Below are 56,149 nucleotides of genomic sequence, written 5' to 3'. Positions count from 1 at the left end.
CGCTTCGCGCTTTGACCTGCGACGCCTGTTGCTTGCGGTGATCGCGCTGTTCGCGTGCGGGCAGTTTCTCTCTGCTGTGGCGCCGACCTTTCCCATTCTGGTGCTTGCCCGCTTGGTGGTTGCCGCCGCGCATGCCATCTTTTGGTCTATCGCATCGGTGATGGCGGCGCGTCTGGTCGATGCCGAGCACGGGGCGCTGGCGCTTTCGATGATCGCTACGGGCTCGTCTATCGCGCAAATTTTTGGCTTGCCGCTGGGGCGCGCCATCGGTCTTGCCGTGGGCTGGCGCATGACTTTTTGCGTTGTGGGAGCGGTCGCAGCGGCGATTCTCGTGTATCAGGCCGTTGTCTTTCCTGTTATGCCTGCGGGCGAGCGCTTCACCCTGGGGCAGCTCCCCTCGCTTCTGCGCAATCGCGTGCTGCTTGCCCTCTATGCGGTGACGATCTTTATGTCTTGCTCGTATTACGTGGGGTACAGCTATATCGAGCCGTTCTTGCAACAGGTGGCGCATCTTGATGCAGGCACTATCACTATGGCGCTTACCGTGTTTGGGTTTGCGGGCCTGCTTGGGTCCGTTTCGTTCTCGCGCTTTTTTGACGGGCATCGCTTTGGCTTTTTGCTCGGCGTGATCGGCGGGCTTGCGCTGTCCCTTCTTCTTATGCAAGCGGCATCGTTCTCGCTTGCGAGCGTGCTTGCCCTCTGTGTGCTTTGGGGCCTGTGCGCCACTGCGTTCAATGTAGCGTTTCAGGCCGAGGTCATCTCGTTTACGCAGGCTTCGGCAAGTGCTGTCGCTATGTCGATTTTCTCCGGCCTGTTCAATTTGGGTATTGGTTGTGGCACGGCTATTGGTGGTGCCGTGGTGTCGCAGGGCACCATTGCAGGCATCGGCTACGTGGGCGCAGGCATTGGCGCTGTGGGCGTTATCTGCACGGTAGCCTGGCTGTTTCCTGCTATCAGGCGTGCTCGCGGATAGCGTAGATAGCGCGGGCCGCGTGTGAACGGGACGGTGTTCTCCGCTCGCGCAGGAGCGCTCCACTGTGTCGTCTCTGTGAAATACTGCCGTTTGCCAGGAAAGTTTCAAAATTGAACCTTTTTTCTCGTTCAGGTCGTATACTGCCATCTAAATTGAACTTTTGAGATGCACTGCAGCTTGAAAAGTTCAATTTAAGAGGAGGTTGAACTGTGGAAGAGGACCCTGTGGCCCAGGCAACGTTTGCACAACGCTTGAAACAGCTGATGGAGCTGCGCGACGCCAAGCAGGCGGACGTGATTCGCATGGCTCAAACGCGCGGGAAGCATCTGGGGAAAAGCCAGGTGAGCCAGTACGTGAGCGGCAAGACGATTCCGCGCCGAGACGTTATGGACGTGCTCGCCGCCGTGTTTGAGGTGGACGCGGAATGGCTCGCCACAGGCGAGGGGCTGGGACCCGATACCGCACGAGCTACCAAGCCGGGTTCGATCCCGGCGCCTCCAGCACGACCGATTCGCAGCAATTCCGCATCACATACAACAGGGGGAGCACCCATGCGCACGTTCAAGAAATCAAATAAGCTCGATAACGTTTTGTACGACGTCCGCGGACCCGTGGTCGACGAGGCGGCGCGTATGGAGGACGATGGTGCGCGCATCCTCAAGCTCAACATCGGCAACCCTGCGCCCTTTGGTTTCCGCGCCCCCGACGAGGTTGTCTTCGACATGCGCCAGCAGCTGGCGGACTGCGAGGGCTATTCCGACTCGCGCGGCCTGTTCTCGGCGCGCAAGGCGATCATGCAGTATTCGCAGCTGCGCAATATCCCCAACGTGGACATGAAGCATATCTATACCGGCAACGGTGTGTCTGAGCTCATCCAGCTTTCTATGCACGCGCTGATCGACAATGGCGACGAGGTGCTCGTTCCCTCGCCCGACTACCCGCTGTGGACTGCCTGTGTGACGCTTGCCGGCGGTAACGCTGTGCACTACATTTGCGACGAGCAAAACGAGTGGAACCCCGACCTTGAGGATATGGAAAAGAAGGTCACCGAGCGCACCAAGGCCATCGTCGTCATCAACCCTAACAATCCCACGGGCGCTGTCTATTCACGAGAGATTTTGGAGGGCATCGTCGAGATCGCCCGCAAGCATCAGCTCATGATTTTTGCGGATGAGATTTACGACCGTCTGATCATGGATGGCTACGAGCATATCTCCATCGCTTCGCTTGCACCCGATCTGCCGTGCGTCACCTACTCCGGTCTTTCCAAATCGCATATGGTCTGCGGCTACCGTGTGGGCTGGATGGTGCTTTCCGGCAACCAGGACTGCATGAAGGATTTTATCCTGGGCATCAACATGCTCTCTAACATGCGCCTGTGCTCCAACGTGCCCGCGCAGTCCATCGTCCAGACGGCGCTAGGCGGCTACCAATCGGTAAACGAGTACATTCGTCCCGGCGGCCGTGTGTACGAGCAGCGCAACTACGTGTACGAGGCGCTCAATGCCATCGACGGTATCACGGCGGTGAAGCCCAAGGCTGCGTTCTATATCTTCCCCAAGATGGACGTCAAGAAGTTCAATATCACGGATGACGAGCAGTTCGCGCTCGACCTGTTGCATCAGAAGAAGATCTTGATTACCCGCGGTGGCGGCTTTAACTGGGGCGAGCCCGACCACTTCCGTATCGTCTACCTGCCGCGCATGGAGGTACTCAAGGAGTCGATGGAAGACCTGGCCGATTTCTTCGCGCATTATCGTCAGAGCTAATACAGGGCAAGACGGTCTATTTGGGGCAGGGGCCGCAACGGGATGTCCGTTGCGGCCCCTGCTTTTCCATATGCAAAAAAGAACCGGGGAACTTGTGCTCCCCGGTTTGCTCAACGTTGTCTATTACAGTCCAAAATAGGTCTTGAGCCAGGTTTTCTCGGTTTCTGGCGAATCGCAGACGTGGCTTTCTATGCTGCCGTCTTCTTTCTGGATGGTGAGCGTGTCTCCGGTAAGGGCAACGCTTCCTGTAGGTGTGCTGATGCTGACCGCCGTTTTTTGCGTAAGCCACATGTCCGGCGAGGTCGAGCAGTAGTAGTTAAGGACTTCGAAATCGACATCCTGCGCAGGGTGCAGCGTAAAGCTCATGAGGGGACGATACTCTCCGTCCTGCTTCCGCTCCATCAGGATTTCCCCGTTGGTGCCCTGCGGCTCCATTGTCACGCGGAAGGTGCCGTTTTTCTCGGTATGAAGGCCGTCTTCCAGCTTGACCGGATACCGGGGACCGGGACCGCCGTAGCCCACGTCGCAGTAATAGGGACCGTCTTCCAAGACAACCATCGTGGCCCTGTGCAGGATGCGGCGAAAATCGTCCGGGCTCCACAGCATTCGTATCGCAAGCGGTGTGACGTCAAAGCCCAGGCCCTTGAGGAGCTCGTAGAAGATCTTGTTCAGCTCAAAACAGCATCCGCCCCGTTCTTGGTGGACGATTTTGTGGAAGATGTCCTCGGTTTTGAGGGAGGGAACCCTCTTCTCCTTGAAGACCTCCAAATTTTCAAAAGGAACGCTTTGAAGCTGCAGCTCCATAAGCTTTTCCAGACAATCCTTATCTGTATGTGGCTCTTCCTGGTAGCCGATGCGCTCCAGGTATGCCTTGCATTCAAGTGCATTCATATGTTACTCCTCCTTACATTTACAAATAACAGCACGTGTAATGCAGCGATGCGAGAGCCCATTGAAGTTAGGGATGGCGAGGGACTCACATTCAAGACGATTATCCCGTATTTCAAGCTTCGCCAATATTACGTATCGGTCGAGCGGCAACGTGGGGCGGTTGTGCTCCTCACGTTCAACCAGCTCGTCAATGCTATGATGGTTCGGACGTATCGGCATTGACATGAAGGGGCTGTCTGCATGTCCTCTCAACTTCGCATCGGACACGGCTACGATGTCCATCGTCTGGTGGAAGGGCGCCGATGTATTATCGGCGGGGTCGATATTCCGCACGATAAAGGGCTGCTCGGTCATTCCGATGCCGACGTCTTGGCTCATGCCTTGGCAGATGCCATCTTGGGCGCTGCTCGTGCCGGGGATATCGGGAAGCTTTTTCCCGACACCGATCCTGCCTATGAGGGTGCCGACTCGCTGTTGCTGCTCGCACGCGTCATGGAACATGTGCGCGGCCTTGGCTTCGAATTTGTCGACGCCGACTGCACCATCGCTTGTCAGGAGCCCAAGATCTCGCCTCATCGCGACCAGATGCGCGCCAACTTGAGCCGCGCTTTGGGGGTCGATATCGAATCGGTGGGCGTCGCGGCAACAACAACCGAGCACCTGGGCTGGGAAGGCCAGGGCGAGGGCATCGGCGCCTGGGCCGTGTGCCTGCTCGAGAAGAAATCTGAGGAGTAATCAATGCGTATCTACAACAGCGCCACGCATAAAAAAGAAGAGTTCGCACCCATCGAAGAGGGCAAGGTTCGCATGTATGTATGCGGCCCCACCGTCTACGACAATATCCACATCGGCAACGCTCGTACCTTTATTAGCTTCGACGTCATTCGTCGCTGGCTCATGGCCAAGGGCTATGAGGTGACCTTTGCGCAGAATCTCACCGACGTAGACGACAAGATCATCAAGCGCGCCAATGAGCAGGGTCGCACCGCCGCCGAGGTGGCAAGCGAGTTTTCCGACAAGTTCATCGGCGTCATGCGCGCCGCCAACGTGCTCGATCCCGATATTCGTCCGCGTGCGACCAAAGAGATCGGTCCTATGATCGGCATGATCAAGGCCTTGATCGAGCAGGGCCATGCCTACGCCGCCGACAACGGTGACGTGTACTTTGCCGTGCGCAGCGATCCCACCTATGGCGAGGTTTCGGGCCGCAATATCGACGATTTGATGGTGGGCGCGCGTATCGAGGAGAACGAGGACAAGCGCGATCCGCTCGACTTCGCTTTGTGGAAGGCCGCCAAGCCCGGTGAGCCCATGTGGGATTCTCCGTGGGGCAAGGGCCGTCCCGGTTGGCACACTGAGTGCGCTGCCATGGTGCATCGCTATTTGGGCGTGCCCATCGATATTCACGGTGGCGGATCCGACCTCGCCTTCCCGCACCATGAGAACGAGTGCGCCCAGGCCAGCTGCGCTTGGCATCAGGGCTTTTCCAATACCTGGATGCATACGGGCATGCTTTTGGTCGATGGAGAGAAGATGAGCAAGTCGCTTGGCAACTTCTTTACGCTGGCCGAGGTTTTGGAGAAGCACTCTGGCGCGGCACTGCGTCTGCTCATGCTGCAAACAAGCTATCGCTCGCCGCTCGATTTCTCGTGGGATCGTTTGGACGGTGCCGAGAGCTCGCTGACGCGTATCGCCGGTACGGTGCAGAACCTGCGCTGGGCTGCATCGCATGCAACGGCTCAGGCAGATGTTGCTCTTGCCGAGGATTTTGATGTAAAGACCGCTGCCGTTCGCGCGAGCTTTGCCGAGTGCATGGACGACGACTTCAACACCGCCGGTGCCCTGGGCGCTGTCTTTGGTTTTGTGACCGAGTGCAACCAGTATCTTGAGGCCGCGGGCGACGCTGTCGCGGCGCCGGTGGCGCTTGCTGGAGCCGATGCTCTGGCAGAGTTGCTCTCCACGCTGGGTATCGAGTTGCCCGAGCCCGAGGAGGAGCTGCCCGCAGGTTTGCTCGACGTGGCTCGCGAGCTGGTTGATTTTGAGGGCGACGACGTTGCGGAGGCTGCCGAGAAGATCTTGGCCGCCCGCACCGAGGCCCGTGCAGCCAAGAACTGGGGTCTTGCCGATGCCATTCGTGACCAACTCAAGGATTTGGGCCTGGTTATTGAGGACACGGCGGCGGGCACCCGTATTAAATCGGCCTAATCCCGACGACCGGATCACAGCACCGCACCTCGCCGCTCAATCGTCGCTTGCGTACCCAGGTACGCAACGCTCCTCTTTCGGGGCGATCTGCGGCACTGTGACCGGTCGTACTTCCGGGCCCAGGCACCCGACCTTGCCCCTCAATCATCGGTCGCGTACCTCAAGTACGCTTCCCTCCTCTTTCAGGGCAATCTCGGGCACCTGGAAAACCCGCGGCCTCCGGGGCCAGGGTGGTGTGCTCGCGGCGGGCGGGGGAGAGCCGGCGCATCTATTGTTGAACCTTCTTTAATCGAGGAGAGATATCGTGGCGGACAAGCGCGCACGTGGAAACAACCAAAAGAAGGACGCCTCTCGTGGCGGCCGTTCGCAAGCTTCGCGCAAGGCACCCTCTCGTGGCTCTAGACAGGGGAGTGAACCTTCCCGTCGCGGTGGTGTGCCTCGTGAGCGCGTGGCTGTACCCGCGGGCGACTTTATCGAGGGGCGTCGTGCTGCCGCCGAGGCGCTGCGCACGGGCTTTCCGGTCAAGCGCGCTCTCGTTGCCAACGGCCAAGGCTCCGATGCGGCGCTCGCTCGTCTGATTGACGACCTCTATCGTGCGAACATTCCCATCAAGACGGTGCCTCGAGCGCAGCTCGATGCCATTTCCAGCCATGGTGCTCATCAGGGTATCGTGCTCGAGGTAGGTTCTTTCCCGTATGCCGGCATCGCGGACATCATCGCTCGTGCGGGTGAGGGCCCAGCCCTCGTACTCGTGCTTGACCACGTGACCGATGATGGCAACTTTGGCGCCATCGTTCGATCTGCCGAGGTTGTGGGCGCTGCTGGCGTGGTTATCGCCAACAAGCGTGCCGCGGGCGTCACCGTGGGTAGCTATAAGACGTCGGCGGGTGCTGTGATGCACCTGCCTATTGCACAGGTCCCCAACATCGCTCGTGCGCTCGATGATCTTAAAGACGCGGGCTTTTGGGTGGCTGGCGCTTCCGAGCATGCGCAAGATGTGTGCTGGGACTCTCCCCTTCAGGGGCGCGTTGCGCTTGTCATGGGTTCCGAGGGCGATGGCATTTCACGCCTAGTGCTCGAAAAGTGCGACTTTCTGACCAAACTTCCGCAGCGTGGTCTTACCGAGAGTCTGAATGTCGCTCAGGCAGCATGCGCCCTGTGCTTTGAGTGGATGCGTCGCAATGCATCTGAGCTGGGGGAGTAACCATGGGAAAGAAGAGTCGCGCTAAAGCCAAGGCGAAGCGATTCGGCGAGAGCTCGGTGCGCGAGACCGTCTCGGCCAGCACGTATGGAGTGGGCAATGCATTTTCGGCGGCGTTTGAGACGCCCGATGTTCCGCCGCGTGGTACCAATGCGTCGGGAAAACGAGAGCTCTTGGTGGTCGATGGCTACAACATCATTCATTCGACGCCGCGCTACGAGTGCCTGGTGTACGATCGCTCGGACGATCCCTATTCGCGCGACGTCCATGCCTCGGCGCGCACGGCGCTCATCTCGGATGTGGCTGCATTCGCCCAGGGTCGCTACGAGGCCGTAATCGTTTTCGACGGTGCGGGCAATGTTTCTGCCGAGCGCCCGAATATCTCTCAGGCGGGCTGCCGTATCGAGTTTTCGCCCACGGGGGTTTCGGCCGATACCGTGGTGCAGCGTATTTGCACCGAGGCGCGCGAGACCGGCCGCGCCTGCACGGTGGTGACGAGTGACGCCATGATTCAAGCAACGGTGATGGGCAAGGGCGTGACGCGCATCTCTGCCCGTATGCTTTTGGGCGAGATCGAGCAGATCGATCGTGACGTCGCCGAGGTCGAGGAGGCTCCGCAGATCAAGATGACCCTGGGTAGCCGTTTGAGTCCCGAGGCACTTGCCAAGCTCAAGGCATTGCGCGGAAGATGAGATTTGATGGGGCGGTGCGAATGAGCGCCGCCCCATGGGTTTCATTCGCCGATATCGGCGCCGTGGAATGCAACGGTGGTTCTTGGTTCGATTGCGGTCGAGGCCTTGGTTCGTTTCGAGGCCCACAATCAGTGCCGGTGGGTTCCCCGTGGTTGAGTGGCGGGATCCACCCCGAGTGATTCCTGCGTTTGAGTGGCGGTTTCTCGCTCGTTTCTGACTGAGTGGCGGGTCCTCGCTCGTTTTGAGACGGGAAGCGGCTCAATTTCGCTATCGGTTCCGCCATTCATTTCGAAACGTATAAATTGCCGCCAGTCATTCTCCCGGCGGAGTCTCTGAATGTACGAGAATCCGCCAGTCGTCTGACACGACGGTCCCAGATGGGCGCGGAGATGGATGATAAGAAGATGTCTGGCGGATTCGAAACGTTTCTTGCGCCGGCGCTTCGAACGATTGGCGGCTTTTCAATCATTTAGGAGATGCGTGGACCTTGGTGCACTTTACGGGATTCATTTCTGCAACGAGCGAGCCTCAGTGCGTCTGACGGGATTATATTGAGCAGCCGGCAACTTCACGGATGATCTAAATCGTGAAGCCATTCGTTTTGACGAGGGACATTTGGCTTTGGCGAAAACGATGGATCCGATCCGGACGGTATGGAGCGGTCGTTTGAGCTTGCCGTTTATGTCGTGTCCCTGCGCTCATGTGTTGCGCCCCGGCTCTAATTCCTTTATCCTAAACAAGCTTCGCGCGAGAGCGCCAAGCGTGCCAGTGTGGCGCAACGGTAGCGCAACTGATTTGTAATCAGTGGGTTGCGGGTTCGATTCCTGTCACTGGCTCCATGAAAAATAGCAGGTCAGAGGTGTTATCGCTTCTGGCCTGCTTTCTTATTGAAAACAGCTGATGCCTAATCCTATCTTGTCTGTTTTTCGATTTGCAACGAACGCGAAGACGTCCAGTGGAGTGGCAGGGCATGAAAAGGCCCCGCCTGAAGGGCGGGGCCGAATGGTTTTTGGCAATTCTGTTTAGACGCTATTTAGCTTCGTAATAGGTTGGTTCAACTTTTACGCTTTGCGCATCGACGCTTCCGTAAGCTTCGAAGCGGACTTTTTCACCCGGGCCCCAGCTATTGACATCTGCGTATGCCTCGTCCTGCCTTACGCCATCGGCGTCATATAATCCCAGCGTGATGCTCACGTTTGAGTAGTTGTATTTGGTGGTGTTCTCTACTACGGCGGAGTACGTGTAGTTTCCCCAGCCGTCATCGGAGATGTCCCAAGTGACGTTGTTGAAATTATTAATCAGGCCTTCGTCCTGTTCATTCTTCTTGGTTGCGGCTGCGCCATTGGCAATAAGCTCGTCAAAATCGTCCTTGTACTTGTCTGACACTGTGAGGTCGTAGTTGTCGACAAGAACCTTTAAGGCGGCGGCGCGCTTATCATATGCGTCTTGCCACTCCAGATAGAACGAGTCACTCGATGGCGAGTTGTTCTCTACGATATCTAATTGCGCCTGCACGGAATTGATGTAGGAGAGGACGTCCTCCTGCATTTTAGAATCTTTGAACTTGGCATCCTTGAGGTCTTTATCGACGTTAAGCTCGGCCTTAATAAATTTCTTGTATACCTTTGAAGTTTCGTCGTATTCGCCGTTTTGTTCCTGTTCGTTAATGACATCCGCGCGGGCTTCAAAACCCTTGGCAATTGTTTCCATGGCAGTGTCGTCTGCGTATTTAGGCTCCTCGCTTTTGCTATTTGAGGAGCACGCGGCTAGAGCGACTAGGATAACTAGGCACGTAAACAGTGCGGCAAGACGTTTTTTCATGACGTTTCCTTTCCCTTTTACCAAAGCAAGATTAGGCTATCACCCTCATGTTATTGAAGGCTTAAGAAATGGAACAATTCGGTAAAAGGGGTCGCCTGGCCAGCACCTTGTCGTAGATCGAGGGGTCGAATAGCGAAAGGGGTTTCAGGACATTTATTGGTCTAAATGAAGCAAAAACGGTTAACTATATTGCGGGCTCGATTCCCGTCACTGGCTCCATGAGAAATAGCAGGTCAGAGGTGTTATCACTTCTGACCTGCTTTGCATTCAGTCGTATCTGACAAATAATTGCTTGGTGCGGGTTGGGTTCGATCGGTGGAGCCTAGCTTAAAGGCAACTAAATACAGGATGCCGCCGATGAAATACATGCATGCATCGAGCATGTCTGGAGTACTGAAATCAAACAGCGCCGGAGTCAGTACTTCCCAACAAAGTGAACATCCCGTCGATAAAATAAGGCTGCTCGGTAAACCATTCATTAGCGTTTTTCCACAGACGGCTTCACTCAGGGTATTTACATAGGCGGGGAAGATGATTCCTCCGCAAAGATCACCTAGCTGATAGTGGGAGAACCCATAAGGTAGAAAACAATCGAAAGAAACGATGTACCTATTTAGAAGATACGCAATACCGGCAAATAAGGGCAAAATGTTGCGGCTCGAAATGAGCGCAACTTCGAGTCGCCTAGCCACAGACTGCGAATAGTAATAAGCCAAAACAAACGCCTGCTGCAATAATTAGGGCTTGCTGCAAGCATCCGGTATCTGAGGGGACCATGAAAACCTCTTTCTTGAGACGATAATTCCTTAAAGTATTCCTCAGCGACCTTGTTTACCTGTTGAGCAACAAATATCTGTATGCATGAATGGGGGGGAGAGCGTATTGAATTTAAAGCGGGGATGGATCGGGCTATTACTATTTAGATGACAAAATAGCCCTTATGAATTCATTGCTGAGCGGACTCCACTTTACTTAAGAATCTGGATATAGTCCTCCGCATGTCCTTCAAACACCCCATTACAGTCTGAAATAGGCCATCGATAAAATTCGATGGCGAGCATTCGGCGCATTGCCTACGATACGGGCAAGCCCCGAGGGGCCGCCGATCGGGCGCCTCCGGATGGCCGTCTGCCCCTGCCCCGTAGAGGGCCCGGGGGGTGTTGCCACCGGGGGCGCTCGCCGCTCCGGACGACTGATAGGAAACTGCCGGGCGCAAGCGCCACGGCCAGGTAATGTGGGTGTCGCGGGGAGGGGCTCCGATCGGCCTACCGATTGGAGGATACCACCGTGGCACCAACTAGAATGCCGGAAGCCGTCATCGGGCTCGATGTCGGGAAATCGTCCCACTGGGCATGTGTCGCGACCCGAGACGGCGAGGTGCTGCTGAGCGCCCCCGTCGCGAACAGGGAGGGCGACCTGGACTCGCTGTTCGTCCGCTTCCCCGACGCGCTCGTGGTCGTCGACCAGTCGCGCAACATAGGCGCCCTCGCGCTCGCCCGCGCCAGGGCGGCCGGGATGTCGGCGGCGTACCTGCCGGGACTCGCGGCGCACGGGGCCGCCAGGCTCTTCGCCGNGGCGCCGCGCAACCGCCAGTCGGGAACCTCGATCTCCTCGGTGACGGCATCACGCCAAGGAAACAAGAGGCTGAAGAACCTGCTCATATTCTCATGCAACTGCCTTACCCGGACAGAGGGGAGATGGGGTGACTACTACGCCAGGTGCCGAGAGCGGGGCATGCCGCACGGCAAGGCGCTCAAGGCGCTGGCGCGAAAGAGGCTGAAGGTCATCTACGCGGTCATGCGGGACAGGGTGCCTTACGCCGCCTAGCCGAAGCGCACCGAGCAGATTGGAGCCCACCGGCCGAATGGCCTGGCGTCAGCATGCCGCGATTCAGTCGCGCGGACAGCATTTCCCAGTTGACAAAACTATAGGAACACCCCCCTCAATTACCTGCGGTCTTCACACCATATTCACTGCTCCACTTGCCTAAAGCAACAAAACCCCAGGAAAGAGAAATATAGATACGCCCGGCACCGTGTATTATAGCTTTCTGATTGACAGGTTGCCGGCCCGCGTCGTAATATCTCTTTCGTTCGCGAGCGCAAAAGCTTAGAGCCAATGCAATCGAGAACATACGTGGGAGTTTGCCCGAGTGGTTAATGGGGACGGGCTGTAAACCCGTTGGCTTTGCCTACATAGGTTCGAATCCTATAGCTCCCACCCTTATGTTGCCTGTATAGCTCAGTCGGTAGAGCACTTCGTTGGTAACGAAGAGGTCACCAGTTCAAGTCTGGTTGCAGGCTCCATTTGGCGGTGTAGCTCAGTTGGTCAGAGCACACGGTTCATACCCGTGGCGTCACTGGTTCGAATCCAGTCACCGCTACCAGGTAACAAGGTGGCTCTCCTAAATCCTTTTAGGGGGGCCACTTAGGTATAAAGGCAAGTCCAAAAGGACACCTTTGAAAGAGGAGGGCTTCATGGCCAAGGAAAAGTTTGAGCGCACTAAGCCGCATGTTAACATCGGCACCATCGGTCACGTTGACCACGGCAAGACCACGCTGACGGCTGCCATCACCAAGGTTCTCTCTGAGACCGAGGGCTGCAAGGCCGACTTCACCGCGTTCGAGAACATCGACAAGGCTCCCGAGGAGCGCGAGCGCGGTATTACCATCTCCGTCTCCCACGTCGAGTATGAGACCGCTGCTCGTCACTACGCTCACGTCGACTGCCCGGGCCACGCTGACTACGTCAAGAACATGATCTCCGGTGCTGCTCAGATGGACGGCGCTATCCTGGTTATCGCTGCTACCGACGGCCCGATGGCTCAGACCCGTGAGCACATCCTTCTCGCCCGTCAGGTCGGCGTTCCCTACATCGTCGTGTTCCTGAACAAGTGCGACATGGTTGACGACGACGAGCTGATCGACCTCGTCGAGATGGAGACCCGTGAGCTCCTCTCCGAGTACGATTTCCCCGGCGACGACATCCCCGTCATCCGTGGTTCCGCTCTCGGCGCTCTCAACGGCGAGGAGAAGTGGATGGACGCCATCCGCGAGCTCATGAACGCTGTTGACGAGTACATCCCGACGCCTGCTCGTGACAACGACCTCCCGTTCCTGATGGCCGTTGAGGACGTTATGACCATCTCCGGCCGTGGTACTGTTGCTACCGGCCGTGTCGAGCGCGGTGAGCTCAAGCTCAACGAGCCCGTCGAGATCGTCGGCATCAAGGATACCCAGAACACCGTTGTTACCGGTATCGAGATGTTCCGTAAGTCCATGGACTTCTGCGAGGCTGGCGACAACGTCGGTCTGCTGCTCCGCGGCATCAAGCGCGAGGACATCGAGCGCGGCCAGGTTCTCTGCAAGCCCGGTTCGGTTACCCCGCACACCAAGTTCACCGGCGAGATTTACGTTCTGACCAAGGAGGAGGGTGGCCGTCACACCCCGTTCTTCGATGGTTATCGTCCGCAGTTCTACTTCCGTACCACCGACGTTACCGGTACCGTGAAGCTGCCTGAGGGCACCGAGATGGCTATGCCTGGTGACCACATCACCATCGAGGGCGACCTCATTCACCCGATCGCCATGGAGGAGGGCCTGCGCTTCGCTATCCGCGAGGGTGGCCACACCGTCGGCTCGGGCATCGTCAGCACCATCATCGAGTAACTTTAGCTACTCGAGCTGTTGATTTCATCAACCCGGTTCCTCTTCGGGGGAGCCGGGTTTTTGTGTCGATGCGCACTAATGACAGGATTGTGTTCTGGATCTGCAGAAAAATCGTGGAGACGTAAATCGCATTGACATAACCCCATTACAGATGATAATGTTTACCACCGTGCCCGTGAGGTACGGTATTTGGAGGTAAAAGACACATGCGTACTCTCGTTACACTTGCCTGCACCGAGTGCAAGCGTCGTAATTACACGACGACCAAGAACAAGGCCAACACCCCTGATCGCATGGAGCTTAAAAAGTATTGCCCCTGGTGCCGTCGTCACACCGTGCACAAAGAGACTCGCTAGTCTCTTTTGACATACGCCAGTAGTTCAATTGGTAGAGCATCGGTCTCCAAAACCGAGTGTTGAGGGTTCGAGTCCTTCCTGGCGTGCCAGTCTTTGATCCGTAAGCCTCCATAGGAGGCTTACGGTTTGTTACTGTATGTTGGGTCTGTGCCGGAGGTAAATGTTCATGGCCAACAAGAAGACCAAGAAGAAGTCTCAGCAGGGCTCCAACAAGGCTGCTGCTAAGCCTGAGGTCAAGAAGACCGCTAAGGTTAAGGCCAAGGATAAGAACAAGAAGCCCGGCCTGTTTGCCCGCATCAAGAAGTATTTCTCTTCCGTGCGTTCCGAGATGAAGCGCGTTGTATGGCCCTCCAAGAAGGAGCTCATCAACTACACCGTCACGGTTTGCGTTTCCCTGATTGTTGTTGGCGTTGTCATCGCGCTGCTTGATGCCGGTATCGGCCAGGCGCTGGTGGCCTTCTCCGGATTGAGGGGTTAAGCATGTCCAAGCGCTGGTATGTCGTCCACACGTACTCTGGTTATGAGAACCGCGTTAAGTCCGATCTTGAGCATCGCATCGAGACCATGGGTATGACCGATCGCATCTTTGATATCGAGATTCCCACCGAGCGTGTGACCGAGATCAAGGAGAACGGTGCTCGCGAGACCAAGGACTCCAAGATTTTCCCGAGCTATGTTCTCGTTCGTATGGAAATGGATGACGACTCTTGGACGTGTGTTCGCAACACCCCCGGCGTCACCGGTTTTCTGGGTGGCAACGGTAAGCCCGCTCCTCTCTCGCGTGAAGAGTACAACAAGATGATGCGCAAGAGCGATAAGGGCGGCGCGCCTAAGCGTACGACCGTCAATATCGAGGTCGGCTCGTCTGTTCGCGTTACTTCTGGTCCGCTTGCGGACTTTGATGGTAAGGTCTCCGAGGTTAACCCCGAGGCCGGCAAGGTCAAGGTCACTCTGATGATCTTTGGCCGCGAGACTCCCGTCGAGCTTTCGTTCGATCAGGTCTCCGTTATTTCTTAGTTCGTTCTCGCGTTCACGCTCATCTGCCGGCTGCTCACCGGATGGATTGCTTCTAACGGGTACGCGTTGAACATATTGGCACTGTAGACACATTCGTGTTTTAGGAAGGTTTTGACATGGCTGAGAAGAAGGTTGCTACTGTCATTAAGCTCCAGATTCCCGCTGGCGCTGCTAACCCCGCTCCTCCCGTTGGCCCGGCACTGGGTGCTGCTCAGGTCAACATCATGCAGTTCTGCCAGGCGTTCAATGCCGCTACGCAGGACAAGCAGGGCGACATCATCCCCGTTGAGATCACCGTTTATGAGGATCGTTCCTTCACCTTCGTGACGAAGACCCCTCCTGCGGCTCACCTCATCAAGAAGGAGCTTAAGCTCAAGAGTGGTTCCGCTAAGCCCCAGGCCGACAAGGTTGGTCAGCTTACTCAGGAGCAGCTCACCAAGATCGCCGAGATCAAGATGCCGGACCTCAATGCTAACGATATCGAGGCCGCCAAGAAGATCGTTGCCGGCACCGCTCGCTCCATGGGCGTCACCATCGCCGAGTAGCGATACTGTTTAGGTAATTTCGGGCACGATGCGTGTCGTGTCCGGTTGCGTGCAATAGGGCACGCGTTGATGTGGGAGGGCTCAGGCCCGTTTGACCACAGGAGGTATGTATTATGGCTAAGCACGGTAAGAAGTACCGCTCCGCCGCTGAGAAGATTGATTCCGCTCAGCTCTACACCCCGCGTAAGGCTGTCACTCTCGTCAAGGAGGTTGCAACCGCCAACTTCGACGAGACCATCGAGGCTCACTTCCGCCTTGGTGTCGACACCCGTAAGGCCGATCAGAACATCCGTGGCTCCATCTCCCTGCCTCACGGCACCGGCAAGTCCGTTCGCGTTGCCGTGTTCGCTGAGGGCGCTAAGGCCGATGAGGCTCGCGAGGCTGGTGCCGACATCGTTGGCTCCGACGAGCTGATCGCCGAGATTCAGAAGGGCAACATCGAGTTTGACGCTGCCATCGCTCTGCCGACCATGATGGCCAAGGTTGGCCGCATCGGTAAGATCCTCGGCCCCCGTGGCCTGATGCCGAACCCCAAGCTCGGCACTGTTACCATGGATGTTGCCAAGATGGTCTCCGAGCTCAAGGCTGGCCGCGTTGAGTATCGCGCCGACCGTTATGGCATCTGCCATGTGCCTCTGGGCAAGAAGTCTTTCTCCGACGAGCAGCTCGTCGAGAACTACGCTGCCCTCTACACTGAGATTCTGCGCGTCAAGCCCGCTTCTGCTAAGGGCAAGTACGTGAAGAGCATCTCTGTCAGCTCCACCATGGGCCCTGGCGTCAAGGTCGACCCTGCTGTTCAGCGCAACTTTCTCGCTGAGTAGTCATTCGAACTGACTCGTTCTTCTAAACCCGGTTCGCATTTGCGAGCCGGGTTTTCTTTTAGGCGAGCATCGTTATTCCGTTCGTTTTCAAAGCTGTAACAATCGGATTTTCTGTTCTAAGTAAACTTCGATTCTGCTAGACTCACCTTTGTTGAGACTTTATCTGAGAGGAGTGCGCATACCATGACGAACAACGCCTTTGCAACTGCACTCCTAGCCCTCGCGCTACTACGGTAGTCGCGCTTGGGATCTTTTCAACTTGCTTAACACCCGAGTGCGTAACTGACCATCGCTTTGCGGTCCGTATGAGCGCTCGGGTGTTTTTCTATCTTTCGCCTGTACGTGCCTACAAAGCCCGACATGTTGAACATAGTCGCCCGGCGGCTTCGATGTACAGGAGGAACCATGACCCGCAAAATCGCAATCTTCGATACCACTCTGCGCGACGGCGAGCAATCGCCTGGCGCCAGCATGAATACCGAGGAGAAGCTCATCATTGCGCGCCAACTCGTGCGCATGAACGTGGATGTTATCGAGGCTGGTTTTCCCATTTCCAGCCCGGGTGATTTTAAGTCGGTTTACGAAATCGGAAAGATTGCCGGTGACACCTGCACCGTATGCGGTCTGACGCGTGCCGTGGATAAGGATATCGAGGTGGCTGCCGAGGCCCTGAAGAGTGCCAAGCGTCCGCGTATCCATACCGGCTTGGGCGTCTCTCCCTCCCATCTGCGCGACAAGCTTCATCTCACCGAGGACGAGGCCATCGAGCGCGCAATTCATGCCGTGAAGTACGCTCGCAACTTTGTGGACGACGTTGAGTTCTATGCCGAGGACGCCGGGCGTTCCGATCAGGAGTTCCTTGTCCGTATCATCCAGGCTGCGGTGAAGGCTGGTGCGACGGTCGTTAACATTCCCGACACTACGGGATATAACATGCCTTGGAATTTTGGTACGCGCATCAAGGACCTGCGCGAGCGCGTCGACGGTATCGAAAACGTGACCATCTCCGTGCATACGCATAACGATCTGGGCATGGCTACCGCCCTTGCTCTCGATGCTGTCCAAAATGGAGCCACGCAGATCGAGTGCACCATCAACGGCCTGGGCGAGCGCGCAGGCAACACCTCGCTCGAAGAGGTCGTTATGGCCATCAAGATGCATGGCGAAGCTCTCGACGCCCATACCGATGTCGTGACCCGCGAGCTGACGCGCGCCTCCAGGCTGGTGAGCTCCATCACGGGCATCAACGTGCAGCCCAACAAGGCGATTGTCGGCGCCAACGCCTTTGCGCATAGCTCCGGCATCCATCAGGACGGCGTGCTCAAGGCTCGCGATACCTACGAGATTATCGACCCGGCAGATGTAGGCGCCGCTGGCTCCGAGATTATCCTGTCCGCCCGTTCTGGCCACGCTGCCCTGCGCCACCGCCTGGGCGAGCTGGGCTACACCTTTGACGATACCGCGTTTGAAGACGTCTACAATCGCTTCCTGGAAATTGCCGACCAGAAGAAGGAGGTTTTTGACGAGGACCTCGAGTCGATGGTGCAGGAGCGTCAGCGCGAGGTGAAGGCTATCTATACCCTCGACGCCCTGCAGGTGTCCTGCGGCGACCCGCTGGTTCCCACTGCTACGGCGACCATCAGCGACGAGCTGGGCGTCAAGCACGTGGTGTGCGCTACGGGTACCGGCCCTGTCGACGCCGCTTACAAGGCAGTGGACAAGGTTGTTGCGGTTCATGGCGACCTGGCGGAGTTCTCTGTCAAGGCTATCAGCCGCGGTATTGATGCCATCGGTGAGGTAACGGTGCGCATCACGGCCGAAGATGGCAAGGTCTACACCGGTCGTGGCGCCGATACCGACATCATCGTTTCGAGCGCGAAGGCCTATGTGAATGCAGTTAACCGCATGATTCAGACCGCCCGCTCAAAAGAGGGCAAATAACCGGGTGCATAATCGCCCTTTTCGCCTGATTGCCAAAGACTTAACAAGAGAGGAAACCCAATGGCACGTCCCATGACCATGGCAGAGAAGATTTTGGCCGCCCACGCCGGACTCGATGAGGTTGTGCCGGGCCGGCTGGTTGAGTGCGACCTCGACCTGGTGCTCGCCAACGACATTACGGCTCCCATCGCCATCAAGACGGTGCGCGAGATTGGTGCTGGAGTTTTTGACCGCGAGCGGATTTGCCTCGTGCCCGACCATTACGCGCCCAATAAGGACATCAAGAGTGCCGAGCAGACCAAGGTCACGCGCGATTTTGCCCATGAGCATAAGATCGTCAACTATTTTGAGCAGGGTTGTATGGGTATTGAGCATGCACTGTTGCCCGAGCAGGGCGTTGTGGTGCCCGGCGACCTCATGATCGGCGCCGATTCCCACACCTGCACCTATGGCGGCATCGGCGCCTTCTCAACCGGCGTGGGATCCACCGACGCCGGCGTGGGTATGGCAACGGGCCGTGCTTGGTTCAAGGTGCCCGAGACCATTCGCTTTGAAATCGATGGCGAGCTTCCTGCGGGTGCCACGGCAAAGGACATCATCTTGCATATTATCGGCAAGATCGGTGTTGACGGCGCCCTTTATTGCGCTATGGAGTTTGGCGGCTCGACGATTGAGAACCTCTCTGTTGAGGGACGTTTGACCATCGCAAACATGGCTATCGAGGCGGGCGGCAAGGCCGGTCTCTTTGAGGTGGACGACAAGTGCCGCGAGTACGTGGCTGCCCGCGCTCGCCGCACGCCGGTTGAGTATCATCCCGATGCGGATGCCGAGTATAAGCAGGTCATCAAGATCGACGCTGCCGAGATCGAGCCGTGCGTGTCCTGGCCGCATCTGCCCAGCAATACGCATCCCGTTGCCGAGAGCCGTCATATCGCGGTCGACCAGGCCGTTATCGGTTCGTGTACCAACGGCCGTATCGAGGATATGCGCGCCGCGGCCGATGTCCTGCGCGGGCGCACGGTTGCCGAGAACGTTCGCTGCATCGTGATTCCTGCAACCCAGAAGGTTTGGCTCCAGTGCGTACACGAGGGCCTGATGGATGTCTTCATCAACGCCCATTGTGTGGTTTCCACGCCCACGTGCGGCCCGTGTCTGGGCGGCTACATGGGCATCCTCGCTGCAGGGGAGCGCTGCATTTCTTCGACCAATCGTAACTTTGTGGGCCGTATGGGCGACCCCACGTCCGAGGTCTACCTGGCAAGCCCTGCCGTCTGCGCCGCTTCTGCCGTCGCCGGCCACATTGCGTTGCCGAGCGACCTGTAAGCGCGCTGGGGCCTTTGGGCTTTACTCGCTATTTCAGACAGTCCTGCTCGCACGGAGAGCACATTAAGTGCTCTCCGGCTCGTGCGGAACTCATAGCGAGCAAAGCCCAAAGCCCCTGCTGAAAAAAGCATGGCGCAGCTGGGCCATAAAAGCGTAGTGCTGCAAGTCCAACTACTTTGCGTTGTGGAAGTTTTATTCGATAGAAGAACATGATGTGTGAGGGAGGGACCAGGCTTTATTTGACATGAGTTTCCGCACGAGCCGAACGTGACTAAATGTCACGTTCGTGCGAGCAGGACTGTCTGAAATGGCAAATAAAGCCTGGCCCCTCCCTCCCGGGAAAGGTGAACGATATGAAATTCAACGGAACTGTTTTTCGTTATGGCCGTGACATCGATACCGATGCCATCATTCCGGCTCGCTATCTCAACACGTCAGATCCGGCGGAGCTTGCCAAGCATTGTCTGGAGGACCTGGATACCACGTTTGTGGAGCGCGTAAAGGCCGGTGACATCATTGTTGCCGACGAGAACTTTGGCTGTGGCTCCTCGCGCGAGCACGCGCCGGTCGCCATCAAGGCTGCAGGTGTTTCCTGCGTGATCGCCAAAAGCTTCGCGCGCATCTTCTACCGCAATTCGATCAACATGGGCCTGCCGATTCTGGAATGCCCGGAGGCCGTGGACGCTATCTCAGACGGGGATGTGGTGAGTGTCGATGCCGATACCGGCACGATTGTGGATGAGACCACAGGCGCGATCTTCCATGCGCAGCCGTTCCCGCCGTTTATCCAAGAGATCATCAATGCCGGCGGTTTGGTAGAGCGTACCAAGCAAAAGATCGCCGAGGCACAGACGGAGTAGACGACCGTGGAAAACCCCTTTTGCAAAGGCCCCTCAACCCTCGATTGGAGTTGCAACGTGAAAAAGAGCTATAGGGTATGCACCCTGCCGGGCGACGGCATTGGACCCGAGGTCATCGCTGAGGGCAAGAAGGTTCTTGCCGCAGTGGGGGCGCGTGCCGGCGTCGAGTTTATTTGCGAGGACGCGCTTATCGGTGGAGCCGCGATCGACGCGTGCGCAGATCCGCTGCCCGAAGCCACGCTTGCCGCCGCTCAGGCGTCTGACGCCGTTTTGCTGGCGAGCGTAGGCGGACCCAAGTGGGATTCGACCGATTCAGACGCTCCTCGTCCCGAGCAAGGTCTCCTGCGCATTCGCAAAGCTCTGGGGCTTTACACCAATCTTCGTCCGGTGAAGATTTACGACGCGCTTGCTGGCGCCTCCACCCTTAAGCCAGAGGTCATCAAGGGTGTTGACATGGTGCTCGTGCGCGAGCTTACGGGTGGCATCTACTTTGGTAGCCATGAGCGTTTCTACGACGAGCAGGGCGCTGGCGCAAACGGTGAAGCCGGCCAGCGTGCGGTGGACGTTATGGAGTATCACGAGTACGAGGTCGAGCGCATTGCTCGCCAGGCCTTTGAGGCTGCACGCAAGCGTCGCGGTAAGGTGACGAGCGTCGATAAGCGCAACGTGCTCGAGACCTCCCGCATGTGGCGCGAGATAGTTCATCGCGTGCATGACGAGGAGTATGCAGACGTAGAGCTTGAGGACCTGCTTGTGGACAACACCGCGATGCAGCTTATCAATCGTCCTGCCGACTTTGATGTCGTGGTAACCGAGAACATGTTTGGCGACATCCTTTCCGACGAGGCTGCGCAGATCACGGGTTCGCTCGGTATGCTCGCTTCTGCAAGTTTGGGCGACGGCGTGTCGCTTTTTGAGCCCAGCGCTGGCTCCGCGCCCGATATCGCGGGCCAAGGGATTGCCAACCCGCTCGCTCAGATTCTCTCGGTGGCAATGATGCTCACCTATGCCTTCGATATGACCAAAGAGACCGCATGGATCGAGGCGGCCGTCGAGCGCGTTCTCGACGAGGGCTGGCGCACGCGCGATATCGCCGATCCCGATACGCCTGCCGAGAAGATCGTCGGTACCGCCGATATGGGCGACAAGGTGGTTGCAGCCTTGGCGTAGGCTAGAAGCCAGAATGTTGGCACTCCGCATGTTCGGTCGGGCAAGCGGAGTGCCTTGCGTTTGGGCATATTGCATTGAGGAGTCGGCACGCCTGTATGGAATGGTGGCGCCGGCTCGCGTGTTGTGGGCGCTGATGCGGCGCCGCACTGGAGTGGGGGCACCATGCAGCAGGTAGTGACCGTGAACGACGATTTTCGCCATTTGAACGATGGCCTGCCGCCGCATATCGCGCGTTTTATCGTCGCGGGGGAGTATGACCGTGCGCTTCGTCTTATCGAAGAGGAGCTCGAGATGGGGAACCGTCCCGAGATGGAGCCTTGCCTTCGTGCGGAATATGCTCGCCTGCTGCGCACGCGCCGCGATTTTTGTTTGACACGCGCTGATGTTATCGGGCAGATTCGCGCTGAGTGGCCTGAGTTTGGCGATGCCGAGCTGGATGCCCTTATCGATCACGAGCGTCTTGATTGGCGTTACGTGGACGGCGAGCAACGTTTCTTGCAAAGTTGTGTGGAGTCGCTGCGTCTGTACCCTAATGACGTTCCGGGTCTTGCTTGTCCGCCAATCGATCGCGCAGATCAGCTCGCCGTGCTCGACGAGATGCGCTCAAAGGGATACGCCTGTCGCCGCGTGCGCGTGCGCCATACGCTTAGCGTGGGCAAGGATGTTGATGTGGACCCCGAGACGCACGTCATGGCATGGATTCCGTATCCTTCCGGTCAACAGGTGGCGGATATCAAGCTTGTCGATGCAACCGATGGTGCGCAGGTTGCGCCTGCGACAGCGCCGCAGCGCACGGTCCACTGGGATGTGCAGGGTGAGCGTTCGTTCTTTGTCGAGTATGAGTACACCATTCGCGCTCCCTATGTAGATCTGTGGGCAGACAATCCCGTTGCTCCCGTATGGGACGCGCCGTTTGCGCCCGCGCCCGCTCCTACGCCAGAGGATCTTGCCGCCGAGGAGCCGCATCTGGTGTTTACTCCGTATCTTCGCTCGGTCGCTGGGCGTCTCTATGCAGATATTCCGGCTGAGGATATGCTCGAGCGCGCCCGTGCGGCGTATCTGTGGGTTACGCAGAATGTGGATTACCGTTATCAGCCGGCCTACGTGCTGCTGGATAGCATTGCGGATTCATGTGCACGTTCTCGCCGTGCCGATTGCGGCGTGTTTGCCTGCACGTTTATCACGCTGTGCCGCTTAGGCGGTGTGCCGGCACGCTGGCAGAGCGGTTTGTACGTAAAGCCCGATTCGGTGGGCTGCCACGATTGGGCGATGTTCTACATTGAGGGCCTGGGCTGGCTTTGGGCCGATTGCTCCTTTGGCTCCGCGGCGCGCCGCGAGGGGGACGACGCCCGCAGGCATTTCTATTTTGGAAATCTGGGGCCCTGGCGCATGCCCGCCAATGCGCGCTTCTTTGCTCCGCTCACGCCTGCCGACCCAGCATTGCGCGACGATCCCTTTGACAATCAGATGGGCGAGCTGTGCGTGGACGGCGTCGGCATGACGTCGTACGACCGCGAGGCCGAGGTCACGGCGACTATGGAAACCCTCTAGCCAGTAGCTTTCGCGATTTTAAGTGCTGCCGCAGCGGCTCTTCGTTTTTTCGGGAGCCGCTGCGGCGTTTTTTGGCGGTGGGGCCCGCGCGCTCTGCGACCATGCAAAAGATAATGGGCATTTCACGGCAGTCTGTCGCAAAACTAAAAAGCTTAATGCCCTTGTAAAATGCTACTTCAATAAAACAATTCGAAGTGCGTACCCTAAATCAAAAGGGCTGAGTATACAAATTATTTAACCCTCTGTAATCCTTGGCTTTTATCACGCGAATAGAAGGGTCTACTCGGCAATTTTAGTTTAGGGTACGCACTTCGAAGAGTTTTGAAACGAGCTACTAAAAACGGGGCACCGAATTAGCTTCGGCGCCCCGTAAAACAGGCTGTTTAGAATCGCGGTCCTTTGCAGACGCACATGTGCGCTTGAATTAGCTCAATAGCATGCGGTCGTTAGCGAATTCGCCACCGCTGACCTCTTCGAACTTCTGTAGCAGGTCGGGAACGGTGAGCGATTTCTTTTCTTCGCCGGCAACGTCGTAGATAACGTGGCCCTCGTGCATCATGATGAGGCGGTTGCCCAAGCGGATGGCATCGTTCATATTGTGCGTGACCATCAGCGTGGTGAGATTGTTCTCGGCGACGATCTCTTCGGTGAGATTGAGGACCTTGGATGCAGTTTTGGGGTCAAGCGCTGCGGTGTGCTCGTCAAGCAGCAGCAGCTTGGGCTGTGTGAGGGTGGCCATCAACAGGGTGAGGGCCTGACGCTGTCCGCCCGAAAGCAGACCGACCTTAGCTTCCATGCGCGTATCGAGGCCCAAGTCGAGCTTCTTAAGGAGTGCCGGGAACTCAGCTTTTTCCTCCTTGGTGACGCCCCAGGCAAGACCGCGATGCAGGCCGCGGCGCTTGGCGAGTGCCAGGTTCTCGACGATCTGCATGTCGGCGGCAGTGCCACGCATAGGGTCTTGGAACACGCGGCCCAGGTACTTGGCGCGTTGGGGTTCGGTCATGCGCGAAATGTCTTTACCGTCGAGCTCGATTACGCCCGAGTCGAGAGGATATACACCGGCGATCATATTGAGCAGCGTGGACTTGCCGGCGCCGTTGCCGCCGATCACAGTAACGAAGTCGCCGTCGTTGAGGACAAGGTCAACACCGGTGAGGGCGCGCTTCTCGGTGACGGTGCCCTTGTTGAACGTCTTCTTGACGCGGGAGAGCTTAAGCATCCTGATCATCTCCCCTCGAGTAAGAGCTGCGCAGTTTGTACTTCTCCCAAACAACGGGGATGCACAGCGCAAGCACGACGATGACAGCCGAGAGCAGCTTCATGTCGTTGGCGTCCATGCCCATCTGCAGCACGAAGGCGCGGATAAGGAAGTAGACCACAGAGCCCACGACGGCGGCTGCCAGGCGCGCGCCGAACTTGGTGAGGCCGCCGGGCAGCAGACGTCCCAGGACCTCACCGATAACGATGGCGGCAAGGCCGATGACGATGGCGCCGGTGCCCATGCCGATATCGGCGTACTTCTGGCTCTGGCAGATAAGGCCGCCTGCAAGGCCCACGAGTGCGTTGGAGAGCACGAGGGCGATCATCTTGGTGCGGTTCGTGTTGACGCCAAGCGCGCGAATCATGTCCTCGTTGTTGCCAGTGGCGCGCAGGGCAGAACCGATCTCGGTTCCAAAGAACCAGTAGAGCACGGCCACGATGACAATGGCGATGATGATGCCCATAAGAGCCGATACGGTGCTTTGGGGCAGCCCCGTTAGCCTGGACGCGTCGGAGAAGATCGTGTCGTTGGCTAGAAGCGGGGTGTTGGACTTGCCCATGATGCGCAAGTTGATGGACCACAGCGAGATCTGGGTGAGAATACCCGCGAGGATGGCGGGAATCTCGAACACCGTGGTGAGAACGCCCGTGATGGCTCCAGCCAGGCCGCCTGCAATCATGCCGGCAAGAATGGCTACAGCGGGATGAACATGTGCGTTGACGATAAGCACCGCCACGACACTTCCGCCCAGGGCGAAGCTGCCGTCTACGGTCATATCGGGGATGTCGAGCAGACGGAACGTGATGAACACGCCGAGCACCATGATGCCCCAGAGGATGCCTTGTGAGATGGCGCCCTGCAATGCGACGGACATGCGATGTGCCTCCTTATGTGACGTCGGAGCGTTCCCGCCGGGGGAGTGCGCTCAAAATACAAATACCGTTAGATAATAGCGTGGGATATCAAAGACGCCGCAACGGACCCATGGACGGGCGCGTCGCGGCGCGGAGAGTGACAAGCGCAGGCTCGAGCTAACCGCCGGACCTTATGCGTCGAGGGCGGAAAGATCGACGCCGATGGCCTTTGCCATCTCATCGTTCTTTACGACGACGAGGCTCTTGGCGGAAAGGTGCTCGATGGGCATATCCTCGGGCTTGGCCTCGCCCTTCAAGATCTTGATGGCCATCTTGCCTGCGGCGCTGCCCAGATCCTTGTAGTTGATGGAGAGGGTGAACAGGCCACCGGCGTTGCACATGCCTTCCTCGCCAGCGATGAACGGAAGCTTGTTCTCCTTGCAGATCTGGCCGACCTGCGCGGCGCCCGCGGCGATGGTGTTGTCGGTGGGGGAGTAGAGCGCATCGACCTTGCCCACGGCAGATTCGACCACGGACTGAATCTCATTGGAGCTGGAGACGGTGAAGTCGGCGTACTCGATGCCGAGCTTGTCGAGCTCCGCCTTAGCGGCCTTGATCTGGACGTCGGAGTTGGACTCGGCGGTGCAGTAGAGCAGGCCGACCTTTTTAACGTCGGGCAGCACCTTCTGCATCATCTCGAGCTGCTCGGCGACCGGGGTGAGGTCGGAGGCGCCGGTGACGTTGGTGCCGGGCTTGTCGTTATCCTGCACGAGGCCGGAGGCGGCGTAGTCGGTGATGGCGCAACCCACGATGGGGATATCGGTAGTCGCTGCCGCGGCTGCCTGTGCGGCGGGCGTGGCGATCGCGTAAATGAGGTCGACGCCGTCGCTCACGAACTTAGAGCTGATGGTCTGGCAGGCAGACTGGTCGTTTTGGGCGTTTTGCTGGTCGAACTTGACGTTCAGGCCGCTTTTCTTGAGGGCCTCGACAAAACCTTTGTTGGCGGCGTCGAGCGCGCTGTGCTCGGTGAGCTGAATCACGCCAATGGTGTAGGTGGTGCCAGATGCTGCAGAGCCGGCGGCGCTGCCGGTGGAGGAGCCGTTTGAGCCGCAGCCCACAAGCGTGCCCGCCAGGAGCAGGCCGGCGCTGGCGATGAAGTTCCTTCTGCTGATGTTCGCCATGGTAATCAACCCTTTCAAGTCGTTGATCAAAGCTGTTGGGCGCGCTGTTTATTCGTGCCGTCCGACCGCAGCGCGCATAACGCTTAAGATACTGCGTGCGATGTTCAATATCATACGTATACGTGCTCAATAGCGTGGAAACAAAGGTCAACGGTTGAGCGTTTGTTACCAATTGTTAATCTTCAAGGTGATGGGTGTTTATTTTTGGGTACACGACTGTTGCCGCGGACATTTCCGCTCTATGAAAAATGGCGGAGAATCACAAACCGGTGCCGAGCGTGACCTCGCGCATGGGTCTGCAAGCATGTACTATATGAGTGCATATGATGCATGAGCGCCGGCGGCATGAGCGCCAGCGCAGGGTATCAAGATATCAAGACGAAAGGAGCCCCTGTGGCTGTTGACGAAGAATATCTCAAGAAGGTCCTCGACGAGATTCGCCCTAACCTTCAGGCCGATGGCGGTGACCTCGAGTACGTTGGTGTTGACGAGGACGGCGTGGTGTCGTTGGAGCTGCAAGGTGCTTGCGCCGGCTGCCCCATGAGCCAGCTCACGCTCTCCATGGGTATTGAGCGCGTTTTGAAGGAGCACGTGCCCGGTGTCACGCGCGTTGTCGCCACCAATCTTCCCGGCGAGGCCGCAGACATGTTGGACGAGTACGAGCCGTTCTAAGACGACGGCGATTTGATTCGATTTGCGCTCACTCCCGTAAGGGGCTGCGGGCACATGTAAGTCGCGGGCGTTCGCATTAAGCGGGCGCCCGCTTGGTATAACGGCGACGTATCTGGCGACAGCAAAAGACAAGAGGACATCGTGCTCAACGAGTTGTATCAAAGCTTGGACCCCGTGGCGATATCGGCCGGTCCCATTACTATCTACTGGTACGGAATCGCCTATATCGTGGGGGCTATCATCACGGGCGTGGTGATGTATCGCACGCAGCGACGCTGGGGCCTTAATCTGACGATTGATGACCTGGTAAGCGTGGTTGTAGGCGTGGTCTTTGGCCTGATTATCGGCGCACGCCTGTTCTACGTTGTCTTTTATGGTGACGGCTACTACCTGGCGCATCCGCTCGAGGTCTTTGCCGTCAACGAGGGCGGTATGAGCTTTCATGGCGGCCTGGTGGGCGGCATCGTGGGTGGAACCATCGCATGCCGCATCTACAAGATCTCGGCATGGACCGTTGCCGACCTCGCGGTATGCGGGGCCCCGCTCGCTCTCATGCTCGGCCGCTTTGCGAACTTTGTGAACGGTGAGCTGTGGGGCAAGCCCACCGATCTGCCATGGGGCGTGGTCTTTGGCGGCGCTGCGGGCACGATGCCGCGGCATCCGTCCCAGCTTTACGAGGCCCTGCTCGAGGGCATTGTGCTCTTTTGCGTGCTGCAGATTCTGAGCCGTCGCAAACCTGTGTTGCCGCAGGGCACGTTCATGGGCGTTTTTGTGATGGGCTACGGTATCGTGCGGTTTCTGATCGAGTTTGTGCGCGTGCCCGATGCCCAGCTGGGATATCTCTTGGGCGGCGTTATAACCATGGGCCAATTGCTTTCCCTGCCACTTGTGGTGGCGGGCGCGGTACTTATCGTCTACGCGCAGCGCAAGGCGCGCCCGCAATGCGATTACCTGGAGAAATAGTGAGAGAAACGGTGAGGCTGCCATGGTATGGAGCCGTTGCCGTGTGATAGAAACGCCTCGCAACCGTCGGATTCGATGGGTGCGAGGCGTCGTTGTGACTATGCGTCGACAAGAACCTGCCGGTAGGTGATGCCGCAGGAATCGAGAATGCGGCGGCTGATGCGTCCGTCGTCGGTATCGGCGTATTTGTTGTCGAGGTAGACCACTTCGCCGATACCCACCTGCGCGAGGATCTTCGCACAATCATGGCAGGGAAAGAGCGTCACGTAGACCGTGGAGCCCTCAAGGTCGCGCAGGCTGCCGCGGTAGTTAAGCACGGCGTTTGCCTCGGCGTGCACCACGTAGTTGTGCTTGTCCTCGAGCGGGTCGTCCGAGGTGCCCCAGGGAAAATCGTCGTCGTTGAGGGCAGAGGGCGTCCCGTTATAGCCCACCGAGAGGATGCGGTGGTTGGTGCTTGCAATGCAAGCGCCCACCTGCGTATTGGGATCTTTGCTCCTAAGCTGTGCGGCAATTGCCACGCGCATGAAGAACTCGTCCCAACTGATGACGTTTTGGCGCTTAGCTGATGGCATGGGTGCTCCTTTCGGCTTTGCATTGCACCACAGTATAGCCATTGTGATGGCTCTCTATATCGCTCGGAGTGCCGCCTTGTGCGTAGCGATTGCGTGCAGGCAAAAAGAGGAGACTTTATCGCGCCCGCCGCGTGGTATATCATGCATTCCGTATGTTTGCAATCCTCGCGCGATGCACCCGCGCGGGTGTGATCGTGTAGAAGGAGACTCGAATGTCCGGACACTCTAAGTGGGCCACTACCAAGCATCGTAAGGGCGCTCAGGACGCCAAGCGTTCTGCCCTGTTCTCCAAGCTGAGCCGTAACATCACCGTTGCCGCTCGCCTGGGTAACGATCCCAACCCCGAGAACAACGCTTCCCTTGCTGCCGCTGTCGACAAGGCAAAGGCTCAGTCCATGCCCAAGGACAAGATCAAGTCTGCTATCGACAAGGCCTTTGGTGCCGGTGCCGACGCTGCCGTTTACGAGAGCATCTCCTATGAGGGCTACGGTCCCGCAGGCGTCGCTGTTTACGTTGAGTGCCTGACCGACAACCGCAACCGCACGGCTGCCGATGTTCGCTCCGCCTTCTCTCATGCCGGCGGCAACCTGGGTACTTCCGGTTCCGTTTCCTTCCAGTTCGAGCGCAAGGGTCAGGTTGTTGTTGTCAAGGAGATCCTCGACCCCAACGCCAAGAAGGAGACCATGATCGCCAACGGCGCTGCTGGTGACGAGGACGAGTTCATGATGGCCGTGGCCGAGGCCGGCGGCGAGGACTACGAGGACGCTGGCGACGAGTGGATCGTTTGGACCAACCCCGGCGACCTGATGGCTGTTTCCAAGGCTCTTGCTGCCCAGGGCATCGAGGTCAAGGGTTCCGAGCTTACCATGGTCCCCACCACCCCGACCGAGGTTTCCGGCGCCGACGCCAAGAAGGTCCAGCGTCTGGTTGACCGCCTTGAGGAGCTCGACGACGTCCAGGATGTGTACCACACCATGGACATGACCGACGAGGTCATTGCCGCCCTCGAGGAGGAGTAGCAGGAGCTGTTGCGCCGTTGCACAATGTGACAGGATTGTTATCGGGCCGGGTCTGTGTAAATCACACAGACCCGGCCCGATTCGTTTATTCTTAAAGAGTTGTTGAGGCGTGCAACGCGCGCGGGACATACGGGTATACGAAAGCCTTAAGGCTGTTGAGCTATTGGACGAAAGGAACAGGGCATGCGAGCACTGAGAAGAATTCTCGCGCTTATCTACCTGCTTTCAGGTGCCTTGGTCATTGCCATGTTCGCTGGCTATCTCTTTTCGCCCGCGGCACGCAACATTGAGGTCTTGTTCCAAAAGCCCGCGGTGCGTATCGTTTTGCTCGTGTGCATGGTCATCTTGGGTTTGGGTACTCTGGCTGCGACGATTCGCATGATGGCGCACCGCCGTGTCGTGACGTGCGTGCATCCGCAGGCGAATCCCGATATCGAGGTGAGCCTTGCCGCCATCGAATCGGTGGCGCGCTCGGCAGCACAAGACCCTACGGCGCTTATCGAGTCGGTCGAGGGCCGCGTGATCGGTCGCGATGCCGATCAGGTGCGCGTTCATATCGACGCCATCGCACTTGGCAGAGACAACCTGACCGAGCGCGCGCAGCGTATCCAGGGGCGCGTGACTCGTGCGCTCGACACTATGCTCGGCGCTGCGGGCGCAACCGTGCGCGTGCGCTTCCTTCCCAGCAAGACCACGATTACGACTCAGGAGGTTACTCGTGAGTAAACCCGGCAAGCAAACGTCTAAGGCGTCCAAGCCTCGCTTGACCATCGAGTCCCAGGACGAGGCGAGGGCCGGTGCGCCAGGATCGCAGACGGCCAATGGCTCTGAGCCCGTAGATGACGAAATCGATTTTCACGAGGCAGCGGGATTCATCCGCGGATTGGGCATGCTCATGCGGCGTTATGCGCGTTCGCATCCCCATACGGTTTTGTACGGATTCATCGGCTTTGTGCTCGCGGCGCTCATCTTGATCTTGGGCCTATGGAACACGATCGTCATCGCGGTTTTTGTGTTTGTGGGAGCCACGCTGGGGCAAGTTCGCGACGGCGATAACGCGATCGTCAACTTTTTTGGCAAGTTATTTGACAGGCACTAAGGCCAAGGCAGGAGTATCACATGGCGGAGATTGAGCAGACCAACAGCGAGGATACGCAAGATCAGGTTGAGGAGTTTGTCGCGGTGGCAGCTGAGCCCGAGGATGGCGCCGCCGTGACGGTGGATGCCGATGCCGATGACGATGACGAGGAACTCGTCGAGTCTGAAGATTCGCTCACCTATTCCAATGGCGTGATCGAGAAGATCGTGGCAATGGCCACGCGCGAGGTGCCTCATGTGCTGGGCATGAAGGGCAACCTCATGCACTTTGTGCAGGAGCAATTTGGCGCCGAGAATCTCACCAAGGGCGTGAGCGTCGAGGTCACCGACGACAATCGCGTTGTTGTGAACATCTCTGTGATCATTGAGTACGGTGCATATGCTCCCGATATTTTTGAGGAGGTCAAGGAGCGCGTTACCGAGCGCCTTGGCGCTATGACCGGTCTTGAGGTCGCGGGCATCAATTTGCGCATCGAGGATGTTTTGACGCCCGAGGAGTACGAGGGCAGCGAAGAGTGACGTATTGGTAATGTATCGCCTGAATATGGGACAAGAGGCTAAATTCTGTTTGCTAAGCATCGAAGTGCGTTAGGATGTTGAGTTGAAAGAAATCCCATTGGAAGGAGATTCACCGTGTTCTGTGGCAATTGTGGCCAGAAGCTGGCAGATGGCGCTAAGTTTTGCCCCTCGTGCGGCTCGCCCGTAGCTGGCTCTGCACCCGCTTCTGCTCCGGCTCCCGTGCCTGCGCCGGTATACACTCCGGCTCCGACTGGTGACAGCGGTCCGTATTCCTCTGCGACGCCGGGTCAGGCTCCGCAGGATTTCTCATATCAGACGAACTCCAACCCGTACGTCGCCCCGACGCCTGTTACGCCGCGGGGCGGCATGCCGTTTGTGCCCATACAGGCCGATCGCAGCCTGCCGATGTGGATTATCCTCTCCATCGTCACCTGCGGCATCTACTCGTGGTACTTCCTGTATGAACTGGCTCGTGATATGAACGTCATGTGCCAAAACGACGGAGAGACCACACCTGGCCTGGCGCAGTTCATCCTGCTGTCCATCGTCACCTGCGGCTTCTATGCCTACTGGTGGTATTACAAGATCGGCAACCGTATGCAGACCAACGCCCCGCGTTATGGTCTGCAGTTCCAGGAGAACGGCACCACCATTTTGATGTGGCAGATCGTCGGCGCGCTCCTGTGCGGTTTGGGCCCGATCTTTGCGATGAACATCATCATCAAGAACACCAACGCCATGGCTGCCGCATACAACGCACGTATGGGTGCGTAATTCGGTCTTATGCGTATGACGTTTCCAGAGGGCACGGCGGGCTGGGTTCGCCGTGCCCTCTCTTTTCTGGGTATCTTCCTGGGCGTGACGTTGCTGCTCTATGTAACGGATATCGGCTGCATTATTCGCACGGTCACCGGGGTGCCGTGCCCTGGCTGTGGCATGACACGTGCCTGGCTGGCGTTTCTTACCGGTCACTTTGATGCCGCGCTGGCATACCATCCTCTGTTTTGGTGCGTGCCCGTGGTGTTTGCGGTCCCGGTGGTGCAGGAGCTTTTTCCTGGGGCCAAGCGCGCGTGCTGGATTATCGCCTGGGCGCTTATCGTCCTTTTTGTTGGCGTGTGGCTGTGGAGATTGATGACCCTGCACGATGCTGGCCTGCTGTTTTGCGGCCATGTGCCCGCGGGCGTTGACGATGACATCATCCATCTGCAGCGTCCCTTATGGCTTGGGTTACTGTCATAACAAGGGATTCGTTGGCTTACTGGCTGCGCCCTGCCGCTCTTCGATAAAACGGCGCCGCTTGGCCGTTTCTCTGTCTAAGCCGATGGCGCTTATGCCGAGTCGTGCTAGTTTTTCTCCGGTTGTGCCAAGACGGCAACGTAAAAGCGGAGAGGAACGGGTATGTCCACCATGCCCGATGGGCAGATTCAAGCTGCTGCGGATGCGAAGACAAGCACGATGCACCATACCCCGGTGAAGCCGATGGAGCGAGTGGTGAGTCCCGAGGACATCGAGCGCGGTGAGCGCATGGAGCGCCGCCGCTCTGCCGAGCCGGGCTTTTGGCGCTTTTTTGCCGAGCTCAACGCCGGTCTTATCCTTACGGCCTTTGCCATCGTTGCATTTAAGACTCCCAATCACTTTGCGTTTGGCGGCACTTCGGGCGTTTCGGTCATTCTGTCTACGCTGGTACCGACGCTTCCCGTGGGCGTCTTCATGTGGATTCTCAACATCATCTTGGTGGTTTTGGGATTCATATTCCTTGAGCGCCGGGCGATTCTCTGGAGTGTCTTTGCCTCTTTTGCGCTTTCGGCATACGTTTCGCTCTTCGAGCTCTGTATTCCTTCGACGGTTTCGCTGACGGGGGACATGTGGCTTGATCTGTGCTTTGCGGTGATCTTGCCGTCCCTGGGCAGCGCGATTGTGTTTGATATCGGCGCGTCTACGGGCGGCACCGATATCCTCGCCATGATTCTTAAACGCAGGATGACGCTCGAAATTGGGCGCGCCCTTTTGTATGTCGATATCGGCATCGTCGTCATCGCGGCGTTTTTATACGGCCCGCGCGTGGGTCTTTATTGCGTGCTGGGGTTGTTTGCCAAGACCTTGGTGGTCGACAAAGCGATTGAAAGCATCCATCTGCGCAAGGTCTGTACGGTGATTTGCAAGGAGCCGGAGCGGGTTGAGCGCTTCATCGTCCAAAAACTCAATCGCACGGCAACAATCAGCCGTGCGTATGGTGCATTTACCGGCGAGTGCGTCACAGTGATTATGAGCGTGCTAAGCAGACGCGAGGCCGTGCAGCTGCGTCGCTATGCGCGCGAGATCGATCCGGGTGCCTTTATCACGATTGTCGACAGCTCCGAGATTGTAGGCAAAGGTTTTCGTGGAACGAACTAACGCAGGCGCACTCATCTAGCAATCGAATAGTGTCCCGCGCGTTGCAAATACGTTGTCTAAGAGCATTTGTCCTCACGTTGGGTGATAATGATGCTAGATATCGTTTGCGATCCAGGTGATTCGCTCAAGATACGAAGGGATGATTTCGATGTTTTGTTCGCATTGTGGCGCTCCCATGGGCGATAACGACAAGTTCTGCAGCGCTTGCGGCGCCCCTAATGCCGGCGCTGTAAGCTCCGTTCCTCAGGGGCAGCCTCAGCCTCAGCAGCTTGTTCCCCAACCTGTCATGAATGTGCCCAAGGGCTGCACGGCCCAGGCGTTTGAGGATATGACCAAGACTCCGGGCGTGCTGCAACGCGTGTGCCAGATTGCCTTTTTGCCGGCGCTTATCTGCGTCGTGTCGGTGCTCGTGCTGTTCATTCCCGTTATCGGCGGTATTGCAGCTGCTATCGGCTTTTTGGCCGCCTATGTGGCGAGCGTGTGCGGTGCGGGTTTTGGCATCGAGTGGGGTCGCGATCTGTCGCTTAAGATCGATGGCGGCATGGATCGTCCGCTGATGCGTTCCACATCGTTTGGTCTCGGAGTCTTTTCGAGCGTTATCTCGGCCGTGCTCGAGGTCATCGCTGCCATTCCCGTTATTGGTGTAGCGCTTTCGCTGGCGGAGGGCGTGGTAATCGGCGCCGCGGGCTCGTACTCTTATTACGGCTCTTATGCGCTCGAGGCTGCGCTGTTTGGCTCACTTGGCCTGCTTTTCCTGGCCTTGATTGTCACGGTGGTCCTGGGGGTTTTCTTTAAGATGTTCGCCGACATCGCCGTAATGCACTTTGCGGTGACCGGTCGCGTCGAGAGTGCGTTTTCGCTCGATAAGGTTTGGGCGGCTTTTAAGAACAATAAGACCAAGCTGTTCTGCGCTTCGTTCCTTCCCGAATTTTTGACGGGCCTGGTCTCCAACGTTGTCACGTGGATCTTGACGGCCGTCTTTGGTGCCATTGCCGGGTTTGGGGCATACAGCTACTACTACCGCCCCAGGGGTATCGAGGCAATTGTTGCCGGCGGCGGCGTCATGCTCGTGCTGTTCCTGGTGCTGATTGCATTCGTCACCGTATTCCTCGCGGTCTTTGGCAAGATGCTCAAGCATCGTGCCGTTGGCTACTGGGTGGCGCGCTACGCAAGCGAGTGGGCCGACGAGGACAAGGACGACGTTCTGACTTTTGTGCTGCCCTTCGAGAAGAAGCCCGCCCCTTCTGGCTATAGCGCTCCGGGTGCCGTACCTGCTTCCGCACCCGCGCCTGCGCCCGTAGCTGCACCCGCGCCCGTACCTGCGCCCGCGCCTGTGCCTGCCCCGGAATCTGCGCCGAAACCCGAGCCTGATTCGGCGCCCGAGCTAAGCTCCGATGCGGAGCCGCAGGACGAGTAGCCCTGCCGCCTGCCATTTGGGGACGGGGTAGAAATAGAGTTTGAAAAATGAGCGGGGGCGGACGTGTCGAAACGTCCGCCCCCGCTTTGACATCGCGATGTGGCTATGACTGCGGGATGACAGTGAAGTGACTACTCGTCGCGTTCTTCCTCGCGACGAGCGGCGGCACGTGCATCGCGTATGCCCTTGATGGCGGCATGGCGTGCAGTGTGCGCATCGTGTACGGCGTCGCGAGCCTCGGCGGCCGTTGCTTTGGCGGAACGAAGTTTGGCGGCCAGATCGGGATTGGTTTCGGCGACCGCGGCGATAGCGGGGCCGTCGAGCTCTGCTTGCGTAGGCTCGGTCAAAAAGTCGATGGCGTATTGAGCGGCGAGCATGCTGCCCTTGGCAAGCACGGTTTCGTCAATCTTGTAGAAGCATGAATGCTGGGCATATGTAGCGCCAATGGCGGGGTTACGACAGCCCAGGAAAGCGAGCATGCCGGGAACGCGGCGCAGATACTCGGAGAAGTCTTCGCCCGAAAGCGTGCCGCGGTAATGACCCACGCCGTCCTCGCCCAAGAGCTTGACGACGGCACCTCGGCAGCGTTCGGATGCTGCGGGCTCGTTTTCGACCTTGTAGTTGGCGATGGTATAGTCCGTGAGTTCGGCCTCGGCGCCCAGGGCGGCAGCGGTATGCTCGACGATACGACGGATGTGGTCGGGAACCACGTTGTGGGCGGCTTCGCTGTAGGTGCGCACGGTGCCGGTGAGATAGGCAGAGCCGGCGATGACGTTGCGCGCGGTGCCTCCGTGAAGCTCTCCCACGGTCACGACGGCGGGTTCGTACGGGCTGATCTCGCGCGCAACGATGGTCTGCAGCGCGTTGACGATCTCGGCGGCGACCATGATGGCGTCGTGGCCGCGCTGAGGCATAGCGCCGTGGCACGACGTACCGCGCACATCGACGCGGAACCAGTCGGTGTTGGCCATGCGCGGGCCCGGCTCGCAGCTTACGGTGCCGGCGTCCACTTCACTCCAGATGTGCATGGCAAACGCGCCATCCACGCCTTCGCACACACCGGTGCCGATCATCATCTTGGCACCCTGGCCGTTTTCCTCGCTGGGCTGGAACACGATGCGGATCTCGCCGTGGATATCGTCGGTCATATGGCGCAAGATCTGCAAGGTGCCAAGCATCATGGCGATATGGCAGTCATGGCCGCAGGCATGCATAAAGCCTTCATTGACACTGGCGAATTCCTCGCCGGTCTGCTCGGTGACGGGCAGGGCGTCGATGTCGGCGCGCAGCAGGATACGGCGGCGCGGCGTGCCGTCCTCGCGGTAGGCATCGGGGGCGGTGCCGCGCAGGGTCGCCACGAGGCCGGTTTTGAGCGGGCGCTCGTAGGGGATGTTCATGGCATCGAGCTGATTGGCGATGTCGGAGGTGGTGCGCACCTCGGCCAGGCTCGGCTCGGGGTGTTTATGGAAATGGCGACGCTGCCTGATGATATAGGGCTCGAACTCGGCGGCAATGTCATGGATGCATTGAGTCACTTCCTGTGGCGTGCGTGCATCTTTATCGCTCATGATTTGCTGTGCGCGAGTTTTCGTCATTCTTTGGCCCCTTTGACGTTTTTTGCGGCTGCATCCTCTTAAGTATAGTGATGCTTGCTCATTGCGCGTACACTGCATTCCGTGTCCACATGGCGCGAGATTGCCGCAGAGGGGAAGAGATGAGCTTGATGCAGATGCGAAACGCCGATCATAGCGAGCTGATTGTTCGATCAAAACGTGTCTTTACCTCGGAAGATGGTATTGACGAGCCGCGAGAGCTTGCCTTTTACATGCGCGATGGCCGCATCGTCTCCATTGGGGAGCCCGAGCGCGTTATTGCCGAGGCCCCTTCAGGCGTGCCCGTGACCGACTACGGGGATCGTTTTATCTGTCCCGGTTTTCACGATGCACACTTGCATTTCTTCCATACGGCCGTGGGATGTTCTCCCTACATGCTTATGTATATGGGCAAAAGTGAAGAGGACCTGGTGGAGCGTACGGTGGAATTTGCGCGCGACCTCCCTGCAGATGCCTGGGTGGTAACGCAGGGCTGGCGCGATTATCGCTGGACTCCTCGCCAGCATCCTACCAAGTGTTCGCTCGACCGTGCGTTTCCCGATCGCCCCTGCGCGATGTATTCGGGTGATGGCCATACGCTTTGGCTTAACAGCGCCGCGCTCGACGCTTTGGGCGTGATGCCCGATACCGAGCCTCCGGCGGGCGGCAGCTTTGACACCTTTGAGAACGGTGAGCTTACGGGTATTGCGCATGAGGCGGCCGCAATGCAGCTGCTTCCGCGCTGTCTTGAGTGGTTGGGCGAGGACCGTATCGCCGAGGCATATGCTCAGCAGATGCAACGCATGGCCGAGCAGGGCATCACATCGATGTGCGACATGTCGCTCATGCCCATGCCAGGCTGCGATTTTATTCGCGACGATGTATACGACAAACTGCAGGAGGAGGGACGCCTGTGCGTTCGCGCGCATTTGTTCCCCACATTGCTCGACGACCAATCTCGTCTGTTTGAGCTGCAGCGTCGCTACGAGGGCAACGAGTTACTCTCGGCGCCGGGATTCAAGCAGTTCTTCGACGGTGTTTCGAGCGAGCATACCGCGTTTCTTACCGAGCCGTATTCCAACCCACGCTTCCCAGGCGACCGCGGCCGCCTGACGATTCCCGCCGAGCGCATGCGCGAGTTGGTGCTGGCTGCAGCAAAAGCAGGCGAGCCTGTGCGTATCCACGTGATTGGTGACGGCGCGATTCATGCTGCGCTCGATATCTTTGAGGAGGCGCGCGCGCGTTTTGGTGCGCCAACGCATGGACACAACACCTTGGAGCACCTGGAGAATCTTCTGGCCGAGGATATCGATCGCCTGCGCGAGCTCGACGTGGTGGCGTCAAGCCAGCCGTGCCATATCACGCTGGACCCCGGTGGTCCCGAGCGCGACCTTGGCGAGGAGCGTGCTCAGATCATGTGGCCGTTTGCCACCTACGAGCAGCGCGGTATTCGCCAGGCGTTTGGTACAGATTCGCCCATCACGGTTATCGACAGCATGCATGTGATCTATACGGCCGTTACACGCCAAGATCCGCAGAGCCGCTGGCCTGAGGGCGGATGGCATGCCGACGAGAAGATTTCGGCAGCGAGCGCGATTCGCAATTACACCCTCGGTAGCGCCTATGCGGCAGGAGATGAGAAGAACCTCGGAAGCCTCGAGGTGGGCAAGTACGCTGATTTTATTGTGCTCGATCAAGATCTTACGGCGATTGACCCGCAGGAGATTCTTGATACGCAGGTGCTCGCAACCTACCTGGGCGGCACCTGCGTGTTCGAACGCTAGATGTTTCGCTATTGAGTGGCGGTTTTTCGGACATTTTGAAATGAGTGGCGGTTTTTCGAACGTCTGACGAGGCAAATCAGCATTATTTCGTTTGATTATCCGCCACTCATTTATAAATGCACGATTTGCCGCCACTCATTTTGGTAATCACGCGGGGAAATGCGGCGAGGGCGCGAGCAGATGCGGTGATTACGCGGCCAAATGCACGTTTTACCGCCACTCATTTTAAAAGGAGCCTCGGGTGGACGCGAGATGTGCCTCGGGTGGACGCGAGATGTGCCGAGGCACACCAAAAAGACGGCCCCGGGGCATTTCTGGCGCACGAATTTTCCGGTGAGGACCTCTCATCGACCCCTTGTTCGCCTTGGTCTGGAGCGATTCATAAAATCTAAGTGGCAAGAAATAAGATTTTTTGCATTTGCGTTGTATAAGTTGGAATCGCTGGGTACTATTCATACCGTTCGTAACGAGAGAGGGCCATCGCGCACGTCTTGGCGCATGGCAACAAAGGAGGAACAAAGCATGTCTTTGAAGCCGCTTGCAGATCGCGTTCTCATCAAGCCGGACGCAGCCGAGCAGAAGACCGCTTCTGGTCTGTACATCGCCAGTAACGCTCAGGAAAAGCCCCAGCGCGGCACCATCGTCGCCGTGGGTGCCGGTAAGGTCAACGATAAGGGCGAGCGCATCCCCATGGATGTCAAGGAAGGCGACGTTGTCATCTACGGTAAGTTTGGTGGCAACGAGGTTAAGGTCGACGGCGAGGATTACCTGCTGATGCGTGTCGACGATATCTACGCCGTCGTCGAGTAGCTTTCTCGGACATTTTATCTATACCGCGCGCCGTCATGACTCGGGTTCGTGCGCGGTGTCACTTCTTTTGGAGGAATAATCAATGGCTAAGAACATCACGTTCAACACCGACGCTCGCGCCAAGCTCGCCAAGGGCGTCAACACTCTGGCCGATGCCGTTACCGTTACCATGGGACCCAAGGGTCGCTACGTTGCTCTTCAGCGTTCCTATGGCGCCCCCACCATCACCAACGATGGTGTTTCTGTTGCCAAGGAGATCGAGCTCGAGGACAACATCGAGAACATGGGCGCTCAGCTGGTGAAGGAGGTCGCTACCAAGACCAACGACACCGTGGGTGACGGCACCACCACCGCAACCCTGCTTGCTCAGGCTATCGTCAACGACGGTCTGCGTAACGTTGCTGCTGGCGCTAACCCGCTGGCCATCCGCCGTGGTATCGACAAGGCTGTCAACGCTGCCGTTGCCGAGATGAAGGCTCAGGCCAAGCCCGTCGAGACCAAGGATCAGATTGCTTCCGTTGGCACCATCTCTGCTGGCGACCCGCAGGTTGGCGAGAAGATCGCTCAGGCCATGGAGGTTGTGGGCAAGGACGGCGTTATCACCGTCGAGGATTCCCAGACCTTTGACATCACCATCGACACTGTTGAGGGTATGCAGTTCGACAAGGGTTACGTCTCCGCTTACTTCGTCACGGACAACGACCGCATGGAGGCCGTGATGAAGGATCCGTACATCCTCATCACCGACCAGAAGATTTCCAACGTTCAGGACATCATGCCTGTTCTCGAGGCTGTCCAGCGCACCGGCAAGGGCCTGCTCATCATTGCCGAGGATGTCGAGGGCGAGGCTCTGCCTACGCTCGTGCTCAACAAGATTCGCGGCGCTCTCAACGTCTGCGCCGTTAAGGCTCCGGGCTACGGCGACCGTCGTAAGCGCATGCTCGAGGATATCGCTGTCCTCACCGGTGGCCAGGCTGCTCTCGATGAGCTGGGTATCAAGGTTGCCGACATCACTGCCGATATGCTCGGTACCGCCAAGTCCGTCACCATTTCCAAGGACAACACCACCATCGTGGGTGGCGCTGGTTCCAAGGAGGCCATCGATGCTCGCATCGCTCAGATCAAGGGCGAGCTTGAGCACACCGATTCCGATTTTGACCGCGAGAAGCTCCAGGAGCGTCTGGCCAAGCTCTCCGGTGGCGTTGCTGTGATCAAGGTTGGCGCTGCTACCGAGACCGAGCTCAAGGAGATCAAGCATCGCGTCGAGGACGCCCTGCAGGCAACCCGCGCTGCCGTTGAGGAGGGTATCGTCGCTGGCGGCGGCGTGGCCTTCATGGACGCTGCTCCTGCGCTCGACAAGGTTGAGGTTGACGATCCCGAGGAGAAGATCGGCGTCGACATCGTCAAGAAGGCCCTGACTGCTCCTGTGGCCACTATCGCCAAGAACGCTGGCTTTGAGGGCGCTGTCGTGGTCGACAAGGTCGCTACTCTGCCTGCAGGCGAGGGCCTGAACTCCGCTACCGGCGAGTGGGGCAACATGATCGAGATGGGCGTGCTTGACCCGGTTAAGGTTTCCCGCGTCACGCTGCAAAACGCTGCTTCCGTTGCTTCCCTGATCCTCATCACCGAGGCTACTGTCACCGATGTCCCCAAGAACACGCAGCTTGAGGACGCTATCGCTGCTGCTACTGCTGGTCAGCAGGGTGGTGGCATGTACTAAGCCGTAAGGGCTTGACTTCCCATCGGAAGGCCCCGGGTTTTCTCCTTCGCTGGTCCTCGCCGCTTCGCGGCTGCGGAATCGCTCAGGAGAATAACCCGGGGCCTTCCTGCGTTTACGCCCTTGAAATCGGGCGAGCGGGGAACTGTGGTTGACGCGGGGGACCCGTCCCAGGCGCTCGTTCGGCTGCGCCGAACTTTGCGGGACTTTGGGGGCGCTGTAGGGACGTGGCCGCATCGGCCCCGTGGCCCCAAGCGCTACTGTGGTTGACGCGGGGATGAGGGCATTTGTCTTCTGTGTTCGCCCTCGACACTGTACCTGACGCGGCGCGGCGGGTAGCGTAAAATAGGAGCTTGCTTGTTTGCACTGCCAAAGGGGAGGGCAGCCACGGTATGGCTCAACAACACGACCTGTTTGACGATATCATCGACATCAGCAAAGGGCTTGGTGCTCTGAAGAACCCACTGGGCGGAATCTCCGATTCGCTGATGGGTATCGAGTCGGAAGAGAATCATTGGAATCCTGCGGACTATAAAGAAAAGCCGCGCGGCAATTCCAATCGTTGTCTTGCCTGCATTCACGAGGGGAGCAGCTGCAACGCCTGCAAGGTTGCCTGCCCGGTTAATGCGGTTGATATTGACGACGGCGGTATTGACATCCTCGATATCTGTCGTAAGTGCGGCCTGTGTGCGGCAGCATGTCCCACCGAGGCGATGAACTCCCCCAAGATCAAACCCAAACAGCTGTACGACAAGATTGCCGGCGCTGCGGCGTCGCACACCACGACGTATGTCACGTGCACGCGTGCACTGCGTCGCCGTCCGCGTGAGAACGAGATCGTGCTCGCCTGCATCGGCGACGTGACACCCGAGGTTTGGTTTGCCGTTTTGGCCGATTACTCCAATGTGAGCGTGTACCTGCCGCTTGGCATTTGCGACCACTGCAAGACCACGACCGGCGAAGAGATGCTGAGCGATGCCATCGCCACCGCCGAGGAATGGGCGGGAACCGGCCTGGGCCTTGAGGTGGAGGCGCGCGACCTCAAATGCGTGAAGCGCCGTGAGTACGAGCGCAAGGAATTCATGGACAACATGATGCGCACGACGGGCCTTACCGTTTCTAAGCTCAATCCTGCCGCCGCCGCTGTGGCCTCGGTAACGCAGAAGCTCAAGGCTCATAGCGACCGCATCACGCAACTTGAGCGCACCCTCAACAATGCCTGCGGCTCCACCGATTTCAAGCGCCGTCGCGTCTTGACTCAAAATCGTCAGCTGCTGCTTTCTGCCCTGCAAGATCACCCTGAGCTTGCCGATAATATCGAGGCATCCATCCCTCAGTGCGATTTTGATAAGTGCACCATGTGCGGCGCTTGCGTTGACTTGTGCCCTACAAACGCTACTGACTTGGTGGGCTCGGGCAAGTTCACCATCGAGCCGGAGTATTGCGTGGGATGCGGCCTGTGCGTCGAGGCGTGCGAGAACCATGCGCTCAAGATGGTGGCGTGTCCGGGATCTGAACTTGTGGTGCCCGATCCGGAGGCCGAGGAGAAGGCTGCTAAGGCCGCAAAGGCTCGTGAGGAGGCGGCCAAGATGAAGGCCGACGCCAAGAAGAAGCTCACCAAGGTCCTGGATCAGGTTGAGAAACTCGCAGATTAAACGTGCGAAGTGCCCGCTTGCGGGCGCGCTGCGTCAAAGACTGCTATCGTAGGTTCGTTACCAAGAATCCGTCGCCGCAGCGACGGCATGAGAAAAGGAAAGCCATGTCCCTGTCTATCGGCATTGTCGGCCTGCCCAACGTGGGCAAGTCCACGCTCTTTACCGCGCTGACCAAAAAGGGCGGTCTTGCCGCCAACTACCCCTTTGCCACGATTGATCCCAACGTGGGTATTGTCGATGTGCCCGATGCGCGTCTGCAAAAGCTTGCCGACATTGTGAATCCTGGCCGCATTGTGCCTGCTACGGTTGAGTTTGTGGACATCGCAGGCCTGGTCAAGGGCGCTAACGAGGGTGAGGGCCTGGGCAACCAGTTTTTGGCTAACATTCGCGAGACCGATGCTATCTGCGAGGTCGTGCGCTACTTCAAGGACCCCAACGTCATGCGCGAGGTGGGGCGTACGGGCGAGTTCGTGGACCCCGTGGCCGACGCCGATACTATCATGACCGAGCTGATCTTGGCCGACCTCTCCACGCTCGAGAAGCAGCTGCCCAAGTTGGAGAAGGAGTCCAAGCGCGATAAGGAGCTGGCTCCTAAGTTTGAGGTCGCCAAGCGCCTGGTCGATTGGCTTAACGACGGCAACCGTGCCGCCACCATGGAAATGACCGACGAGGAGCGCCTTGCTGCCAAGGGCCTGTTCCTGCTCACGATGAAGCCGATTCTCTACGTGGCAAATGTCGATGAGGACATGCTCGGCGACGACTTTGACCCTATTGACGGTGTGAAGCCCATTCCCATCTGCGCCAAGGTCGAGGCAGAGCTTTCTGAGCTCGACGCAGAGGAGGCTGCCGAGTACCTGGAGAGCTTGGGTCTTGAGCAGCCGGGTCTGGATGTGCTTGCGCAGGCTGCCTACGACCTGCTGGGCCTGCAGAGCTTCTTTACCGCTGGCGAGATGGAGGTCAAGGCCTGGACGGTGCGCAAGGGCGCAACGGCTCCGCAGGCTGCCGGCGTGATTCACACCGATTTTGAGCGCGGCTTCATTAAGGCCGAGGTCATCTCGTATAACGATTACATCGAGCTTGGCGGCGAGCAGGGAGCGAAGGCTGCCGGCAAGCTGCGCATCGAGGGCAAAGAGTACATTATGGCCGACGGCGACGTGGTGCACTTCCGCTTCAACGTGTAATGATGTCTCTTCGCCCCTTACCTGGCCAACGACAAAGGAGCAGACGGTATGCTTAACGAGTATGGACAAAAAGCTAAGATTATGACCATTGTGCTGGTGGTCTTGGGCCTCGTTCCGCTGATTGTTGCCGCTGTGGTGTTGCCGCAGTTTGCCGATCAGGTTCCCATGCGCTATGACGCGGCGGGCGCCGTGACGCGTTGGGGAAGCCGCTGGGAGCTTTTGATTACCCCTATCTTTGCGCTGGTGTTCAGCCTGGCGTCGATTGCCTACGGCAGGAAGCAGGCGCGTGCGCATACGGAGTCGGACGCTATGGCGCGCATGATCTTTACGCGCAATGTGCGCTCCGGCCTGGTGCTTGCTGTTCTTTTGAACATTGCCAACGTGTACCTGATGTGCGTCTCGGCGGGTATCGCCGGCCCCTTTGTTTTCTAGGGGTAACGTCAATCGCCAGCAGCTAGCATGCTAATGAGCCAGCTCCTTTGGGGCTGGCTTTTTTATCGCTCGTTTGGGTCCTTAATCAAATCGGATGGAGTGGTTTTAAGAACATCGGCCAGGCTTTGTAGCGTGTCGAGCCTAATGTTGCCAAGTCCTTGTTCGATGCGATCGAGGATGGGCCGCTGGATATCTGCAGCAATGCACAGGTCGACCTTCGACAGGCCAAGCTCCTCGCGTCTCGCTTTGATGTTTTGACCAAGGGTTTTGCGCAAAAAGGTATCCATGCCTGCGAGTGTCGTTGCGGGCATGGATATATCTGTCAAGTAAACTATACATTGCTATGAGGCATACCTGCTGTAAAGGCATTAACAACGGGGCTATTAAACTGGTGAATAAGGTGGCTAATCCCAATCCATGCGATCAAAGTTGATGGGCTGCATAAACAGCTCCTTGACGGTCTTGGGATCGCTTGAGACGCCTCGTGCCCACATGGTTTTAGCCACGAGTGCCTCGGTGGTCATGTCGTCGCCCTTCAGGATGCCGGGGTGCTCGGCGTAGGCGCGACCAACTTCGTAGACGCCCAAGTCGAGTCCTTCTTCCGGCACTTGAGTAGTGATGACGGCGGTGCGCCCAGAGTCGACCCAGTCAAAAATCGCCTGCTTAAAGGAGAGCCCGTCCTCGTTTTCGTACTCGGGGATGCCGCCGATGCCAAAGGTTTCGATAATAACGGCGTTGTAGCTTGCTTTGAGCGCCTCGAAGATGCGCGGGTTCATTCCGGGCGTGAGTTTGAGGGCAAAGACCGCCTCGTCAAGGGCATCGAAGAATCGAGGCTCGGTGTGCGGTGCGCGTTTGGCATTATGACGAATGCCAAGCATATGCTCGCCGCTGCGGATGATGCGATCGTTTCGCACATAGGCGAGGGAGGGGTAATTAACGCTTTTGAATGCGTTAAAGCTCATGGTGCGCTGCTTACGAGCGCGCGTGCCGGCTATGACAGCGCCGCCAAAGACTACCGTGATATCGCGAGAGCGATCGTCGGTGGCGTAGAGCAGGCTTTGGTAGAGGTTGAGCTTGGCGTCGGTAAAGGGGTTCTCCATGGGCTTTTGCGAGCCGGTGAGCACGATGGGCTTGGGGCTTTCTTGAATAAGGTAGGAGAGTGCCGCCGCGGTGTACGCCATGGTGTCGGTGCCATGAAGGACCACAAAGCCGTCGTAGCTGTCGTAGGAGTCGTGGATGGCGCGAGCGATGCGCAGCCAATCACTGGGGCGCATGTTGGTGCTATCGATGTTCATAAGCTGAGCGACCTCGACGTGCGCCACCTGAGCAATCTCGGGCACTGCCTGGGCGAGTTCTTCTCCCGTGACGGTGGGGGAGAGCCCGTTTCCGTCTTCCGACGAGGCGATGGTGCCTCCGGTGGCGATCAGCAAAATGCGCTTCATGACGATCCTTTCCGTGCGCTCAGGGGCCATTGTGGCATAAGGTTTAAGCCTTCGTGCAAAAGAGATGCACAGACGAGTTACTTTTCGGTAAATGCCCACGTTGCGTGTATTATTAGATTCTTGAGAGAGCCATGGGGCGGAGCCGCTGCCCCTCTGCCGAACAAGAGGAGTCCTATGTCCAAAAACACCTCGGACCAAAAGGTCCTTGTATTCGACTTTGGCGCACAGTATGGCCAGCTCATCGCTCGCCGTGTGCGCGATCTGCATGTGTATTCCGAGATTGTGCCGTGCGATATCACAGCAGACGAGGTGCGCGAGATGGCTCCTTCTGCCATCATCCTTTCGGGCGGTCCCGCTTCCGTTAACGCCGAGGACGCTCCACGTGTCGATCCTGCCGTATTTGAGCTGGGCGTGCCGGTCCTTGGCTTTTGCTATGGACACCAGATTACGGCCGTGACGCTGGGCGGCACTGTGTTCCATCCCGAGGTGGGCGAGTACGGTCCTGCCGAACTGCATGTTACTGGCGGTGAGCTGTTTGAGGGCACCCCTGCCAGCCAGACGGTGTGGATGAGCCACTTCGATGCTGTACAGGACGTGCCCGAGGGCTTTACCGTGGTTGCTTCGACCGACGTGTGCCCCGTGGCGGCGATGGAGAACGTGGAGAAGAAAATCTATACCACGCAGTTCCATCCCGAGGTCAAGCATACCGAGTGCGGTCAGCAGATTCTCAAGAACTTCCTCTTTGGCATTTGCGGCCTTGAGGAGAACTGGTCTATGGACAATCTGGTCGAGACCATGACGGACGAGTTCCGCGAGAAGGTGGGCGAGGACCGCGTAATCCTGGCGCTTTCCGGCGGCGTTGATTCCTCTGTGGTGGCAGCGCTTGGTGCCCGTGCTATCGGCAAGCAGATGACTTGCGTGTTTATCAATCACGGCCTGTTGCGCAAGGGCGAGCCCGAACAGGTGGAGGAGGTCTTCACTAAGCAGTTTGATGTCGACTTTGTTCACGTCCATGCCGAGGACCGCTATGCCGAGCTTCTGGCCGGCGTGACCGAGCCGGAGGAGAAGCGTCGCATTATCGGTACGCAGTTCTGGAAGGAATTCTTCGCGGTTGCTCAGCAGCTTGAGACCGATGGTAAACCCGTGAAGTACCTGGCCCAGGGCACCATTTACCCCGACATCATCGAGTCCGGTGCACGCAAGACGGGCGGCAAGGCCTCGACCATCAAGAGCCACCACAATCTGATTCCGTTCCCCGAGGGCGTGAGCTTTGATCTTATCGAGCCGCTCGATCACTTCTTTAAGGACGAGGTCCGCGCGCTTGGCTTGGCGCTTGGCCTGCCGGCGCATATTGTGTACCGCCAGCCGTTCCCGGGCCCGGGTCTTGCCATTCGCATTATCGGTGCGGTGGACAAGGAGAAGCTCGAGATCTTGAAGAACGCCGACGCCATCGTGCGCGAAGAGCTCGATGCGTATAACCAGAAGCTTTTTGAGGAGACTGGCGACCGCAACTCCGAGCACAGCTGCTGGCAATACTTTGCGGTGCTGCCCGACATCAAGTCTGTTGGCGTTATGGGAGACGAGCGTACCTATCAGCGCCCGATCATCCTGCGTGCCGTGGAGTCCAGTGACGCCATGACCGCCGACTGGGCCAAGCTTCCCTACGAGGTACTGGCGAAGATCTCTGGTCGCATTGTGGCCGAGGTCCCGGGTGCCAACCGCGTGTGCTATGACATCACGAGCAAGCCGCCCGCGACGATTGAGTGGGAGTAGGCCGATAGGGTTCTGACCTGCATTTTTGAGTGCCGCGCTGTGCCGCTGAGTTTCGTTTCGTACGACAGTCATGGCAAAGCCACCGGCGACGGCGGTGAGTAAATACGATAATCTAGCCTCCGCTCCCATGTTGGAACGGAGGCTTTTTCTTTGCCTATTTACTCCCTTTCACCTGCGATTTCGCCATTTACTCCCCGTATTTCAAGACGGCAAAGCACTGGGCGGTATTCGGAGGAATGGGAGTAAGGATTCATCCCAAATGAGTAGACGCGCGGTTTTTGTCCCCGAGGACGAAACGAGGCCGTTTCGGGGCCCGTGAAACTCAAATCGAACTCAATAGGCTTTTCGGCGGTCTCCGCACGGCGTTTCCCCAGGTCGTTAATGGGGAGTAAAGAATCTCACCGTCTCAAGGAAAACGGGAGTAATCAGGGGAAATGCCGCGGCGTGCTGTCGCGTGCCGTCATATAAGCCACCGCGTCATTTACTCCCCAGGAGCGCCGAAAATGCCTTGACATGCAATGGGGAGTAAAAACTCAGCAGACGCAGGAGCGGGCGGAGCTCACCGCCTAGCCTGGCGTCCTGATTCGGTTGCGCTGGTTGCGAAATGCGGGGAGCCGCTACAGCGAGGCTTTCCAGCCCTCGTATTCGTCGGCGTCGATCTCGCCGTTCTCGAGCTGCGCGCGCTTCTCGGCCCACAGCTCGATCGCCATCGCGGCTTTGGGAGCGTGCGGCGCCTTGGGGTTCAGGGAGAGGCCCGAGCCGTCGGCTGCGGGAACGATGCCGAAGGAGTCCTCGAGCCGCACGAGCAGCGACATGAGGTCGCCCGCGGTCTCGACGCCGTAATCCTTGAGGGCGTTGACGGAAACGCCGAGCGCGGCGGAGATGGACTCGAGCAGCTCGGGCTTGACGGCGCGGATGCCGCTCTCGTAATGGCGCACGGCCCCCTCGGTCAGACCGACCGCCTCGGCGAGCTGCGCCTGCGTCATGCCGCGCAACTTGCGGTACCGCCTTATGTTCTCGCCTACGGACATGCGCCCTCCTCCTGGAATTACGTACCCGCACATCTTATCAGCGTACGCAAATGTACGCAATTCTATTGACAGTACGGATGCGTACGTTTACTCTCAATCTGTAAACCGTACATATACGTACGCTGTTGATTGGAGGAGCCATGGACGAGAAGGTGGCGAAGACGCCGAGGCCTCACATGCTAGACGCCGACGAGGTCGCGGAGCTGCTGAGGATCAAGAAAGGCAGCGCCTACGAGGTGATCAGGAGGATAAACGCCGAGCAGGAGGCGCGCGGGCGCGTGGTTATCCGCGGGCGCGTCCGAAGCGACGTCTTCGACGCACTGTACTTCCCGGAGGTGGACTGACATGCCCGTGTACAAGGATGACAACAACGGCACGTTCTACGTGCAGTGCTACTACCGCGACGCCCGCGGCTCGAAGCGCCACAAGACGAAGCGCGGCTTCTCCTCCGAGGTGGAGGCCGCAGTGTGGGAGAGCCAGTTCAAGAGCCTTAACGGCGGGGCCATGGACATGACGTTCTCCGAGTTCGTCGAGGTGTACGCCTCCGAGGTGAAGCCGCGCATACGCGAGCACACGTGGATCACCAAGGAGTACATCATCAACGACAAGCTCGTGCCGTTCTTCGGGGACATGCGCATGTGCGACGTGAGGCCGATCGACGTCATCAGGTGGCAAAACGAGCTCACCGAGCACCGGGACGCCGACGGGAAGCCCTGGGCGCCGACGTACCTGCGCACGGTGAACAACCAGCTCAACGCCATCTTCAACCACGCCGAGCGCTACTACGGCCTCACCGACAACCCGGTGCGCAGGGTCGACAAGATAGGGTCGAAGAAGGGCGGCGAGATGCAGTTCTGGACCAAGGACGAGTACCTGAGGTTCAGCGAGGCCATCATGGACAAGCCTCTCTCGTTCCACGCCTTCGAGCTGCTCTACTGGACGGGCATCCGCTGCGGCGAGCTCCTGGCGCTCACGCCGTCCGACTTCATGCTGGAGAGCTCGCGGCTGCGCATCAACAAGTCGTACCAGAGCCTCCACGGCATGGACACCGTGACCGACCCCAAGACGCCCAAGTCGGTGCGCACGATCGTCATGCCCGCCTTCCTGCGCGACGAGATGGCGGACTTCATCGAGATGCGCGACGACGTCGCCCCCGACGAGCGCCTGTTCGCCGTGACCAAGCACTTCCTGGCCCATGAGATGGAGCGCGGGTGCAAGGCGTCTGGCGTGAAGCGCATCCGCATACACGACATACGCCACAGCCATGTGAGCCTGCTGATCGAGATGGGGTTCTCCGCGCTTGCCATCGCCGAGCGCATGGGCCACGAGGCGGTTGACATCACCTACCGCTACGCGCACCTGTTCCCCACGAAGCAGGACGAGATGGCCGCCGCGCTCGACGGGGCGAGGGGGTAAGAAGGATGCCGTGCGAGAACAGCGCCCGCAAGCGCAGCAAGACGATGGCGTTCCGCTGTACGCCCGAGGAGCACAAGCTCATATGCGAGATGGCAGCTTGGAGCGGCATGAGCAGGCAGGACTACATCATCGCCAAGCTGACCGATACCAAGGTCGAGGTGAAGCCCTCTGTGAGCGTTCAGAAGGCGCTGAAGGACACGATGACGGAGTTGGCCAAGGAGGTCCGGCTGGCGGCCTCCTACGGCGAGCTGAGCGAGTCCCTGCAGCAGAGGATCGAGCTCGTGATGAGGTTCTTCCTGGCGCTCGGCGAGGGGGTTGAGGCACCAGTGACGGAAGCGCCACCGCAAACCTCGCATTTGGAAGAGCCGACAACATCCGTCATGGATGCGGGCTCCGACACCGCAAGCATCTTCGAGATGGGGCGCATGTAAGGTTTAACGCCAGACCTCCAACGCCTTGTCCGCAAGCCATTCGGCGCGATCGGCGATATCGCCCTCGTCCCAAGACTCCTTCTCCAGGGCGCCGGCCATGGTCGCAAGGCCGGCGGCGCAGAGGGCAAGACCGTCCTTGTATCCCTTTCCCTGCTTCTTGGTGGGCCAATCGGCATCGCGGATGGAGGCGTTAAGGGAATGCGTGATGATGGCGAGGTTGCCGAGCGTGAGGAGCTTCCTGTCCCTTCGCGTGGCAGCCTCATCGTCGAGGGCTCCCCATTTGTTGCGCCACTTCTTGGGCATCATGTGTTCGAGGGTGTACTGGTTGAACCCGAGCAGGGCCGTGCTGCTCATGTCTGGGCGAATGGCGCTTTCCAGCAGATAGAGAACGCCCTTGGACTGAAGGTTGTACAGACACGATTCCTCGAACGCCCTTCGAACCTCGTCATCGCCGGGCATGTACGTCGTCGCCTCTTCGTTGGCTTCAAGAGCCTTCCTCAGCGTCTCCGCGTCCTTCACCTCGTTCAGGATCAGCGAGGTGAACAGCCTGTTGTAGTTCTTCGTGGTCGCCTGAACCAGCGTTCGGCGGACGATGTAGCTCTCAAGCAGGGCGAAGACCTCGGATTCCTCGCCCGAAGACTCCGCGTTCTTGCGAACGTAGAGCACGTACGGGATGAGCGTCGAGTTCTTGAGGCCGAATATCAGCACGTTCAGGCGCTCGACGCCGGGAGCGGAGGGGATGTCCGCGTCGCAGTAGCCGGGGTCGAACGTGGACTCGAACACCTCGTGATTTTATCAATGATATTTCGCAATAGCCAGCAATGAACGCTTGCATTGCGCAAGACGTTACATTACCTTCTGAAACATATGGCGCACCTTGTCCAGGCGGCTGTTTGGACGGCGGGGCTGGATGACTGGCTTGCCGACAGCGGCCTGATACCCTTTCAGTTCTGTAAGGCATACGCTCTGCCCGTTGGTGTAAAAGGCCAGATCAGTACGGTATGCCTGTATACAGCGGGCGGGAATCTCGCCAGTAAAGACAACTTCATCCTTTTTTACCTGGACCGTTTCGATGGTGGCACAGTATTTCGGTGCATCATGATAAGCCCTGGAAAGATATTCCCGGGGCGCATAGAGGGTGAAGGAGAGATAAGGTTCCAGCAGTTGCGTCCCTGATTCCTTCAATGCCTGTTCCAATACAATCGGGGCCAATGAGCGGAAGTCCGCCGGCGTGCTGACCGGACTGTAATAAAGCCCGTATTCAAAGCAAATCTTACAGTCCGTTACGTTCCAGCCGAACAAGCCCTGCTCCAGCCCGTAACGGATACCATCCCTGACAGCGTTTTGAAAACTCTGGTTCAAGTATCCCAGCGAAACCCGGCTCTCGTATTGTACACCGGAGCCAAGCGGGAGTGGTGTAACAGACAGTCCGATGGATGCCCAAAACGGGTTGGGCGGCACCTCGATATGGATGGTGTGGCTGGCTGCTTTGAGCGGCCGCTCCATATAAATGACGGTGGGTTCCTTTACCACTGTTTCAAGCTTGTATTTTTCCGACAGCAAAGCGGAAACAACCTCCAACTGCACCCGGCCCAAAAAAGAAAGAATGATCTCATGGGTGATGGAATCCACCTCGCAGCGCAAAAGCGGGTCAGTATCCGCAAGTTGCGTAAGAGCGTCCAGCAGCCGTTCTCTTTGCGCTGCCGTTTTCGGCGCAATCGACGTCCGCAGCATGGGGAGGGGGTCCTCACGCCACCTTTTACGAGGGAGCCGGGTTGGGTCCCCTAATACATCGTTTAACCTCACGCTGTCGCTGGGAAGGATAACAATTTCACCCGGATAAGCGGTGTCTGTCCGAACAATTTCCCCTTTGGATGGAATACGCATCTCTGTGATTTTCAGCTTTTCTCTCCCGGCCAGAGCCACCGTATCCCGCAGGCGCAGCGTTCCGCTGTATAGCCGCAAATAGATGAGCCGCTGGCCACAATCTGTATACTCCACCTTGAAAACGCTGCCGCATAGGGCGTCGCTCCCCTGTTCCCCAATCGGTTGGAACAGCCCTGTCACCGCATCCATCAACGGTTGAATGCCAAGGCCCTTTTTGGCGCTGCCATGATAGACCGGGAACAGGGAGGCGTCTTGAACCCGCCGCTGTTCCTCCTGCGCAAGTTCTTCCCGGCTGATTGGTTCTCCTGCGATATACTTTTCCAATAATTCATCGTTATTTTCGATGACCGCATCCCATGCTTCTATGTCGGTATTTTCCTCCAGGACTATTTCCGGGGACAGCGACACCGTCTGCTTGATGATAATATCGGCGGAGAGCTTATCCCGAACAGACTGATACACGCCCTGCAAATCAACGCCAGCCTGGTCGATCTTATTGATAAAGATAACGGTGGGAATGTCCATTTTCCGCAGGGCATGGAACAGAATACGGGTCTGGGCCTGCACACCATCTTTAGCGGAGATCACCAAGATGGCCCCATCTAAAACAGCCAAAGAGCGGTACACCTCCGCCAAAAAATCCATGTGGCCGGGCGTATCCACAATGTTGACTTTACATCTGTGCCACTGGAAGGAAGTGACTGCCGCTTGAATGGTAATCCCACGCTGCCGCTCCAAAAGCATGGTGTCCGTCCTCGTTGTCCCTTTTTCGACGCTCCCCGGTTCTGAAATGGCTCCGCTGGCATATAGCAGGCTCTCCGTCAAGGTTGTCTTTCCAGCGTCTACATGGGCAAGAATCCCGATATTGATAATGTTCATGTCTATCCTCCATACAAGGCCCAAATGGGCGCAAAAATCCCCAGCGGCTAATACTTTTACCGCTGGGGATCATGACTTCGGACAAACAGAAGTATGACGGCTTACATGAGCCGCTGTCCGTCACGATATTTACTAAAAAGGCAAAAGTATTCTTAAATTGGGTACAAAAACTAAGCCCCTGCAAGGGGCAATCATTTTTGCGCCCATTATCAAATTTTATTTAAGAATACCTTGCCGCATATTTTTTACTCCTTTTCTGGATAAAATCATTGTATCACATCAGTTTTAGGAAAGCAAGTACCTAAAAGAAATTTTTCTTCCCCTTATATGTAACAATCATACCGGCTTCCTAGCGTTCAGAATGTTTTCTGCTGTCTGCTGTGGTGTTTGGTTGGAATTGTCCAACCAAAAGCCGATCCGTGGTGTTGTCTGCATTTTACTAAATACAAATTCAATGTATACAGAAAGATATAAGGAGTGGGAGGGATTCCGCCGTAGTTGGCATTGTAGGAAAATCCAAAAGTTTAGATTTTCCCACAATGCTTATCTTTTGGTCTTTGGTTCGGAATAGTGTAGTGCTGGCGGTCTATCTATTGTTTTCGGTTGCTTGCTTCTTTACCGTACATGAGCATTCTCGACGGTCATCTCGTCATCGCCCATGTAGCCGTCGCCTAGGGCCTCGTATTCGTTGTCGGCCCATATGATGTTGCGCCCCGTAGTGCGGTCGCACAGCAACGTCTTGAGAATGAAAGTCGGGTATCGGCGGTCGAAGGACTCTATGAAGCCTTCGACCGAGATGTCGTGCATTGGCTCCGTCACGGGCTATTGTCCCTTCTTCGCGAGCTCTTCGATCATGCAAGTGCGCACAAAGGCGGAGAAGCTCATGCCGCGAAGGGCAGCCTCCTCCTTCGCCGCGTCGCGCAGGGTGTCGGGGATGCGCAGGGTCACAGATACCTGGTCGCCGTTTACCAGGAAGCTCCTGATCTCGGTCTCGCCGGGGTTACCCTTGATGAGCTCCTTATAGCCATTAGACATTCGCGCCTCTATCCCTCGAAATGCAATACAAATGCGTTTTCTGAATTATAACGCAGCGGTACGCCGCGGCACTGGGAATAGGGGGACATCAGCCGCTCGGACACAATGCGACACCGGGCGGCGGAGAAGATCATCCGGCCGGAATCAAGGAACAGTTTCCGGACCGGGTTTCGTTCCTCAGTTATCGCGCGGTTTGACTTTGGCCCGCTCCTCCGCATAGAGGACCTCGTTCTGAGCCTCCAGGATGCGCGCCGCGTCGCCGATGCGCTCGGCACACCTCTCGCTTATAGACCTCAGGACCAGGATCCCCTCGACGTCGAGCGGGTCCAGCTGGTCGGCGTGAGCCAGGGACTCGAGCAGCTGGTCCAGGCCCCTCGCCAGTCTCCCGGCATCGCACACGGCATCGATGAGCTCGATGCGCTCCAACTTCTCTTCGTGGCTCAACATCAGCTCGCCTCCTTCTCTCAACAGACGTGTCGCGCAGCACCGTAGCCGTTCCATGCGGAGAACCATCTCGCTGCCCACGGTCCCGTGCACATATCGCCCGCAAGCGGCGCGGGAAAGCCATCTGTCCCGACTCATACCGCGGCACCACGACTCGGGATCCCGCCTCCGTCCCCGCCGCGACGTCGTCGCCAAGTCCCGCGGGAGCCCAGGACCGCCGACGGGCCGCATCCCATGCCCGGAGGGTTTCGGCGCCCACGCCCGATTCCATGCCGCACGCCTCCGCCCCTCCGACCCGAAACTCGCCCCGGCGCTCCTTGGACGCGCAGGGTCGCACGCCGGCAGGCGGCCCGCAAGGGCCGCGACACTTTTTCGGGTTCTTCGCCCCATGCGCTGCGCGCGCGAACAACGCGAAAAACTGACGTCGGGAGATTTCTATAACCACGCCCGACTTCGCTTCCTCCCTTGCAGGCACGCCCGCGCTGCATGCGACTCACGCGGCGCAAGGCACGCCACAGGGGCGGGCCTCAGAGTCTAAGGAGCAAGGCATGAACGACATGAAGGAAAAGGCGATGGGCGCGGTCAGGGCCTTCCTCGAGCGCAAGGGCTACGAGATCGTCGACGAGGCCTGGCAGGGGCCCGAGGGCATCGGCGGGATCGACCTCGTGGCGGTGGACGAGGACGGGACCCTGGTCTTCGTCGACGCCACGGTCCGGATCGGAACGGACGGCTTCCCCGAGGCCCACAGGGCGCGCGGGCTGCGCGAGGCGCTGGCGGCGACGTGGCTCGCGGGGAACAGCGACGACTACGCAGACACCCCGGTCCGCTTCGACGAGGTGGCGATGATGGTCGTCAAGGAGAACCGAGCGCTCCTTCGCCACCACATCAACTGCTTCGGCGAGATGGAGCCGCTCTCCTAGGCGGCGCGCCCGGCCCCGGGCTCCCGGGGCCGGACTTCCCCGAAATCCGACCCTGTACCACGAAAACGTACATATACGTACGTTTTCGTGGTACACTCCGCTTGTCGGACAAATTCGTACGGTTTTGTCCCGACGCTCCGAGACTCGGGGCGCGCCGGACCGGATGCGGCGAGGCGCGCCCCACGCTAGAGAGGACGCGACCCATGCGCACGATAGCCATTTCCAACTACAAGGGAGGCGTCGGCAAGACGACGACCGCCGTCAACCTGGCGGCCATCTTCGCCGCCCGGGGCCTTCGGACCCTGCTCGTCGACCTCGACCCGCAGGCGTCGGCCACCGACTTCTTCGGCCTCTACGACCGCGCCGCCTCCGAGCGGCGCACCTCGGTCGAGCTGCTCTACGGCGGCGCGCCCGTGGAGGAGGTCGCCTACGCCGCCGGGGAGGGCCTCGACGTGGTGGCCTCGACCATCGACCTCGTCGACCAGAACGAGATGCTCCTGCGCGAGCAGCGCCTCAAGTTCGCCCTCGACGACGCCTCGGGCTCCTACGACGTCTGCCTCATCGACTGCAGCCCCGTGATGCGCAGGCTTGCCTTCAACGCCTACCTCGCCGCAGCGGAGGGCGGCATGGTCGTCATCCCCGTGAAGCTCGACTCCACCGTGATGCGCGGCACGGCGCTCACCGTGGAGGCGACGCGCTCCATTTCAGACGCCCTGCGCATGCCCACGCCCAGATGGAAGATACTGCGCACCTGCGTGCCCGGCCGCATGACCAACGCCGAGGCCACGGGCGCGGCCGTGCTCGACGGGTTCTTCCCGGGCGAGCAGTTCGAGACGGTCATACACGCGAGCAGCAAGGTCTGCGAGGGCAGCTGGCAGTGGAAGCCGGTGGCGGCCTTCGAGCCGGGGAGCCGCCCCGCGCGCGACTACGAGGCTCTCGCCGACGAGGTGTCCCGTGAGCTCGCCT

At 58.3% G+C, this 56,149-nt stretch carries 56 protein-coding genes and 5 tRNA genes (1 of these 61 cut by a window edge); 45 read left to right on the top strand and 16 right to left on the bottom strand.

The features are described 5' to 3' along the window. Both BQ9843_RS00900 and BQ9843_RS00895 read left to right on the top strand, forming a co-directional pair. On the top strand, positions 1-973 hold the 3' portion of the coding sequence (locus BQ9843_RS00900; protein WP_075843512.1) for an MFS transporter. The gene continues 209 nt to the left of window position 1, outside the view; only the last 973 of its 1,182 coding nucleotides appear in the window; the start codon falls outside the window, past its left edge; it ends in the stop codon at positions 971-973. Between the two features lie 263 nt (positions 974-1,236). Further along, complete coding sequence (locus BQ9843_RS00895; RefSeq protein WP_075843666.1) at positions 1,237-2,742, top strand: aminotransferase class I/II-fold pyridoxal phosphate-dependent enzyme; 1,506 nt, start codon at positions 1,237-1,239, stop codon at positions 2,740-2,742. A gap of 123 nt (positions 2,743-2,865) precedes the next feature. Here the strand turns inward: BQ9843_RS00895 and BQ9843_RS00890 are convergent, their stop codons facing one another. Continuing rightward, positions 2,866-3,633 (bottom strand): arylamine N-acetyltransferase family protein, encoded by a 768-nt coding sequence (locus tag BQ9843_RS00890; RefSeq protein ID WP_075843511.1) that lies wholly within the window; start codon positions 3,631-3,633, stop codon positions 2,866-2,868. Positions 3,634-3,873: 240 nt separating this feature from the next. Between BQ9843_RS00890 and ispF the strand changes: the two genes are divergently transcribed. From ispF to BQ9843_RS00860, 5 genes are all read left to right on the top strand, one after another. Next, a complete protein-coding gene (ispF, locus tag BQ9843_RS00880; protein WP_022387063.1) occupies positions 3,874-4,368 on the top strand; it encodes a 2-C-methyl-D-erythritol 2,4-cyclodiphosphate synthase in 495 nt (164 codons plus the stop codon). Between the two features lie 3 nt (positions 4,369-4,371). Next, the gene (gene cysS, locus BQ9843_RS00875) at positions 4,372-5,838 is read left to right on the top strand and encodes a cysteine--tRNA ligase (protein ID WP_075843509.1); all 1,467 of its coding nucleotides are present in this window, start codon (positions 4,372-4,374) and stop codon (positions 5,836-5,838) included. Between the two features lie 304 nt (positions 5,839-6,142). Then, the gene (gene rlmB, locus BQ9843_RS00870; RefSeq protein ID WP_075843508.1) at positions 6,143-7,042 is read left to right on the top strand and encodes a 23S rRNA (guanosine(2251)-2'-O)-methyltransferase RlmB; all 900 of its coding nucleotides are present in this window, start codon (positions 6,143-6,145) and stop codon (positions 7,040-7,042) included. Between the two features lie 2 nt (positions 7,043-7,044). Next, positions 7,045-7,731 (top strand): NYN domain-containing protein, encoded by a 687-nt coding sequence (locus BQ9843_RS00865; protein WP_075843507.1) that lies wholly within the window; start codon positions 7,045-7,047, stop codon positions 7,729-7,731. A gap of 764 nt (positions 7,732-8,495) precedes the next feature. Beyond that, positions 8,496-8,570, top strand: a tRNA-Thr gene (locus BQ9843_RS00860). 190 nt (positions 8,571-8,760) lie between these two features. On the opposite strand, the gene BQ9843_RS00855 is transcribed toward BQ9843_RS00860, so the two are convergent. Both BQ9843_RS00855 and BQ9843_RS08630 read right to left on the bottom strand, forming a co-directional pair. Continuing rightward, complete coding sequence (locus BQ9843_RS00855) at positions 8,761-9,441, bottom strand: FxLYD domain-containing protein (RefSeq protein ID WP_230205514.1); 681 nt, start codon at positions 9,439-9,441, stop codon at positions 8,761-8,763. A gap of 356 nt (positions 9,442-9,797) precedes the next feature. Then, on the bottom strand, positions 9,798-10,286 hold the full coding sequence (locus BQ9843_RS08630) for a hypothetical protein (RefSeq protein WP_143327597.1): 489 nt from the start codon (positions 10,284-10,286) through the stop codon (positions 9,798-9,800). A gap of 568 nt (positions 10,287-10,854) precedes the next feature. Here BQ9843_RS08630 and BQ9843_RS08960 point away from each other — a divergent pair. The 16 genes from BQ9843_RS08960 to BQ9843_RS00775 all read left to right on the top strand — a co-directional run bounded on the left by BQ9843_RS08960 (position 10,855) and on the right by BQ9843_RS00775 (position 22,804). Beyond that, on the top strand, positions 10,855-11,379 hold the full coding sequence (locus tag BQ9843_RS08960; protein WP_075843505.1) for an IS110 family transposase: 525 nt from the start codon (positions 10,855-10,857) through the stop codon (positions 11,377-11,379). 311 nt (positions 11,380-11,690) lie between these two features. After that, positions 11,691-11,772, top strand: a tRNA-Tyr gene (locus BQ9843_RS00845). Positions 11,773-11,782: 10 nt separating this feature from the next. After that, positions 11,783-11,858, top strand: a tRNA-Thr gene (locus tag BQ9843_RS00840). 3 nt (positions 11,859-11,861) lie between these two features. Continuing rightward, positions 11,862-11,938: transfer RNA gene (locus BQ9843_RS00835), tRNA-Met, on the top strand. A gap of 91 nt (positions 11,939-12,029) precedes the next feature. Next, positions 12,030-13,220: an elongation factor Tu gene (gene tuf, locus BQ9843_RS00830; protein ID WP_040219891.1), complete on the top strand. Its 1,191-nt coding sequence runs from the start codon at positions 12,030-12,032 to the stop codon at positions 13,218-13,220. 206 nt (positions 13,221-13,426) lie between these two features. Beyond that, complete coding sequence (gene rpmG, locus BQ9843_RS00825; RefSeq protein WP_022386736.1) at positions 13,427-13,576, top strand: 50S ribosomal protein L33; 150 nt, start codon at positions 13,427-13,429, stop codon at positions 13,574-13,576. Positions 13,577-13,589: 13 nt separating this feature from the next. Next, positions 13,590-13,665 (top strand) — tRNA-Trp (locus BQ9843_RS00820). Between the two features lie 77 nt (positions 13,666-13,742). Further along, entirely contained in the window at positions 13,743-14,054 is a 312-nt protein-coding gene (gene secE, locus BQ9843_RS00815; protein WP_022386735.1) for a preprotein translocase subunit SecE, read from the top strand. 2 nt (positions 14,055-14,056) lie between these two features. Further along, positions 14,057-14,593, top strand: a complete 537-nt coding sequence (nusG, locus tag BQ9843_RS00810) for a transcription termination/antitermination protein NusG (protein WP_075843504.1) — start codon at positions 14,057-14,059, stop codon at positions 14,591-14,593. A 116-nt stretch (positions 14,594-14,709) separates the two neighbouring features. Beyond that, positions 14,710-15,138, top strand: coding sequence for a 50S ribosomal protein L11 (gene rplK / locus BQ9843_RS00805; RefSeq protein ID WP_022386733.1), 429 nt, complete (start codon positions 14,710-14,712; stop codon positions 15,136-15,138). A gap of 113 nt (positions 15,139-15,251) precedes the next feature. Further along, positions 15,252-15,959 carry a 50S ribosomal protein L1 gene (rplA, locus tag BQ9843_RS00800; protein WP_075843503.1) on the top strand — a complete coding sequence of 236 codons (708 nt, stop codon included), beginning with the start codon at positions 15,252-15,254 and terminating at the stop codon, positions 15,957-15,959. 405 nt (positions 15,960-16,364) lie between these two features. Then, on the top strand, positions 16,365-17,900 hold the full coding sequence (locus tag BQ9843_RS00795; RefSeq protein WP_075843502.1) for a 2-isopropylmalate synthase: 1,536 nt from the start codon (positions 16,365-16,367) through the stop codon (positions 17,898-17,900). Between the two features lie 60 nt (positions 17,901-17,960). Continuing rightward, positions 17,961-19,223: a 3-isopropylmalate dehydratase large subunit gene (leuC, locus tag BQ9843_RS00790; RefSeq protein WP_075843501.1), complete on the top strand. Its 1,263-nt coding sequence runs from the start codon at positions 17,961-17,963 to the stop codon at positions 19,221-19,223. 353 nt (positions 19,224-19,576) lie between these two features. Further along, positions 19,577-20,083 (top strand): 3-isopropylmalate dehydratase small subunit, encoded by a 507-nt coding sequence (gene leuD, locus BQ9843_RS00785; RefSeq protein WP_075843500.1) that lies wholly within the window; start codon positions 19,577-19,579, stop codon positions 20,081-20,083. Between the two features lie 57 nt (positions 20,084-20,140). Next, a complete protein-coding gene (leuB, locus tag BQ9843_RS00780; protein WP_075843665.1) occupies positions 20,141-21,253 on the top strand; it encodes a 3-isopropylmalate dehydrogenase in 1,113 nt (370 codons plus the stop codon). A gap of 162 nt (positions 21,254-21,415) precedes the next feature. Then, positions 21,416-22,804: a transglutaminase-like domain-containing protein gene (locus BQ9843_RS00775; RefSeq protein ID WP_083647852.1), complete on the top strand. Its 1,389-nt coding sequence runs from the start codon at positions 21,416-21,418 to the stop codon at positions 22,802-22,804. A gap of 424 nt (positions 22,805-23,228) precedes the next feature. Here BQ9843_RS00775 and BQ9843_RS00770 read toward each other — a convergent pair whose 3' ends face one another. The 3 genes from BQ9843_RS00770 to BQ9843_RS00760 form a co-directional block, all read right to left on the bottom strand. Continuing rightward, positions 23,229-24,023, bottom strand: a complete 795-nt coding sequence (locus BQ9843_RS00770) for an ABC transporter ATP-binding protein (RefSeq protein WP_022386726.1) — start codon at positions 24,021-24,023, stop codon at positions 23,229-23,231. After that, entirely contained in the window at positions 24,016-24,939 is a 924-nt protein-coding gene (locus BQ9843_RS00765) for an ABC transporter permease (RefSeq protein WP_075843499.1), read from the bottom strand. The genes BQ9843_RS00770 and BQ9843_RS00765 overlap by 8 nt, the downstream gene beginning before the upstream one ends. Positions 24,940-25,110: 171 nt before the next feature. Next, a complete protein-coding gene (locus tag BQ9843_RS00760; RefSeq protein WP_075843498.1) occupies positions 25,111-26,100 on the bottom strand; it encodes an ABC transporter substrate-binding protein in 990 nt (329 codons plus the stop codon). Positions 26,101-26,493: 393 nt separating this feature from the next. Between BQ9843_RS00760 and BQ9843_RS00755 the strand changes: the two genes are divergently transcribed. Both BQ9843_RS00755 and lgt read left to right on the top strand, forming a co-directional pair. Then, on the top strand, positions 26,494-26,772 hold the full coding sequence (locus BQ9843_RS00755) for a NifU family protein (RefSeq protein WP_022386723.1): 279 nt from the start codon (positions 26,494-26,496) through the stop codon (positions 26,770-26,772). Positions 26,773-26,913: 141 nt separating this feature from the next. Then, positions 26,914-27,735: a prolipoprotein diacylglyceryl transferase gene (gene lgt, locus BQ9843_RS00750; protein WP_022386722.1), complete on the top strand. Its 822-nt coding sequence runs from the start codon at positions 26,914-26,916 to the stop codon at positions 27,733-27,735. Positions 27,736-27,833: 98 nt separating this feature from the next. Here lgt and BQ9843_RS00745 read toward each other — a convergent pair whose 3' ends face one another. Next, on the bottom strand, positions 27,834-28,307 hold the full coding sequence (locus BQ9843_RS00745; RefSeq protein WP_040219906.1) for a deoxycytidylate deaminase: 474 nt from the start codon (positions 28,305-28,307) through the stop codon (positions 27,834-27,836). Positions 28,308-28,519: 212 nt separating this feature from the next. Between BQ9843_RS00745 and BQ9843_RS00740 the strand changes: the two genes are divergently transcribed. The 8 genes from BQ9843_RS00740 to BQ9843_RS00705 all read left to right on the top strand — a co-directional run bounded on the left by BQ9843_RS00740 (position 28,520) and on the right by BQ9843_RS00705 (position 34,754). After that, a complete protein-coding gene (locus BQ9843_RS00740; protein ID WP_022386720.1) occupies positions 28,520-29,326 on the top strand; it encodes a YebC/PmpR family DNA-binding transcriptional regulator in 807 nt (268 codons plus the stop codon). A 183-nt stretch (positions 29,327-29,509) separates the two neighbouring features. Further along, entirely contained in the window at positions 29,510-30,052 is a 543-nt protein-coding gene (locus BQ9843_RS00735; protein WP_075843497.1) for an Asp23/Gls24 family envelope stress response protein, read from the top strand. Then, the gene (locus BQ9843_RS08810; RefSeq protein ID WP_075843496.1) at positions 30,045-30,425 is read left to right on the top strand and encodes a DUF2273 domain-containing protein; all 381 of its coding nucleotides are present in this window, start codon (positions 30,045-30,047) and stop codon (positions 30,423-30,425) included. The genes BQ9843_RS00735 and BQ9843_RS08810 overlap by 8 nt, the downstream gene beginning before the upstream one ends. A 20-nt stretch (positions 30,426-30,445) precedes the next feature. Beyond that, positions 30,446-30,943, top strand: coding sequence for an Asp23/Gls24 family envelope stress response protein (locus BQ9843_RS00725; RefSeq protein WP_075843495.1), 498 nt, complete (start codon positions 30,446-30,448; stop codon positions 30,941-30,943). A 114-nt stretch (positions 30,944-31,057) separates the two neighbouring features. Beyond that, positions 31,058-31,717 (top strand): DUF4234 domain-containing protein, encoded by a 660-nt coding sequence (locus BQ9843_RS00720; RefSeq protein WP_022386716.1) that lies wholly within the window; start codon positions 31,058-31,060, stop codon positions 31,715-31,717. Between the two features lie 9 nt (positions 31,718-31,726). Beyond that, a complete protein-coding gene (locus BQ9843_RS00715) occupies positions 31,727-32,182 on the top strand; it encodes a DUF2752 domain-containing protein (protein ID WP_075843494.1) in 456 nt (151 codons plus the stop codon). Between the two features lie 159 nt (positions 32,183-32,341). Further along, entirely contained in the window at positions 32,342-33,337 is a 996-nt protein-coding gene (locus BQ9843_RS00710) for a YitT family protein (RefSeq protein WP_143327596.1), read from the top strand. A gap of 139 nt (positions 33,338-33,476) precedes the next feature. Further along, positions 33,477-34,754: a zinc-ribbon domain-containing protein gene (locus BQ9843_RS00705; protein ID WP_075843493.1), complete on the top strand. Its 1,278-nt coding sequence runs from the start codon at positions 33,477-33,479 to the stop codon at positions 34,752-34,754. Between the two features lie 131 nt (positions 34,755-34,885). On the opposite strand, the gene BQ9843_RS00700 is transcribed toward BQ9843_RS00705, so the two are convergent. Further along, complete coding sequence (locus tag BQ9843_RS00700) at positions 34,886-36,322, bottom strand: M20 family metallopeptidase (RefSeq protein WP_230205512.1); 1,437 nt, start codon at positions 36,320-36,322, stop codon at positions 34,886-34,888. 146 nt (positions 36,323-36,468) lie between these two features. Here BQ9843_RS00700 and BQ9843_RS00695 point away from each other — a divergent pair, with 146 nt between their 5' ends. The 6 genes from BQ9843_RS00695 (at position 36,469) to BQ9843_RS00670 (ending at position 43,925) form a co-directional block, all read left to right on the top strand. Further along, positions 36,469-38,130 carry an amidohydrolase gene (locus BQ9843_RS00695; protein WP_326844815.1) on the top strand — a complete coding sequence of 554 codons (1,662 nt, stop codon included), beginning with the start codon at positions 36,469-36,471 and terminating at the stop codon, positions 38,128-38,130. Positions 38,131-38,652: 522 nt separating this feature from the next. Continuing rightward, positions 38,653-38,940 (top strand): co-chaperone GroES, encoded by a 288-nt coding sequence (groES, locus tag BQ9843_RS00690; RefSeq protein ID WP_022386710.1) that lies wholly within the window; start codon positions 38,653-38,655, stop codon positions 38,938-38,940. 82 nt (positions 38,941-39,022) lie between these two features. After that, on the top strand, positions 39,023-40,660 hold the full coding sequence (gene groL / locus BQ9843_RS00685) for a chaperonin GroEL (RefSeq protein ID WP_075843491.1): 1,638 nt from the start codon (positions 39,023-39,025) through the stop codon (positions 40,658-40,660). Positions 40,661-41,049: 389 nt separating this feature from the next. Beyond that, positions 41,050-42,312 carry a 4Fe-4S binding protein gene (locus BQ9843_RS00680; protein ID WP_075843490.1) on the top strand — a complete coding sequence of 421 codons (1,263 nt, stop codon included), beginning with the start codon at positions 41,050-41,052 and terminating at the stop codon, positions 42,310-42,312. Positions 42,313-42,416: 104 nt separating this feature from the next. Then, entirely contained in the window at positions 42,417-43,493 is a 1,077-nt protein-coding gene (ychF, locus tag BQ9843_RS00675) for a redox-regulated ATPase YchF (protein WP_075843489.1), read from the top strand. A 48-nt stretch (positions 43,494-43,541) separates the two neighbouring features. Next, a complete protein-coding gene (locus tag BQ9843_RS00670) occupies positions 43,542-43,925 on the top strand; it encodes a DUF1648 domain-containing protein (RefSeq protein WP_022386706.1) in 384 nt (127 codons plus the stop codon). A gap of 62 nt (positions 43,926-43,987) precedes the next feature. Here the strand turns inward: BQ9843_RS00670 and BQ9843_RS00665 are convergent, their stop codons facing one another. Both BQ9843_RS00665 and BQ9843_RS00660 read right to left on the bottom strand, forming a co-directional pair. Continuing rightward, on the bottom strand, positions 43,988-44,236 hold the full coding sequence (locus BQ9843_RS00665; protein ID WP_022386705.1) for a helix-turn-helix domain-containing protein: 249 nt from the start codon (positions 44,234-44,236) through the stop codon (positions 43,988-43,990). 93 nt (positions 44,237-44,329) lie between these two features. After that, positions 44,330-45,367: an asparaginase gene (locus tag BQ9843_RS00660; protein WP_075843488.1), complete on the bottom strand. Its 1,038-nt coding sequence runs from the start codon at positions 45,365-45,367 to the stop codon at positions 44,330-44,332. 174 nt (positions 45,368-45,541) lie between these two features. Here BQ9843_RS00660 and guaA point away from each other — a divergent pair, with 174 nt between their 5' ends. Next, complete coding sequence (guaA, locus tag BQ9843_RS00655; protein WP_075843487.1) at positions 45,542-47,140, top strand: glutamine-hydrolyzing GMP synthase; 1,599 nt, start codon at positions 45,542-45,544, stop codon at positions 47,138-47,140. A 617-nt stretch (positions 47,141-47,757) separates the two neighbouring features. Here guaA and BQ9843_RS00650 read toward each other — a convergent pair. Beyond that, positions 47,758-48,204 (bottom strand): helix-turn-helix domain-containing protein, encoded by a 447-nt coding sequence (locus BQ9843_RS00650; RefSeq protein WP_230205511.1) that lies wholly within the window; start codon positions 48,202-48,204, stop codon positions 47,758-47,760. Between the two features lie 107 nt (positions 48,205-48,311). On the opposite strand from BQ9843_RS00650, the gene BQ9843_RS00645 reads away from it, so the two are divergent. The 3 genes from BQ9843_RS00645 to BQ9843_RS00635 are packed head-to-tail and all read left to right on the top strand — an operon-like array spanning position 48,312 to position 50,018. After that, entirely contained in the window at positions 48,312-48,515 is a 204-nt protein-coding gene (locus tag BQ9843_RS00645) for a hypothetical protein (RefSeq protein ID WP_042433219.1), read from the top strand. 1 nt (position 48,516) lies between these two features. After that, entirely contained in the window at positions 48,517-49,587 is a 1,071-nt protein-coding gene (locus tag BQ9843_RS00640; RefSeq protein WP_042433216.1) for a site-specific integrase, read from the top strand. 5 nt (positions 49,588-49,592) lie between these two features. Continuing rightward, on the top strand, positions 49,593-50,018 hold the full coding sequence (locus tag BQ9843_RS00635) for a plasmid mobilization protein (RefSeq protein WP_042433213.1): 426 nt from the start codon (positions 49,593-49,595) through the stop codon (positions 50,016-50,018). 3 nt (positions 50,019-50,021) lie between these two features. Here the strand turns inward: BQ9843_RS00635 and BQ9843_RS00630 are convergent, their stop codons facing one another. The 5 genes from BQ9843_RS00630 to BQ9843_RS00605 form a co-directional block, all read right to left on the bottom strand. Beyond that, entirely contained in the window at positions 50,022-50,801 is a 780-nt protein-coding gene (locus BQ9843_RS00630; protein ID WP_052297779.1) for an HNH endonuclease family protein, read from the bottom strand. Between the two features lie 63 nt (positions 50,802-50,864). After that, positions 50,865-52,784 (bottom strand): tetracycline resistance ribosomal protection protein Tet(W), encoded by a 1,920-nt coding sequence (gene tet(W), locus BQ9843_RS00625; RefSeq protein ID WP_075843486.1) that lies wholly within the window; start codon positions 52,782-52,784, stop codon positions 50,865-50,867. Positions 52,785-53,399: 615 nt separating this feature from the next. Next, positions 53,400-53,603 carry a hypothetical protein gene (locus BQ9843_RS00615; RefSeq protein ID WP_075843485.1) on the bottom strand — a complete coding sequence of 68 codons (204 nt, stop codon included), beginning with the start codon at positions 53,601-53,603 and terminating at the stop codon, positions 53,400-53,402. A gap of 3 nt (positions 53,604-53,606) precedes the next feature. Beyond that, positions 53,607-53,819, bottom strand: coding sequence for a YlcI/YnfO family protein (locus tag BQ9843_RS00610; RefSeq protein ID WP_172596416.1), 213 nt, complete (start codon positions 53,817-53,819; stop codon positions 53,607-53,609). A gap of 177 nt (positions 53,820-53,996) precedes the next feature. Next, entirely contained in the window at positions 53,997-54,266 is a 270-nt protein-coding gene (locus BQ9843_RS00605; protein ID WP_042433205.1) for a hypothetical protein, read from the bottom strand. Positions 54,267-54,811: 545 nt separating this feature from the next. Between BQ9843_RS00605 and BQ9843_RS00600 the strand changes: the two genes are divergently transcribed. After that, entirely contained in the window at positions 54,812-55,183 is a 372-nt protein-coding gene (locus tag BQ9843_RS00600) for a YraN family protein (RefSeq protein ID WP_015540326.1), read from the top strand. Positions 55,184-55,386: 203 nt separating this feature from the next. Then, positions 55,387-56,149 (top strand): ParA family protein (locus tag BQ9843_RS00595; protein WP_042433200.1); only part of this gene is annotated, 763 nt, incomplete at its 3' end.

The sequence above is a fragment of the Collinsella bouchesdurhonensis genome, assembly GCF_900155365.1.
GTDB lineage: Bacteria > Actinomycetota > Coriobacteriia > Coriobacteriales > Coriobacteriaceae > Collinsella > Collinsella bouchesdurhonensis.
Note: the sequence above shows the minus strand (reverse complement) of the source record. Positions and strands in the feature narration are given on the sequence as shown.

Bases quoted from the DNA above. Each gene is read 5' to 3' on its own strand.
- BQ9843_RS00895 (WP_075843666.1), top strand. From the start codon at position 1,237: ATGGAGCTGCGCGACGCCAAGCAGGCGGACGTGATTCGCATGGCTCAA.
- BQ9843_RS00890 (WP_075843511.1), bottom strand. From the start codon at position 3,633: ATGAATGCACTTGAATGCAAGGCATACCTGGAGCGCATCGGCTACCAG.
- ispF (WP_022387063.1), top strand. From the start codon at position 3,874: ATGTCCTCTCAACTTCGCATCGGACACGGCTACGATGTCCATCGTCTG.
- cysS (WP_075843509.1), top strand. From the start codon at position 4,372: ATGCGTATCTACAACAGCGCCACGCATAAAAAAGAAGAGTTCGCACCC.
- BQ9843_RS00865 (WP_075843507.1), top strand. From the start codon at position 7,045: ATGGGAAAGAAGAGTCGCGCTAAAGCCAAGGCGAAGCGATTCGGCGAG.
- BQ9843_RS00855 (WP_230205514.1), bottom strand. From the start codon at position 9,441: ATGGAAACAATTGCCAAGGGTTTTGAAGCCCGCGCGGATGTCATTAAC.
- tuf (WP_040219891.1), top strand. From the start codon at position 12,030: ATGGCCAAGGAAAAGTTTGAGCGCACTAAGCCGCATGTTAACATCGGC.
- rpmG (WP_022386736.1), top strand. From the start codon at position 13,427: ATGCGTACTCTCGTTACACTTGCCTGCACCGAGTGCAAGCGTCGTAAT.
- secE (WP_022386735.1), top strand. From the start codon at position 13,743: ATGGCCAACAAGAAGACCAAGAAGAAGTCTCAGCAGGGCTCCAACAAG.
- nusG (WP_075843504.1), top strand. From the start codon at position 14,057: ATGTCCAAGCGCTGGTATGTCGTCCACACGTACTCTGGTTATGAGAAC.
- rplK (WP_022386733.1), top strand. From the start codon at position 14,710: ATGGCTGAGAAGAAGGTTGCTACTGTCATTAAGCTCCAGATTCCCGCT.
- rplA (WP_075843503.1), top strand. From the start codon at position 15,252: ATGGCTAAGCACGGTAAGAAGTACCGCTCCGCCGCTGAGAAGATTGAT.
- BQ9843_RS00795 (WP_075843502.1), top strand. From the start codon at position 16,365: ATGACCCGCAAAATCGCAATCTTCGATACCACTCTGCGCGACGGCGAG.
- leuC (WP_075843501.1), top strand. From the start codon at position 17,961: ATGGCACGTCCCATGACCATGGCAGAGAAGATTTTGGCCGCCCACGCC.
- leuD (WP_075843500.1), top strand. From the start codon at position 19,577: ATGAAATTCAACGGAACTGTTTTTCGTTATGGCCGTGACATCGATACC.
- BQ9843_RS00775 (WP_083647852.1), top strand. From the start codon at position 21,416: ATGCAGCAGGTAGTGACCGTGAACGACGATTTTCGCCATTTGAACGAT.
- BQ9843_RS00770 (WP_022386726.1), bottom strand. From the start codon at position 24,023: ATGCTTAAGCTCTCCCGCGTCAAGAAGACGTTCAACAAGGGCACCGTC.
- BQ9843_RS00765 (WP_075843499.1), bottom strand. From the start codon at position 24,939: ATGTCCGTCGCATTGCAGGGCGCCATCTCACAAGGCATCCTCTGGGGC.
- BQ9843_RS00760 (WP_075843498.1), bottom strand. From the start codon at position 26,100: ATGGCGAACATCAGCAGAAGGAACTTCATCGCCAGCGCCGGCCTGCTC.
- BQ9843_RS00745 (WP_040219906.1), bottom strand. From the start codon at position 28,307: ATGCCATCAGCTAAGCGCCAAAACGTCATCAGTTGGGACGAGTTCTTC.
- BQ9843_RS00740 (WP_022386720.1), top strand. From the start codon at position 28,520: ATGTCCGGACACTCTAAGTGGGCCACTACCAAGCATCGTAAGGGCGCT.
- BQ9843_RS00735 (WP_075843497.1), top strand. From the start codon at position 29,510: ATGCGAGCACTGAGAAGAATTCTCGCGCTTATCTACCTGCTTTCAGGT.
- BQ9843_RS00725 (WP_075843495.1), top strand. From the start codon at position 30,446: ATGGCGGAGATTGAGCAGACCAACAGCGAGGATACGCAAGATCAGGTT.
- BQ9843_RS00715 (WP_075843494.1), top strand. From the start codon at position 31,727: ATGCGTATGACGTTTCCAGAGGGCACGGCGGGCTGGGTTCGCCGTGCC.
- BQ9843_RS00710 (WP_143327596.1), top strand. From the start codon at position 32,342: ATGTCCACCATGCCCGATGGGCAGATTCAAGCTGCTGCGGATGCGAAG.
- BQ9843_RS00705 (WP_075843493.1), top strand. From the start codon at position 33,477: ATGATTTCGATGTTTTGTTCGCATTGTGGCGCTCCCATGGGCGATAAC.
- BQ9843_RS00700 (WP_230205512.1), bottom strand. From the start codon at position 36,322: ATGAGCGATAAAGATGCACGCACGCCACAGGAAGTGACTCAATGCATC.
- BQ9843_RS00695 (WP_326844815.1), top strand. From the start codon at position 36,469: ATGAGCTTGATGCAGATGCGAAACGCCGATCATAGCGAGCTGATTGTT.
- groES (WP_022386710.1), top strand. From the start codon at position 38,653: ATGTCTTTGAAGCCGCTTGCAGATCGCGTTCTCATCAAGCCGGACGCA.
- groL (WP_075843491.1), top strand. From the start codon at position 39,023: ATGGCTAAGAACATCACGTTCAACACCGACGCTCGCGCCAAGCTCGCC.
- BQ9843_RS00680 (WP_075843490.1), top strand. From the start codon at position 41,050: ATGGCTCAACAACACGACCTGTTTGACGATATCATCGACATCAGCAAA.
- ychF (WP_075843489.1), top strand. From the start codon at position 42,417: ATGTCCCTGTCTATCGGCATTGTCGGCCTGCCCAACGTGGGCAAGTCC.
- BQ9843_RS00670 (WP_022386706.1), top strand. From the start codon at position 43,542: ATGCTTAACGAGTATGGACAAAAAGCTAAGATTATGACCATTGTGCTG.
- BQ9843_RS00665 (WP_022386705.1), bottom strand. From the start codon at position 44,236: ATGCCCGCAACGACACTCGCAGGCATGGATACCTTTTTGCGCAAAACC.
- BQ9843_RS00660 (WP_075843488.1), bottom strand. From the start codon at position 45,367: ATGAAGCGCATTTTGCTGATCGCCACCGGAGGCACCATCGCCTCGTCG.
- guaA (WP_075843487.1), top strand. From the start codon at position 45,542: ATGTCCAAAAACACCTCGGACCAAAAGGTCCTTGTATTCGACTTTGGC.
- BQ9843_RS00650 (WP_230205511.1), bottom strand. From the start codon at position 48,204: ATGTGCGGGTACGTAATTCCAGGAGGAGGGCGCATGTCCGTAGGCGAG.
- BQ9843_RS00645 (WP_042433219.1), top strand. From the start codon at position 48,312: ATGGACGAGAAGGTGGCGAAGACGCCGAGGCCTCACATGCTAGACGCC.
- BQ9843_RS00640 (WP_042433216.1), top strand. From the start codon at position 48,517: ATGCCCGTGTACAAGGATGACAACAACGGCACGTTCTACGTGCAGTGC.
- BQ9843_RS00635 (WP_042433213.1), top strand. From the start codon at position 49,593: ATGCCGTGCGAGAACAGCGCCCGCAAGCGCAGCAAGACGATGGCGTTC.
- BQ9843_RS00610 (WP_172596416.1), bottom strand. From the start codon at position 53,819: ATGTCTAATGGCTATAAGGAGCTCATCAAGGGTAACCCCGGCGAGACC.
- BQ9843_RS00605 (WP_042433205.1), bottom strand. From the start codon at position 54,266: ATGTTGAGCCACGAAGAGAAGTTGGAGCGCATCGAGCTCATCGATGCC.
- BQ9843_RS00600 (WP_015540326.1), top strand. From the start codon at position 54,812: ATGAACGACATGAAGGAAAAGGCGATGGGCGCGGTCAGGGCCTTCCTC.